42 protein-coding genes and 1 tRNA gene (1 of these 43 only partly in view) are annotated in these 41,074 nt (G+C 59.4%); 31 read left to right on the top strand and 12 right to left on the bottom strand.

Going from position 1 to position 41,074, the window contains the following annotated elements; translation table 11 throughout:
• Positions 1–203, top strand: a 203-nt coding sequence (locus AC2FML_RS18380; protein ID WP_496784029.1) for a hypothetical protein, incomplete at its 5' end; no start/stop codon positions are given.
• Between the two features lie 67 nt (positions 204–270).
• Here AC2FML_RS18380 and msrQ read toward each other — a convergent pair.
• Positions 271–885: a protein-methionine-sulfoxide reductase heme-binding subunit MsrQ gene (gene msrQ, locus AC2FML_RS18375; protein WP_170361578.1), complete on the bottom strand. Its 615-nt coding sequence runs from the start codon at positions 883–885 to the stop codon at positions 271–273.
• Positions 886–889: 4 nt separating this feature from the next.
• A complete protein-coding gene (gene msrP / locus AC2FML_RS18370; protein ID WP_170361580.1) occupies positions 890–1,792 on the bottom strand; it encodes a protein-methionine-sulfoxide reductase catalytic subunit MsrP in 903 nt (300 codons plus the stop codon).
• Positions 1,793–2,016: 224 nt separating this feature from the next.
• Between msrP and AC2FML_RS18365 the strand changes: the two genes are divergently transcribed.
• Positions 2,017–3,000, top strand: coding sequence for a hypothetical protein (locus tag AC2FML_RS18365; protein ID WP_496784028.1), 984 nt, complete (start codon positions 2,017–2,019; stop codon positions 2,998–3,000).
• Between the two features lie 63 nt (positions 3,001–3,063).
• On the opposite strand, the gene clpB is transcribed toward AC2FML_RS18365, so the two are convergent.
• The 3 genes from clpB to AC2FML_RS18350 form a co-directional block, all read right to left on the bottom strand.
• The gene (clpB, locus tag AC2FML_RS18360; RefSeq protein WP_496784027.1) at positions 3,064–5,682 is read right to left on the bottom strand and encodes an ATP-dependent chaperone ClpB; all 2,619 of its coding nucleotides are present in this window, start codon (positions 5,680–5,682) and stop codon (positions 3,064–3,066) included.
• A 126-nt stretch (positions 5,683–5,808) separates the two neighbouring features.
• The gene (locus AC2FML_RS18355; RefSeq protein ID WP_170342868.1) at positions 5,809–6,123 is read right to left on the bottom strand and encodes a hypothetical protein; all 315 of its coding nucleotides are present in this window, start codon (positions 6,121–6,123) and stop codon (positions 5,809–5,811) included.
• Positions 6,124–6,223: 100 nt separating this feature from the next.
• On the bottom strand, positions 6,224–7,480 hold the full coding sequence (locus tag AC2FML_RS18350) for a tetratricopeptide repeat protein (RefSeq protein ID WP_496784026.1): 1,257 nt from the start codon (positions 7,478–7,480) through the stop codon (positions 6,224–6,226).
• Between the two features lie 87 nt (positions 7,481–7,567).
• Here AC2FML_RS18350 and pyrF point away from each other — a divergent pair, with 87 nt between their 5' ends.
• Positions 7,568–8,284 carry an orotidine-5'-phosphate decarboxylase gene (gene pyrF / locus AC2FML_RS18345; protein ID WP_480633549.1) on the top strand — a complete coding sequence of 239 codons (717 nt, stop codon included), beginning with the start codon at positions 7,568–7,570 and terminating at the stop codon, positions 8,282–8,284.
• Between the two features lie 373 nt (positions 8,285–8,657).
• Positions 8,658–9,911, top strand: a complete 1,254-nt coding sequence (locus AC2FML_RS18340; protein ID WP_496737336.1) for a DNA polymerase IV — start codon at positions 8,658–8,660, stop codon at positions 9,909–9,911.
• A 6-nt stretch (positions 9,912–9,917) separates the two neighbouring features.
• Here the strand turns inward: AC2FML_RS18340 and AC2FML_RS18335 are convergent, their stop codons facing one another.
• Entirely contained in the window at positions 9,918–10,778 is an 861-nt protein-coding gene (locus tag AC2FML_RS18335; protein ID WP_170373397.1) for an N-formylglutamate amidohydrolase, read from the bottom strand.
• A gap of 148 nt (positions 10,779–10,926) precedes the next feature.
• Here AC2FML_RS18335 and AC2FML_RS18330 point away from each other — a divergent pair.
• The 6 genes from AC2FML_RS18330 to AC2FML_RS18305 all read left to right on the top strand — a co-directional run bounded on the left by AC2FML_RS18330 (position 10,927) and on the right by AC2FML_RS18305 (position 14,842).
• Positions 10,927–11,001, top strand: a tRNA-Val gene (locus tag AC2FML_RS18330).
• A gap of 93 nt (positions 11,002–11,094) precedes the next feature.
• The gene (gene ykgO, locus AC2FML_RS18325) at positions 11,095–11,220 is read left to right on the top strand and encodes a type B 50S ribosomal protein L36 (RefSeq protein WP_005648635.1); all 126 of its coding nucleotides are present in this window, start codon (positions 11,095–11,097) and stop codon (positions 11,218–11,220) included.
• A 115-nt stretch (positions 11,221–11,335) separates the two neighbouring features.
• The gene (locus AC2FML_RS18320) at positions 11,336–12,499 is read left to right on the top strand and encodes a WD40/YVTN/BNR-like repeat-containing protein (protein WP_496784025.1); all 1,164 of its coding nucleotides are present in this window, start codon (positions 11,336–11,338) and stop codon (positions 12,497–12,499) included.
• A gap of 151 nt (positions 12,500–12,650) precedes the next feature.
• Positions 12,651–13,664 carry a Fe(3+) ABC transporter substrate-binding protein gene (locus AC2FML_RS18315; RefSeq protein WP_496784024.1) on the top strand — a complete coding sequence of 338 codons (1,014 nt, stop codon included), beginning with the start codon at positions 12,651–12,653 and terminating at the stop codon, positions 13,662–13,664.
• Positions 13,665–13,772: 108 nt separating this feature from the next.
• Positions 13,773–14,327 (top strand): helix-turn-helix domain-containing protein, encoded by a 555-nt coding sequence (locus tag AC2FML_RS18310; RefSeq protein ID WP_170342880.1) that lies wholly within the window; start codon positions 13,773–13,775, stop codon positions 14,325–14,327.
• A complete protein-coding gene (locus AC2FML_RS18305; RefSeq protein ID WP_170446046.1) occupies positions 14,324–14,842 on the top strand; it encodes a GNAT family N-acetyltransferase in 519 nt (172 codons plus the stop codon). Before AC2FML_RS18310 ends, AC2FML_RS18305 begins: the two co-directional genes overlap by 4 nt.
• On the opposite strand, the gene AC2FML_RS18300 is transcribed toward AC2FML_RS18305, so the two are convergent.
• The 4 genes from AC2FML_RS18300 to AC2FML_RS18285 form a co-directional block, all read right to left on the bottom strand.
• A complete protein-coding gene (locus AC2FML_RS18300; protein WP_170370170.1) occupies positions 14,839–15,477 on the bottom strand; it encodes an AAA family ATPase in 639 nt (212 codons plus the stop codon). The two genes, AC2FML_RS18305 and AC2FML_RS18300, sit on opposite strands and share 4 nt — an antisense overlap.
• The gene (locus tag AC2FML_RS18295) at positions 15,474–16,250 is read right to left on the bottom strand and encodes an ATP-binding cassette domain-containing protein (protein WP_170342885.1); all 777 of its coding nucleotides are present in this window, start codon (positions 16,248–16,250) and stop codon (positions 15,474–15,476) included. The genes AC2FML_RS18300 and AC2FML_RS18295 overlap by 4 nt, the downstream gene beginning before the upstream one ends.
• Complete coding sequence (locus tag AC2FML_RS18290) at positions 16,250–17,323, bottom strand: ABC transporter permease (RefSeq protein ID WP_093965462.1); 1,074 nt, start codon at positions 17,321–17,323, stop codon at positions 16,250–16,252. Before AC2FML_RS18290 ends, AC2FML_RS18295 begins: the two co-directional genes overlap by 1 nt.
• Positions 17,324–17,437: 114 nt before the next feature.
• Complete coding sequence (locus AC2FML_RS18285) at positions 17,438–18,406, bottom strand: sugar ABC transporter substrate-binding protein (protein ID WP_496735492.1); 969 nt, start codon at positions 18,404–18,406, stop codon at positions 17,438–17,440.
• A 306-nt stretch (positions 18,407–18,712) separates the two neighbouring features.
• Between AC2FML_RS18285 and AC2FML_RS18280 the strand changes: the two genes are divergently transcribed.
• The 6 genes from AC2FML_RS18280 to AC2FML_RS18255 all read left to right on the top strand — a co-directional run bounded on the left by AC2FML_RS18280 (position 18,713) and on the right by AC2FML_RS18255 (position 22,919).
• Positions 18,713–19,837, top strand: coding sequence for an ROK family transcriptional regulator (locus tag AC2FML_RS18280; RefSeq protein WP_496784031.1), 1,125 nt, complete (start codon positions 18,713–18,715; stop codon positions 19,835–19,837).
• Between the two features lie 259 nt (positions 19,838–20,096).
• On the top strand, positions 20,097–20,438 hold the full coding sequence (locus tag AC2FML_RS18275; protein ID WP_254430836.1) for a hypothetical protein: 342 nt from the start codon (positions 20,097–20,099) through the stop codon (positions 20,436–20,438).
• Entirely contained in the window at positions 20,435–21,100 is a 666-nt protein-coding gene (locus tag AC2FML_RS18270; protein ID WP_170372791.1) for a MotA/TolQ/ExbB proton channel family protein, read from the top strand. The genes AC2FML_RS18275 and AC2FML_RS18270 overlap by 4 nt, the downstream gene beginning before the upstream one ends.
• A 31-nt stretch (positions 21,101–21,131) precedes the next feature.
• Complete coding sequence (locus AC2FML_RS18265) at positions 21,132–21,458, top strand: ExbD/TolR family protein (protein WP_496784023.1); 327 nt, start codon at positions 21,132–21,134, stop codon at positions 21,456–21,458.
• 4 nt (positions 21,459–21,462) lie between these two features.
• Positions 21,463–21,840: an ExbD/TolR family protein gene (locus AC2FML_RS18260; protein ID WP_170343511.1), complete on the top strand. Its 378-nt coding sequence runs from the start codon at positions 21,463–21,465 to the stop codon at positions 21,838–21,840.
• Positions 21,837–22,919: an energy transducer TonB family protein gene (locus AC2FML_RS18255; protein ID WP_496784022.1), complete on the top strand. Its 1,083-nt coding sequence runs from the start codon at positions 21,837–21,839 to the stop codon at positions 22,917–22,919. Before AC2FML_RS18260 ends, AC2FML_RS18255 begins: the two co-directional genes overlap by 4 nt.
• Before the next feature lie 44 nt (positions 22,920–22,963).
• Here AC2FML_RS18255 and AC2FML_RS18250 read toward each other — a convergent pair whose 3' ends face one another.
• Complete coding sequence (locus AC2FML_RS18250; protein ID WP_496784021.1) at positions 22,964–23,878, bottom strand: LysR family transcriptional regulator; 915 nt, start codon at positions 23,876–23,878, stop codon at positions 22,964–22,966.
• A 110-nt stretch (positions 23,879–23,988) separates the two neighbouring features.
• Here AC2FML_RS18250 and AC2FML_RS18245 point away from each other — a divergent pair, with 110 nt between their 5' ends.
• From AC2FML_RS18245 to AC2FML_RS18215, 7 genes are all read left to right on the top strand, one after another.
• The gene (locus AC2FML_RS18245; RefSeq protein WP_496784020.1) at positions 23,989–24,684 is read left to right on the top strand and encodes an NAD(P)H-dependent oxidoreductase; all 696 of its coding nucleotides are present in this window, start codon (positions 23,989–23,991) and stop codon (positions 24,682–24,684) included.
• Between the two features lie 54 nt (positions 24,685–24,738).
• Positions 24,739–25,515: a CmcJ/NvfI family oxidoreductase gene (locus AC2FML_RS18240; protein ID WP_496784019.1), complete on the top strand. Its 777-nt coding sequence runs from the start codon at positions 24,739–24,741 to the stop codon at positions 25,513–25,515.
• Between the two features lie 13 nt (positions 25,516–25,528).
• Positions 25,529–26,494: an LLM class oxidoreductase gene (locus AC2FML_RS18235; RefSeq protein ID WP_170422032.1), complete on the top strand. Its 966-nt coding sequence runs from the start codon at positions 25,529–25,531 to the stop codon at positions 26,492–26,494.
• 12 nt (positions 26,495–26,506) lie between these two features.
• Positions 26,507–27,295, top strand: coding sequence for an SDR family NAD(P)-dependent oxidoreductase (locus AC2FML_RS18230; protein ID WP_480720371.1), 789 nt, complete (start codon positions 26,507–26,509; stop codon positions 27,293–27,295).
• A 78-nt stretch (positions 27,296–27,373) separates the two neighbouring features.
• On the top strand, positions 27,374–28,222 hold the full coding sequence (locus tag AC2FML_RS18225) for an enoyl-CoA hydratase/isomerase family protein (RefSeq protein ID WP_496784018.1): 849 nt from the start codon (positions 27,374–27,376) through the stop codon (positions 28,220–28,222).
• A gap of 571 nt (positions 28,223–28,793) precedes the next feature.
• Positions 28,794–30,341 (top strand): arylsulfatase, encoded by a 1,548-nt coding sequence (locus tag AC2FML_RS18220; RefSeq protein WP_170446028.1) that lies wholly within the window; start codon positions 28,794–28,796, stop codon positions 30,339–30,341.
• Positions 30,342–30,686: 345 nt separating this feature from the next.
• Positions 30,687–31,574, top strand: a complete 888-nt coding sequence (locus AC2FML_RS18215; protein WP_496784017.1) for a sulfotransferase domain-containing protein — start codon at positions 30,687–30,689, stop codon at positions 31,572–31,574.
• A 101-nt stretch (positions 31,575–31,675) separates the two neighbouring features.
• On the opposite strand, the gene AC2FML_RS18210 is transcribed toward AC2FML_RS18215, so the two are convergent.
• The gene (locus tag AC2FML_RS18210) at positions 31,676–32,455 is read right to left on the bottom strand and encodes an MOSC domain-containing protein (protein ID WP_496784016.1); all 780 of its coding nucleotides are present in this window, start codon (positions 32,453–32,455) and stop codon (positions 31,676–31,678) included.
• Between the two features lie 397 nt (positions 32,456–32,852).
• Between AC2FML_RS18210 and AC2FML_RS18205 the strand changes: the two genes are divergently transcribed.
• The 8 genes from AC2FML_RS18205 to AC2FML_RS18170 form a co-directional block, all read left to right on the top strand.
• A complete protein-coding gene (locus tag AC2FML_RS18205) occupies positions 32,853–34,172 on the top strand; it encodes an ABC transporter substrate-binding protein (RefSeq protein ID WP_093965439.1) in 1,320 nt (439 codons plus the stop codon).
• 79 nt (positions 34,173–34,251) lie between these two features.
• The gene (locus AC2FML_RS18200; RefSeq protein WP_170332156.1) at positions 34,252–35,199 is read left to right on the top strand and encodes a carbohydrate ABC transporter permease; all 948 of its coding nucleotides are present in this window, start codon (positions 34,252–34,254) and stop codon (positions 35,197–35,199) included.
• A complete protein-coding gene (locus AC2FML_RS18195) occupies positions 35,196–36,134 on the top strand; it encodes a carbohydrate ABC transporter permease (protein WP_496784015.1) in 939 nt (312 codons plus the stop codon). The genes AC2FML_RS18200 and AC2FML_RS18195 overlap by 4 nt, the downstream gene beginning before the upstream one ends.
• The gene (locus AC2FML_RS18190; protein ID WP_170343500.1) at positions 36,131–36,319 is read left to right on the top strand and encodes a hypothetical protein; all 189 of its coding nucleotides are present in this window, start codon (positions 36,131–36,133) and stop codon (positions 36,317–36,319) included. The genes AC2FML_RS18195 and AC2FML_RS18190 overlap by 4 nt, the downstream gene beginning before the upstream one ends.
• A 2-nt stretch (positions 36,320–36,321) precedes the next feature.
• A complete protein-coding gene (locus tag AC2FML_RS18185; protein ID WP_496784014.1) occupies positions 36,322–37,419 on the top strand; it encodes an ABC transporter ATP-binding protein in 1,098 nt (365 codons plus the stop codon).
• Positions 37,412–38,404, top strand: coding sequence for an ABC transporter ATP-binding protein (locus AC2FML_RS18180; RefSeq protein WP_170361635.1), 993 nt, complete (start codon positions 37,412–37,414; stop codon positions 38,402–38,404). The genes AC2FML_RS18185 and AC2FML_RS18180 overlap by 8 nt, the downstream gene beginning before the upstream one ends.
• A gap of 10 nt (positions 38,405–38,414) precedes the next feature.
• Positions 38,415–40,037 carry a dihydroxyacetone kinase subunit DhaK gene (locus AC2FML_RS18175; protein ID WP_170368058.1) on the top strand — a complete coding sequence of 541 codons (1,623 nt, stop codon included), beginning with the start codon at positions 38,415–38,417 and terminating at the stop codon, positions 40,035–40,037.
• A 7-nt stretch (positions 40,038–40,044) separates the two neighbouring features.
• Positions 40,045–41,074, top strand: the 5' portion of a protein-coding gene (locus AC2FML_RS18170) for a LacI family DNA-binding transcriptional regulator (RefSeq protein WP_170366378.1). 29 nt of this gene lie beyond the right edge of the window; the window shows 1,030 of its 1,059 coding nt (coding positions 1–1,030); it begins with the start codon at positions 40,045–40,047; the stop codon falls past the right edge of the window.

Genomic DNA, 41,074 nt, shown 5'->3' with positions numbered 1-41,074 from the left:
CCGTCTTTCCAGTCCGTCAGGCCGTCCATCCGACCAACCAACACCGCCTCAGCAGCGCCGGTGAAGGGCGTTCTAAGGATAACTACAAATCACCGCAAGCAGAAAATGACAGGAATAGGAAAAAAATCGCGAAAACAAAAACTATTGTTTATTTTCAATATATTGTTGCCGTCATACCTCCCCAGAACTCAGTTTTCGCCTAGGCCTCGCAGTGAGAAAACACTCACTGTCTGACTTTCCCACATGGTTACCCACAGCCCAGCCCCCGAGTCATGCGGAATCGGCGTGCCGGGACGCCGTATTGAATGCCGGTTTGGGCAGCCGCAGCAGCAACAGGGCAAGAATCACGAACAGGTAGATCAGAGGCACGATCTGAAAGCCCTTCACCAGCATGACGTAATGCAGCCCCGCAAGAATGGCTGCCGGGTAGACCAGCTTGTGCAGGCGCCTCCAAGCTGCCCCCAGCCACCGGACCGAGGCATTGTTCGACGTGATCCCAAGCGGCAGCATCAGAACGAATGCCACCATGCCGACCGTGATGTAGGGTCGCTTTATGATGTCTGCCCAAATTTGACCTGGGTCTTGCACGTCCAGAACCAGCCAAACCAAAAGGTGGCACACCACATAGGACAGGGTCAAAATGCCGATGGCCCGTCTGAACTTCATGAGGTTCAAGCCGGTGAGCCGCCTCAACGGCGTGACCGCCAAACCCAGGATCATCAACTGAAGTGCCAGTTCTCCATATTCATGTTCCAAAGCCTCGATCGGTTCGACCCCAAGGCCACCGGTCATGCCTTGGTAGAACAACCAGGGCACCGGAACCAATCCGGCGATGTAGACCGCCCAGACAGGAACGCGGCGCAGTATTTGGTTCAGCTTGTGCATGGCATCAGTAGTATTCCCTGAGATCCATACCGTCATAAAGCCCTGCGACCTCTTCTTCGTAACCGTTGAACATCAGTGTTGGTTGTCGCTTGGCAAACAACCCGCCGCCGATGCGGCGTTCCGAGGCCTGGGACCACCGCGGATGATCCACGGTCGGGTTCACGTTGCTGTAGAACCCGTATTCACGCGGGTTGGCCATGTTCCAGCTGGTTGGCGGCTCGTCCTCGGTCAGAGTGATGCGTACGATCGATTTGATCGATTTGAAGCCATATTTCCACGGAACCACCAGGCGCAGCGGGGCGCCGTTCTGGTTGGGGATCGGGCGGCCATAGATACCCGTCGCCATGATCGTCAACGGATGCATGGCTTCGTCCAGCCGTAGACCTTCGCGATACGGCCAGTCCAGAACCGGATATGCAACGCCCGGCATCTCGTCGGGGCGCAGCGCGGTTTCGAAGGCCACGTATTTCGCCCCCTCCTGCACACCCGCCATGTTCAGCAGATCGGCCAGCTCGAACCCGTTCCACGGCACGACCATCGACCAGGCCTCGACACAGCGGAACCGGTAGATGCGTTCTTCGATCGTCATTTCGGACATGATGTCCTGGAAATCATACTCTCCCGGGCGGTCAACCAACCCGTCGATCGTGACGCTCCATGGTTCGGTCTTGAGGGTATGGGCGTATTTCGCAGGGTCGTCCTTGCGGGTCCCGAACTCATAGTAGTTGTTGTAGGAGGTGATTTCTTCCCACGTGTTCTGCTCCAGCGCATCTTCCGCATCGGCACGGCCCGCGATCATCGCCAGTCCCGATCCGGCGAGTCCGGCCATGATCTGTCGGCGGTTCAGGAACGCCGCCCGCGGGGTCGTATCGGCATGTGTCAGGGTGTTGATCCAGCGGTGCGCCATTCCGTTCTCCGTTCATCTACAAAAATCAGCCTTGAATTAGCCCCGTTTTAGCACCGGACCAACGCAACTTGCGTCACGATTGAGAGACGGGACTGTAACGAAGCCTGCGTTGCATTCCCGTCGCGCACAGACGAACACCTGTTTGGAACGGCATCAACGGGATGGAAGCTGCACATCCGATAAGGTATCGCCGAAACAACCAGAGACTGTGTGAAGGCCGCCCCGTGTTACTGACCAAAACCATTCCTTTGTCCCTTTCGATCCTGTGGCGCTTTGCGGTGACGTTCCCGATCCTGCTCATCGGCCTTTTTCTGTACGGCGCGTTGGGTGGCGTGATCGGATTCGTCATCGGGTTGATCCTGCCCGGAACACTGTTCATTGCAACCTTCCTGATCAGCGCCTCATCCGGCGTGATCCCGATCATGGTCGGCGCCCGGTTCGGGTTCCAGTCGAAACTGATCCGACCCGGTGTGGGCTATCGCAAGCTGATCGTTCCCGCCATTGCTTATGGCGGGGCGGAGTCACTGGCGATCGCCCTGATTCTTGCGCCAGTGGTCGGGTTGGCCTTTGTTCAGGTCGCGCCGAATCTGGTTGATCTGACCAAGACCCCCGAGACACCGGCCCTGGACTGGCTGACCTCTGCCGGCGCGTCGGTTTCGGTGGCGGGCCTCGTCGTCACGGTTGCGGTATTCACGGTAGCCTCGGCTGCGCGGGCCAGTCTGCTGGTTCCCCTGGCTGCGGCAGCCTTGGGCAGCGACCCTGACGACCGACCCTATACGCCCTTCCGCAATCTGGGTGCCTCCTTTTGGCCGCTGTTTGCTTTGGTGGCCATCAGCTATGTATCAATGATGGTGCTTTACGTCCTCGCCTTTCTGGCCGTGGCATTCCTAGCGGGGCTACCGGCGTTGGCAACGTCCGTCACCGAAATCGAAGGCCTGTTCCGCGGTGGGGCCATCGAAAACCCGATCTGGCCTGCTGCGGCCTTGTTTCTCAGCTTTATCCTGGTCGGGCTTTGGGGGCTGAGCCTGCAATCCGCGGGCGCGGTATTGGCCTATCTGAAACTGCAGGACGGGCGCCCCAGCCGCCATATGGTGGATCCGGCCCAGCGCATGGCTCCGCCGGCACCGCCGCCATCGCCCGAGTCCGGTCCGCGCCTGAGTGCAGACGACTTGCGCGCATTGCGCAAAAGCCGTCAGAACCACGACTGATGGTGCACATGAAAAAGGCCCGCCATCTCTGGCGGGCCTTTCCTGTTGCAGCCAAACCGCAGCTTAGTGGACCACGGCCTCGTCCGGGCGCGGGCGGTCGCTGGTGCCCAACCGGTCGCCGATGATCAGACCATCGGGTCCGGCAGTTACCGGCACGGTGTCGCCATCCCGGATGTCGCCGGCCAGCAGGGCTTCGGCCAGCGGGTTCTGCAGGGCACGCTGGATTACGCGCTTGAGCGGACGCGCCCCGAAGACCGGGTCGTAGCCTTCGTTGGCCAGCCACTCCTTGGCGGCATCGTCCAGCACAAGATCGATCTTGCGCCCGGCAAGCCGCTTCCGCAGGCGGGACAGCTGGATGTCGACGATTGCATCCATGTCCGACCGCTGAAGCCGGTCGAAGATGATGGTCTCATCCAGACGGTTCAGGAACTCGGGCCGGAAATGCGCCCGGACCGCGTCCATCACGTCGCGCTTGGCCTGCGCCGTATCGGCCCCTTCGGGCAACTGGCTGAGCGCCTGCGACCCAAGGTTCGAGGTCAGCACGATCAGCGTCTGCTTGAAGTCGACCGTGCGGCCCTGACCGTCGGTCAGCACACCGTCATCCAACACCTGCAACAGCACGTTGAACACGTCCGGATGCGCCTTCTCGACCTCGTCGAACAGAACCACCTGGTACGGCCGGCGACGGACGGCTTCGGTCAGAACGCCACCTTCCTCATAGCCGACATAGCCCGGCGGGGCACCGATCAGGCGGGCGACGGCGTGTTTCTCCATGAACTCTGACATGTCGATCCGCACCATCGCGTGTTCGTCGTCGAACAGGTATTCGGCGACGGCCTTGGTCAGCTCGGTCTTGCCCACACCGGTCGGGCCGAGAAACAGGAACGAGCCCAACGGGCGGTTCTCGTCGTTCAGACCCGCCCGGGCCCGGCGCACGGCGTTGGCCACGGCGCGCACGGCCTCGTCCTGGCCGACCACGCGGGCATGCAGCGCTTCTTCCATGCGCAGCAGCTTTTCGCGCTCGCCTTCCAGCATCTTCGAGGTCGGGATACCGGTCCAGCGTTCGACCACGGCCGCGATCTGTTCAGGGCGTACCGTCTCCTTGGCCATGACCGCGTTGCTTTCCTGGCTTTCAGCCTCGGCCAGCTTGCGCTCCAGTTCGGGGATCACGCCATAGGACAGCTCACCGGCCTTGGCCAGGTTGCCCTCGCGCTTGGCGATCTCCAGCTCGGCGCGCGCCTTGTCCAGCTGTTCCTTCAGCTCGCGGCCGCTGGCCAGCTTGTCCCGCTCGGCCTGCCACTGGGCGGTCAGCTCGGCGGATTTCTCCTTGAGCTCGGCCAGTTCCTTCTGCAGCGCTTCAAGCCGATCTTTCGAAGCCGCGTCATCTTCAAGCTTCAGCGCCTCTTCCTCGATCTGGAGCTGCAGGATCTGGCGATCCAACTGGTCCAGCTCTTCGGGCTTGCTGTCCACTTCCATGCGCAGACGCGAGGCGGCCTCGTCCACGAGGTCGATCGCCTTGTCGGGCAGGAAGCGGTCGGTGATGTAGCGGTGCGACAGGGTCGCAGCCGACACCAGCGCCGAATCCGAGATGCGCACACCGTGGTGCAGCTCGTATTTCTCCTTGATGCCGCGCAGGATGCTGATCGTGTCCTCGACCGTGGGTTCCTGCACGTAGACGGGCTGGAACCGGCGGGCAAGGGCCGCGTCCTTCTCGACGTATTTGCGGTACTCGTCCAGCGTGGTGGCACCGATGCAGTGCAGCTCGCCCCGCGCCAGCGCGGGCTTGATCAGGTTGGCCGCATCCATCGCACCGTCGGACTTGCCGGCACCCACCAGCGTGTGCATCTCGTCGATGAACAGGATGATCTCGCCAGCGGCGGCGGTGACCTCGTTCAGAACGGCTTTCAGGCGTTCCTCGAACTCGCCACGGTATTTTGCACCGGCGATCAGGGCACCCATATCCAGCGCCAGCAGCTTTTTGTCCTTCAGCGATTCCGGAACGTCGCCGTTCACGATGCGCAAAGCCAGACCTTCGGCGATGGCGGTCTTACCCACACCAGGCTCACCGATCAGAACCGGGTTGTTCTTGGTCCGACGCGACAGAACCTGCATGGCGCGGCGGATTTCCTCGTCGCGGCCGATGATCGGGTCGATCTTGCCTTCGCGGGCGGCCTCGGTCAGGTCGCGGGCATATTTCTTCAGCGCGTCATAGCCTTCTTCGGCATTGGCGCTGTCGGCCGTGCGGCCCTTGCGGATGTCGTTGATCGCCTCGTTCAGCTTCTGGGCGGACACGGCACCGGCTTCCAGGGCCTCTTTGGCTTTGGATTTGACGATGCACAGCGCCATCAGCACGCGCTCGACCGGAACGAAGCTGTCGCCGGCTTTCTTGGCGATCTTCTCGGCCTCGTCCAGAACCTTGGCGGTCTGACCGTCCAGATAGACTTGGCCCGCGTCGCCGCTGACCTTCGGGGTCTTGGCCAGGGCAACATCCAGCGCCTCGACCACGCGCTCGGGCGCGCCGCCCGCACGTTTGATCAGGTTGCTGGCCAGCCCCTGGTCATCATCCATCAGTGCTTTCAGAATATGCTCGGGAGCCAGTCTCTGGTGTCCCTCGCGCAGCGCAATGGTTTGCGCCGCCTGCACGAAACCTCGTGCACGCTCGGTGAACTTGTTCAAGTCCATGGCATTCTCCTTTTCCAAGCGCCCGTTAAATTTGCGCCTGCTTGGCAGCACGCAGTGATCCGGGCCTCATGGATCAATTTGGGAAATGTCCCCGCTGCTTCAAGAGGGTAGCGGGTGAAAAAACGCTCAGCCGCGGGGAATCGTATAGACGGTATAGCCGCCGGTTTCGGCCACCTGCTGAGCATTCTGCATTTCGACCAGCGACTGCGCGGCGGCGCTGCCGGTGGGGCAAGAGACAAGGTCGGCAGTGTGGTCCAGGAAATTGACGGTAAAGGCGGTTTCGCCGGTCAACTGGCACCAGTCATCTTCGGACCGATAGCCGCCGACCAGATACAAATCGTCGTTGGTGGGCGGCGGGGCAGCGCCCGTCTCAGGTTGTGGAGGGGCCTCCTCACAAGCGGCGAGCGCGGCCACGGCGGCCAGCGGAAATAGGTGCTTCATGGTCTGTCCCTTTGGTGCAATTTTTGGTCCTGAATGGCGGCACCATAGCACAGTTGGGCCAAAGCGGGGAAACCAGGGCCTCCCCTGCCAGCCGTGGGGGTCAATCGCCCTCGATTTCCCGGATCAGCTTTTTTGCAACGTCGTCGCCCTGCTCGGCCGCAAGACGGTAATATTTCAACGCGCCTTCGATCTCGCCCGCCTCGTGCAGCAAACGGCCAAACTTGCGCTGCGAGGCCATATGGCCAAGCTCGGCCGCCCTGCCCCAGAGCACAAAAGCCGCCTGCGTGTCCTGGGGCACGCCGTCCCGCCCGTGATAGGTCAGCGACCCCAGATTATGCAGCGCCACGACGTCATCCTCTTCGGCGGCCTGGAAATAATACTCCAGCGCCTTTTCGATATCCTTGGGATATCCGTTCTGGCCGGTTTCGTAGATCAAGCCCAGATGCACCGCGGAATCGACGTTTCCGTGATCGGCGGCCCGCTCCAGATAGTCGACCGCGCGGTCCATATCCTGTGTGACATGCGTACCGTCGCGATGGAAAATGCCCAGGCGGACCATAGAAGGATCATACCCAAAGAACGCAGCCCGTTCATAATACTCGAGCGCCTTGTCGATATCGGGCGCGACACCATCGCCGTGTTCATAGCCGTATGCCACGTTGTGCATCCCCATGGACAGGCCGGCATCGGCAGCCGCCATGTACCACCCGAACGCCGTTTCATCGTTTTCGGGAACGATCTCACCCTCGTTATAGAGCGAAGCGAGCGTGTTCATCGCCAGCCCGCTACCTTCCATTGCTGCCAGCTCCGAAAATTCGAGCGCCATTTCCAGCTTGCCGCCTTTCATCAGCGCCCGGCCGAACGCGGCGACGACCTCGGCATCGACATTCTGGTCTTTCAGCAGCAGATCGGCACAGATCGCCATCGCATTCTCGGCGTCCATGTCCGCCCATTCCACCCCGTCGAAATAAGGCGACTGGCCCGGAGCGGCAGCGGCCATCAGGCACTGATATTCTCCATCCGAATAGTCGGGCTCGTATGGCGGATCGTCGGGGTCTGGTTCCGGCCGCGGTCGCAGGTCGGTCACAAGCAGGCGTCGTGTCTCTTCTTTGGGGGTGCTGACCTCCTCCGGTTCAGGTGAGCCTCCATTGAATTCGGCCAGTTGCTCGCGTGCAAGCTGCGAGTAAATCGGGCACTCCGCATAGACCTCGGCAAAGCTTTGGATGGCTGCCGCCGACCCGCTGTCCTTGACGTCCGCCCAGACCAGTCGGGCCTCGCCGCAATCGGTTTCGCCGGCCCAGACAGCGCCCGCCCCGGCCAAAACAGCTGCCGAAGCCATCACACCCAACCGTATCATCCTGTACTTCCCTGCGTCTTTTCTTGTCTGATTGCGCCGCACGCTCTACAGAAGCGCCGATCCCGTCAAGCCTGAAAGGTCGAAACAATGCCCAAAGCCCTGCCCCAAACCGCAGATGACCGCCTGATCGTCGCCCTCGACGTACCCAACGCACTGGAAGGGCTGAAAATGGCCGCGACGCTGGGCGACGCGGTATCGTTCTACAAGATCGGTCTGGGCATGCTGACCGGTGGCGGGTTGGCCTTGGCAAACGAGCTGAAGCAGGAGCACGGCAAGCGCATCTTTCTGGACATGAAGCTGTTCGACATCGGCAACACGGTCGAGAATGCCGTGCGGGGGCTGGCGCAGTTCGATCTGGATTTCCTCACCGTGCATGGCGACCCCCACGTGGTGCGTGCCGCCAAGGAAGGCGCGGCAGGCAAGGATCTGAAGATCCTGGCGGTGACCATCCTGACCTCGCTGAACCGTGACGATCTGGATGCAGGTTTGATGAAGTCCGGCGACATGCAGGACATGGTTCTGGAACGCGCGGCCCGCGCATTCGAGGCCGGCGCCGACGGCGTGATCGCCAGTCCGCAAGAGGCGGCCCTGATCCGCGCCCTGCCCCAGGCCGAAGGCCGACTGATCGTCACCCCTGGCGTGCGGCCGTCCGGATCGGACCTTGGCGATCAGAAACGCGTCGCGACACCCGCCGCCGCAATCAATGAAGGGGCCGATCACATCGTGGTCGGGCGGCCGATTTATCAGGCCGCCGACCCCAAAGCTGCAGCCGACGCCGTACTGGCCGAGTTGCGTTCGGTGTAACCTTTCGAGGGCAAGTCGCGTCAAATCACCATTCCAGAAGCACGATTTGGCCCGCAAGCGGTTGACCTTGCGTCACTTTTGGCCGCGGCCGCGCCAAATTGCCTCTGTGCCCCAAAACACACATGAAAAACACGAGTTTTGGGACCTGCTTCGTAGGCCTATCGAAATCGACATTTTTGGGCGATTCTGATCAAGAGACACTCCCCAACGGGCCGCGTCTTCCTGAGGCCCGTTACCTCCCCCCGCGAAACTGCGGGGGGTCTTCTTGTCGGCCCCACCTTTTCGTTCAATCGCTTTGCGCTGCAGCGTGCGGTGTTGTACTTTTGGCACCTCGGCCAGACCGCTCATTCACGGTGCCCGTGGAAAGGAAATGATGCCCGCTCTCTGTCGCGATTGCCTTGCCAGTCTTCACGACGAACGGCGCTGCCCCTCCTGCGGCAGCCCGCGGGTGTTGCGGCATCCAGAGCTGTTCGATCTGACCATCGCCCATATGGATTGCGACGCGTTCTATGCCTCGGTCGAAAAGCGCGACAACCCCGAACTGGCGGACAAGCCGGTGATCATCGGCGGGGGACGGCGTGGCGTGGTGTCAACGGCCTGCTATGTGGCGCGTATTCGCGGCGTGCGCTCGGCCATGCCAATGTTTCAAGCACTGAAACTATGCCCCGATGCAGTGGTGATCAAACCGCGCATGTCCGTCTACGTCGAGGTCTCACGGCAGATCCGCGCGATGATGGACGAACTGACACCGGATATCGAACCCCTGTCACTGGACGAGGCGTTCATGGACCTGTCAGGCACCCAGCGACTGCATGGCGCGCCGCCCGCGGTGATGCTGGCACGGCTGGTCATACGCATGAAAGACGAACTGGGCCTGACCGGCTCGATCGGGCTTTCGCACAACAAGTTTCTGGCCAAGGTGGCGTCCGACCTGGACAAACCGCGCGGGTTTTCCGTGATCGGCATGGCGGAAACCGCCGAGTTTTTGAACGACAAGCCGGTGCGGTTGATCTGGGGCATCGGACCGGCTGCGCAGGAGTCACTGGAACGGGCCGGCATTCGCACATTCTCGGACTTGCTGCGATGGGATCAAGAGGCCCTCACGGCGCGCTTCGGCTCGATGGGCTATCGGCTGTGGCACCTGTCCAGAGGGCAGGACAAGCGGCGCGTTTCGGCCCACGAGCCGATGAAGTCGATCAGCAATGAAACAACGTTTTTTGAAGACACCGCCAACCCCGACATTCTGGACGGTCACCTTTGGCGCATGGCGGAAAAGGTGGCCGACCGAGCGAAGGCCAAGGGGCTGGCCGGGCGGGTCGTGACGCTGAAGCTCAAGAAGGCCAACCACAAACTGCTGACCCGCCGAGTCTCGTTGCGGGATGCGACACAGATGGCCGACCGCATCTATCGCACCGCCCGCGGGCTGTTCGATCAGGTCGGCGATCAGGGCCCCTATCGTCTGCTGGGCTGCGGATTGTCAGACCTGTGCGCCGAAGATCAGGCCGACATTTCCGGCGACCTGCTGGACCCCGGGGCCACGCAACGCTCGAAAGCGGAACGTGCGACCGACGAGATCCGCCGAAAATATGGAACTGATGCAATCGTGAAGGGCCGAGCGCTGCGGTGACTCTTCCTATTCGGCGGCCAACCGTGCCGGCTGAGATCCAATTCGGGCGATATCCGCGATGACTTCTTCCAGAATATCCCTGAACGCCAAGAAATTGGCGTTGGGCTCGATCGTGTTCTCATTCATGTAGAGCGCCCGGTCGATCTCGATCTGAATCGCATGCTGATGGCGGGCAGGACGCCCGTAGGTCTGGGTCACGTACGCCCCTGCAAAGGGTGTGTTGCGGGCCACGGTCAGACCTGCGGACGAAAAGGCTGCTTCGATCTGATCAACAATGACGCCCGATGCCGAGGCACCAAACCGATCCCCCAGTACGATCTCGGGACGGCGCCCCTTGGGGTTCCCGGCCATGGCAACGGCCTCGTGTGGCATCGAGTGGCAGTCGATCAAGATGGCCTGTCCGAACATGTCGATCGATTCGGCCAAAAGAGACTTCAGGCGGGCGTGATAGGGGCGCCAATAGGTGTCGATGCGCAGGCGCGCTTCGTCCATCGTAAGCTTGCCGCTGTAGATTGCGCGACCGTTGGATACGACACGGGGGATCACGCCCAACCCCGATACCACGCGCGGGTTGTGTCCCTGGCGGCGCGCGCCCAGAATCAACGCAGGATCCAGTTCCTCGGCGCTGCGGTTGAGGTCAAGGAACGCGCGCGGCATCTGCGCTGCAATCAACGGTGCGCCCTGGATCGAGGCGGAAGCGAACAGTTGATCGACAAAGGCATCTTCGGAAGAGCGAATCACATTGCGGTTCAGAACCGAACGATCCAGAAAGCCCGGCAAATAGTTCCGACCGCTATGTGGCGAAGAAAAAACAACGCACGACGTGCGTTCTGCGGGCATTTCCAAAGCGTATGCGGCGCTGTGCATGGCCTCTCCTTCTTTGCCGATAACATAGACCGGAAAATTGTTGGACCAAACCCCTTGAACCCTTTCGCGACTCCTTTTATAGACCCCTCCACCGGCGCGGAGATCCGCGCCCCGTTTCGTTATGGGGCAGGATACGCAAAGGGAAAGTGGGCGGTTAGCTCAGCGGTAGAGCACTTCGTTGACATCGAAGGGGTCACAAGTTCGATCCTTGTACCGCCCACCATCGTTTCACTGTTTCGGGTCTGACCCGGGGCACCCGCTAACCCAGGCGCTGGCCACGTCCTTGATGAAGGCGCCGCAGAATTGGAGAGAGACCATGAAGGTCAAGAACTCGCTCCGCTCGCTCAAGAACCGGCACCGCGACTGCCGGGTTGTGCGTCGCAAAGGCCGCGTCTATGTGATCAACAAGACGCAGCGCAAGTTCAAAGCTCGTCAGGGCTGAGAACGGCAAATCGCTGTTTCAAAGAACCGCGCCTCCGGGCGCGGTTTTTTTGTGCCGCGCGCCGAGACTGACCGTTCGTGTTAGGCTGTTGAAAACAGCCGGGAGCGCGAAACGGATGAAACACTCTTGCATCGACATACTGGTGGGCACCACCAAGGGTGCCTTCGTGATCATCGGAGACCCGGATCGCGCATCTTGGCGCGTTACGGGTCCGCATTGCGGCGGCTGGCCCATCAACCACGTCGTCGGAGATGACGAAACCGGGACACTCTGGGCCGGCGGCGGCGGCGACTGGCACGGAGCCGGCATCTGGCGCTCCGAGGACGGGGGCCAGAGCTGGGAGGTCACCAAACTCACCCAAGGGCAGCAGGACGAGTGGGCCGCGAACGATCCCGACTTTGCCGAGTTGATCGGGTGGACCGGAGAAGCAGCACCGTTCGGCGACGAGTTCTCGCAGATCTGGTCGCTGCATCATACGGGCGGGGCATTGTACGCGGGAACAAAACCGGCGCGGTTGTTGGTCAGTTCGGATGCTGGGCAGACCTGGGAAACGGTCAATGGCCTGACCGATCACCCCTCAGCCGAAGACTGGTCACCGGGGGCCGCAGGCTTGGTGCTGCACACGATCGTTTCCGATCCAGACGATGCGCAAAAGCTGTGGGTGGGCATATCGGCGGCCGGAGTATTCGCCTCGGAAGACGGCGGCACTACGTGGGAGCGGCGCAACCGGCTGTCGAACGCCGAAAGTTGCGGCCATCACGACCATCCGGCCGCGCCGCGGGACGGTCAAATCGGTCATTGCTTACACAACATGGTCCGGGCGCCCGGCACCAAAGGGCTGCTGTATCAACAGAACCATCATGGTGTCTGGCGTTCGTCCGATGACGGGCGCAGCTGGGACGATATCTCGGGCGGGTTGCCGTCGACCTTTGGATTCCCAATCCACGTCCATCCCCACGATCCCAATACGATCTGGACCATTCCCCTGAATGGAGACAGCATCGGACGGTATCCGCCGGATGCGGCAGCGGCGGTCTGGAAATCGACCGATGGTGGCCAAAGCTGGACCGCTTGTCGCGAAGGGCTGCCGCAGACCAGCTGCTTTTTCACGGTTCTGCGCCAGGCGATGGCAGGAGATTGTTGCGACCCTGCGGGTGTCTATTTCGGAACCAACAGCGGCTCGGTGTTTGCAAGCACCGACGAAGGCGAAACCTGGACCGAGATCGCCAGGCATCTGCCGACCATTTTGTCGGTCGAGACAATTCAACGCCCGCGCTAGCCATGCCTGTCCGGCGCACTTAAACACGCTGCGGCAAATTAGACCAAGTAATTTTGTCGGATTTTCTTGCATCCCACCCGAAATCGTTTAATTGAGCAAATCAGTCGGGAAATACCCCGCTCATGAGATTCGACAACCGGGACATCCACAGATGAAAACCACGAGCTTTATCGCCGCCGCACTGTCGGCCCTGATCGCCGGATCGGCCGCCGCTGAAGGCGAGCTGAACCTGTACTCCTCGCGCCATTACGACACCGACGAGCGTCTCTACACCGATTTCGAAGAAGCCACTGGCATCAAGATCAACCGCATCGAAGGCAAGGCCGACGAGCTGATCGCGCGGATGGAAGCCGAAGGCGCGAACTCGCCCGCCGACATCCTGCTGACCGTGGACACCTCGCGCCTGGCGCGGGCCAAGAACGCCGGCCTGCTGCAGGCGGTCGACAGCGACGTTCTGGAAGAGCGCATCCCCGCCAACCTGCAGGACGAAGACAACCAGTGGTTCGGCTTCTCGCAGCGCGCGCGCATCATCTTCTACGACAAGAATGACGTGACCAACCCGCCGGCCACCTACCTGGATCTGGCCGACCCTGAATACAAAGGGCTGGTTTGCATCCGGTCGTCCAGCAACACCTACAACCAGACCCTGCTGGCCTCGATCATCACCCATCATGGTGCCGAAAAGGCCAAAGAATGGGCCGAGGGCGTCGTGGCCAACATGGCGCGTGAACCTCAGGGCGGCGACACCGATCAGCTGCGTGGAATCGTGTCCGGTGAATGCGAAATCGCCGTGTCGAACTCGTACTACTTTGCACGTGCCCTGCGCAAAGACGTCAAGGGCCTGTCGGACAGCGTCGACATGATCGGAATTCAATTCCCCGCGCAGGATGCCGAAGGCGCACACATGAACCTGTCGGGTGCGGGCGTCGCGGCCCATGCCCCGAACAAGGAGAATGCGGTCAAGTTTCTGGAATACCTCGCCAGCGATCAGGCACAGGTCTACTTCTCGAACGGCAACGATGAATTCCCGGCCGTCCACGGTGTCGATCTGGCCGAGAACGTGGCCGCTCTGGGTGAATTCAAGGCCGATGAAGTGAACCTGTCTGAAGTCGCCAAGAACATCCCCGAGGCCCAGAAGATCTTCAACGAGGTTGGCTGGAAGTAAGCCGCCATCATATCGAGCAGTTGAAGGGGCGCAGCACAGGCGCCCCTTTTTATTTTATTTATTTCTGCTATATCTCTCATTAATGAAACTGTTTCTCGGATATGAGACATGCTAGACAACCTGTCCAGCCGCCTCGCCCGCCACCTGAGCGACCTGCGCCGCAGCCGGGGCTGGTCGCTTGAACAACTCGCTCAGGCCAGCGGGGTCAGCCGGGCCACCCTGTCGCGCATGGAGAAGGCCGAGGTCAGCCCGACGGCCGAGAATCTTGGCCGATTGTGCGCAGCCTACGGACTGCCGATGTCACGCCTATTGATGATGGTCGAGGACAGCTTCGACCCCAAGGTTCCTTACGAACGGCAGATCGAATGGCGCGACCCCGAAACCGGGTTCACGCGCCGGTCGGTGTCGCCGCCCTCGGCGGGGCTGACGGGCGAGGTTCTGGAATGTCACCTCCCACCCGGCACAACGATCACCTATGACGCACCGCCTCGTCCCGGGCAGGAACATCACTTGATCGTGCTGGATGGCGCACTGACCCTGACCGTTGATGGAACGTCCCATGCGCTGAACGGGGGTGATTGCCTCCGCTATCATCTGTCGGGCGCGACCCGCTTTGAAACCGAGGCGTCCCGCGGCGCCCGCTACATTCTGGTGCTGATATGATTACACGCCTGACCGAAACGACTTTTGACCAGGCGGTGGAGGATCTGGCGGATATCCTACATGGCTGCGTGCATACCGGCGCCAGCATAGGGTTCATTCTGCCGTTTTCCCGCGACGCCGCGCGCGCCTATTGGCAGGAGCGCGTGCGCCCGGGGCTGTCAGCCGGAGAGCTGGATCTTTTCGTGGCCTATGGCGACGGACGCATCCAAGGGACGGTTCAGCTGATTCCGGCCGCGATGCCCAACCAGCCACACCGCGCCGATGTGGCCAAGCTGCTGGTGCATCCCGACGCACGGCGGCGCGGGCTGGGCCGCGCCTTGATGGGTGCCCTGCAAGAGCGCGCCGTCAAACTTGGCCGAACCCTGTTGGTGCTCGACACGCGCAGCACCGACCCGTCGCGCATCCTGTACCAGAGCCTGGGCTTTGAAACTGCCGGAGAGATTCCCGGCTATTGCCGCAACCCGTTCGAACCCGTGTTCGAACCCACCACCTACATGTACAAGGCGCTGGGCTAACGCAGCACCAGGTCGGCCGCGCCCGAGTTCTGCACCACGCGCCGGGCGTTGGGGATGTCATTGGCGAAGGCTCGGCGCTCGGCTTCGTCGCGAGGCAAGCCCAGCCCTATCCAACGGTCCAGCAACCGCGCCTCGAGCGTGGGCAACGGCACGTCCAAAAACACGGTCAGCGCCCACAGATCGCGCAGATCGCGCCACCCCGGTTCGTCCAGCAGGAGATAATTTCCCTCGACGATCACCACCTTCTGGTCGCGGGTCACGAACGAACAGGCGGCGATTGACTTGTCGAGCACGCGGTCGAACTCGGGCACGGCGACCTCGTCTTCGGCCTGAAGGCGGCGCAACAAGGCGTGAAAGCCCGGCAGGTCGAATGTCTCGGGCGCGCCCTTGCGCGGCAGCAGATCGCGTGCCGTAAGGATCTGGTTGTCATAGTGGAAACCATCCATCGACAGCAGCCCGGTCGGAATGCCGCGCCCCTGCAGCGCCTGTTGGGCAAGCGCGGCCACCGTGGATTTCCCCGCGCCCGGCGGCCCGGCCACGGCGACAAGCTGGCGCGCTTCGCCGCTCGCCAGCCCGGCTGCGGCGTCGGCGATCCGCTCGGCCAGCGCCTGTGGCGATGACCCTTCGGCCGTCATGCCGCGCGATCCTGTTCCGGGGGCTCTTTGGCACCCGTCATGAAGGCCACGGCATCGGACATGGTGTAGTCCTTAGGGTCGATCACGCAGAGCCGCTTGCCCAACCGATGCACATGGATGCGGTCGGCCACTTCGAACACATGGGGCATGTTGTGGCTGATCAGAATGATCGGAATGCCACGCGATTTCACGTCCTGGATCAGTTCCAGAACCCGCCGGCTTTCCTTGACGCCAAGCGCCGCGGTGGGTTCATCAAGGATGATGACTTTGGACCCGAACGCCGCGGCCCGGGCCACGGCCACACCCTGACGTTGTCCACCCGACAGGGTCTCGACCGCTTGGTTGATGTTCTGGATCGTCATCAGCCCCAGTTCGTTCAGCTTGTCGCGGGCGAACTTCTCCATAGCCGGACGGTCGAGCATCCGGAACACCGAACCCAACGGTCCCTTGCGCCGGATCTCGCGCCCCATGAACATGTTGTCGGTGATCGACAAGGCGGGCGACATGGCCAGCGTCTGATAGACCGTTTCGATCCCGGCTTCACGCGCGTCGATGGGCGAGTGGAAATCGACCTTGCGCCCTTCCAGCCAGATCTCGCCCTCATCCGGGGCGACGGCACCGGAGACCGCCTTGATCAGGGTCGATTTACCCGCCCCGTTGTCGCCGATGACGGCCAGGATCTCGCCCGGCATCAGATCGAAATCGCAATGATCCAGCGCCGTGACCTTTCCATAGCGTTTTACCAGATTGCGCCCTTTGAGAATGGGTTCCATCACGCTGCTACCTTTCTGATCCACTGGTCCACGGCCACGGCGGCGATGATCAGCATACCGATAAGAAGGAAAGTCCACTGCGCATCCGCGCCCAACAACCGCAGTCCGAGGGTAAACACGCCAACGATCAGCGCCCCGAACAACGAGCCCAGGATCGATCCGCGCCCCCCGAACAGAGAAATGCCTCCGATCACGACGGCGGTGATGCTTTCGATGTTGGCCAACTGCCCCGAGGTGGGCGAGACCGAGCCGATGCGCCCGATCAGCGCCCAGCCGGCAAAGGCGCAAATCAGCCCCGACAGCATGTAGACCGACATCAGCGTGCGATGCACGTTCACGCCCGACAGCTCGGCGGCCTCGGGGTCGTCGCCTACGGCATAGACATGGCGCCCCCACGCGGTATGGCGCAGCGCATAGGCAAGCACCAGGATCAGCACCAGCATGAAGATCACCCCGACCGTGAACACCGCCCCGCCGACATTGAACTTGGCGCCGAACAGCTGAAGGATCGGGGCGTTGGCCTCGATTTCCTGCGACCGGATGGTTTCATTCTGTGAATACAGGAAGTTGGCGGCCAGTACGATCTGCCACATGCCCAGCGTCACGATGAAGGGTGGCAGCTTGACCCGGCTGACCAGGAACCCGTTCACCGCGCCGATGGCGGTCCCGATGGCCAGACCGCACAGGATCGCCACCGTGGGCGGCAGCCCATAGCGGAAGGTGAACTGGCCCATCACCACCGACGACATGACCATGATCGCGCCCACGCTCAGGTCGATCCCGGCGGTCAGGATCACCAGACTCTGGGCGGCTGCCACGATGCCGACGATCTGCACCTGCTGCAGGATCAGGGTCAGTGCGAAAGGTGAAAAGAACTTGGCCCCAAGCAAGGCGCCGAAAATCAGGATCGCCGCGACCAGAACGATCAGCGGCACCAGCGACGGGTTCACATGCAGAAAGTGTTGGACCGTCCCCATGAACCCGCGGTGGTGATCTTCGAATTCGGCAACCTGTTCCGGGCTGCCTTTGGCTGCGGCTTCGAAATCGTCGGACTGTCTCGATGTGTCGGACATCAATGAGGTTCCCCCATGCGCCAAGCTCCCGTCTTGGGGCGACTCTAGCAAAATTTCGGGTGAGGTCGTGGTTCAATTCAGGGGCCGCAGCGCGCGGCCCCTGAAGGGATCAGATCAGCCCCAGCAGAGGTCCATGCCCTCTTTGACCGAGATCGACTCGACGCCAGCGGCCGGCTTGTCCGTTACCAGCGCAACACCGGTGTCATAGAAATCTTTGCCGGGCGTGTTCTCGGGCTTCACGCCCTCGTCGGCCCATTTCTTGACTGCCTCGACGCCAAGCGACGCCATCAGCAGCGGGTATTGTTGCGAGGTAGCGCCGATCACACCGTCGGCCACGTTCTGCACACCGGGGCAGCCGCCGTCGACCGAAACGATCAGCACATCGTTTTCGCGGCCGATGGCCTTGAGCGCCTCATACGCACCGGCGGCAGCCGGTTCGTTGATCGTGTAGACCACATTGACCATCGGATCCTTGGCCAGAAGGTTCTCCATGGCCTTGCGACCGCCCTCTTCGTTCCCGGCGGTGACGTCATGGCCCACGATGCGCGGGTCGGTCTCGTCGCCCCATTTGTTCGGGTCGCCCAGGTCGATGCCGAACCCCTGCAGGAAGCCCTGATCGCGCAGCACCCCGACCGAGGGCTGGCTGACTGCCAGATCCAACATCGCGATCTTCGCATTCTGGGCTTCGTCTCCCAGCGTGGCCGCGGCCCATTTGCCGATCAGCTCGCCCGCCAGAAAGTTGTCGGTTGCGAAAGTCGCGTCCGCCGAGTCGATCGGTTCGAGCGGTGTATCCAGCGCGATGACCAGAACACCGGCGTCGCGCGCCTGCTGGACGGCCGGAACGATCGACGAGGTATCGGATGCGGTCAACAGGATACCCTTGGCGCCGTCCAGAATGCAGGTCTCGATCGCCTGCACCTGAGTCTCATGGTCGCCGTCGATCTTGCCGGCAAACGCCTTGAGCGTCATGCCCAGCTCTTCGGCCTTGGCGGTGGCCCCCTCTTTCATCTTCACGAAGAAGGGGTTGGTGTCGGTTTTGGTGATCAGGCAGACCGTGTCCTGCGCGGCGGCAGCGCCTGCCATGGCTGTAAAGGCCAGCGCGGTCGCGCCAGCAAATGCTGAAATCTTCAAGGCTTTTCCTCCCAATATCTCCGATACCCGACGGGCATCTAAGGAATCCGAACGGATTTCTTCCGGCTCCCATGTGTCAAACCATCCGGTGATTCTCGGGTTCTGTCAATAAATAAATCACTCTTATTTATTATTGACACTAGGTAGGCGCATCCACATTCTTGACTGAAGGAGGAGCGGCCCGTGCCCGACGAACAATCAGCGCAAAGCAATCCGACCGAGCGCGTTTCGACCGTGCGCGGGACGAACCAAAGTGGCATGCGCGCCCACAACGAACGACTGGTGCTGTCACTGGTCCGCCGACACCAGGCGCTCGCCAAATCGGAGCTGGCCCGCATGACCGGATTGTCGGCGCAGACTGTCTCGGTGATCATGCGCCAACTGGAAAGCGATGGGTTGCTGCTGAGGGGCGAGCCACAACGTGGCAGGGTTGGGCAACCCTCCGTGCCAATGCGCCTGAATCCGGATGGGGCCTATTTTCTGGGGCTGAAGGTCGGCCGCCGTAGCACCGAGCTGGTATTGACCGATTTCCTGGGCAAAGTACGGGATCGCGCGCGAGAGACCTATGACTATCCCACCCCCGGTGCGACATTGGATTTCGCCACGGGCACATTGGACCGGATGATGCACCAGATGCCGGAAGCATCGCGTGACCGGGTTGCCGGCTTGGGCATTGCGATGCCCTTCTATCTCTGGGATTGGGCGCAGACCCTGAATGTCCCACAAGAAAAGATGGATCCATGGCGCTCGGCCGATCTGCAAGCCAGTCTTTCCCAAGCGCGAGACATCCCCATCTATTTGCAGAATGATGCCACCGCGGCTTGCGGGGCAGAGTTGGTGTTCGGGCCATCCGAAAGGCCGCGGAACTTTCTGTATTTCTACATGGGGTACTTCATTGGCGGGGGAGTCGTCCTGAACGGCGTCATTTTTTCCGGGCGCGGGAATGCAGGCGCCTTGGGTCCGTTGCCGGTTCCCGTCGGCTCGGGCGAAGTCAAACCCCTGATCGATGTCGCCAGCCTGTGCGTGCTTGAGCAGAAGCTTGTCGCCGCAGGGCTGGATCCCTTCCACATGTGGGAGACCCCGGACCATTGGGACATGCCGGACACGCTTCTCGAAGCATGGATGGACGAGGCCGCGAAAGGTCTGGCCTATGCGATCCTGTCTTCGTGCAGCCTGATCGACTTTGAAACAGTGAAAATCGACGGCTGGATGCCCGAGAGCGTTACCGCGCGCTTGATCGAACGTGTCGAGGCGCATCTCTCCCGGTTGAACTTTACCGGGCTCGAGCAGCCCTCGGTTCTGGCCGGGTCGGTGGGTCCGGATGCCCGCGCCCTGGGGGCAGCCAGCCTGCCTCTGTCGGACAGATATCTTGTCGAAACCTGAGCGACAGCCGCGAACCTCCAAGAGTATTGGCGAGGTTTCGCCTGACGAACGATCACAATGCCCCCGCCAACCCTTCCCCGCACAGCCGGTCTAAGATATTACAGGCACGGCGCCAGCACTGCTTGGCGGGTTGCAGGTACCACGTGTTCAGAATGAGGTTCTATCATTGAAACTGCGTCACCTTTTACCCGCCCTTATCGCATGTTCAGCCCTCCCCTTTGCGGCCAGTGCGCAATCATCTGACGCCGATGGCGCAGGGTTGTCACTGGAACTCAACGCGGCGCAGGATGTGGGGCAGGCCTGTCGGCTGTCATTTCTGATCACCAACGAAACCGGACAGGCGATCGACAAAGCCGTTTTCGAAACCGTGATCTTCGACACGCAGGGTTCGGTGATAAAACTGTCTCTGTTCGATTTTCGGGATTTGCCGCAGGAGCGCCCGCGTGTGCGCCAGTTCGACCTGCCTGACAGACCATGCGCAACGGTCGGGCGCGTTCTGATAAACGGAGCCAGTTCCTGCGTAACAGGCGGTTCCGAGAGTGATCTTTGCAATTCGGCCCTTTCGGTGACCAGCCGCTTGGAAATGGAGCTTTTGGGATGAACATCTTCAACGCGCTTGGCCAGATCCTTGCATTGGGCGGGCCAGTAGTGGCGATCCTTCTTGTGATGTCGATCCTGACCGTGGCGGTATCGATCTACAAGCTCTGGCAGTTTGCGGCCTGTGGCGTCGGCCGCCATAGGGTGCTGTCCCAGGCATTGGCGGCCTGGGATGCCGGAGACCACGACACTGCGCGCGAGCGTCTGGCCGCCAGTAGCAGCTACCTTGCCCCGATCGTGGGTGCGGCAATGAACGCCCCGGATACGGCGGGGCTGGACGAACGGCTGGACGCCGAAGCCGGACTGGCGTTGGCCGGGCTCGAACGCGGTTTCCGGCTTTTGGATACGGTCGCGCAGTTGGCCCCCTTGCTGGGGTTGTTCGGTACGGTTCTGGGCATGATCGAAGCGTTCCAAAGCCTGCAGACGGCCGGGGCCGGTGTGGATCCGTCGCTGCTGGCTGGTGGGATCTGGGTTGCGCTGGTGACGACTGCGGTGGGTCTGGCGGTTGCGATGCCCACATCCATGGTCCTGTCCTGGTTCGAAAGCCGTACCGCGCGCGAGCGGGTGTTCGCAGACAAGGCCTTGCGCACGATTCTCGTACCGACCCAGGCGCTGCCTGCAGCAACGACAAGCACCGCGTTTGTCGCCGCGCCGGGACATGCGTAACGCGGCCCCATTTGTTCGGCGCGCCATGTCGATGACACCGCTCATCGACGTGATTTTTCTGCTTTTGCTGTTCTTCATGCTAACGTCGACCTTTTCGACATTCGGAGAAATTCAACTCAGCAGCGCAGCCGCGGGCCCATCAGAGCCCAGCGCCCCGTCGGATCGCGCTTTTGTGCAATTGGGGGCGAACCGCGTGGTGCTGAACGGAGCACCGCTCTCGCTGGATGAATTGGCACAGGCACTGCAGCCCGGGCAGGTGCTCGTCAGTCTTGACGTCGACGTCAACGCCCAACGGCTTGTTGACTTTCTGGTGAAATTGCGCGGCCTCGACGGTCTGTCGGTAACGGTTCTGGAATGACCCCATGATCCGCCACGACCGCCCAAGCCGCAAGCGCGACTCGACCATCCCGTTGATCAACGTGGTCTTTCTGATGCTGATCTTCTTTTTGATCGCCGGAACCGTTGCTCAACCGTTGGACCCGGACTTGGAACTGGTCAACACATCCGATCTGGATGGCCGCGAACCACCCGATGCACTGGTTCTTCACGCTGACGGGACGCTCAGCTTTCGCGGGACTCCGACGGATCCGCAGACCTACATGACCGGCCGGGGGGAAGAACCCGTGCGGATCGTGCCTGACCGGAACGTTTCCGGGGCACGCCTGATCGAAGTCACCGGCGCCTTGCGCCGTCTCGGCGCCACCGCAGTCTTTGCGGTGACCGAACGGGCGCTCGAATGATCCGGGAATCTCTGTTTGTCGCGGCGCTGGCCCTTGTGCTTTCGGTGCTGCTCCACCTTTTCCTGCTGCTGCCAGCCGCGCGGGATTCTGCGGACCCTGCGACGGCCGGACCGCAACCGGACACGATTGCCTTGGGCAATGCGTTCGAGGATCTGGCGGAAACCGCGACCCCGCCCGAGCCGCCAACCCCCGCAGAAGAGCCCGAGCCCGATGTCGAACAGCCGACAGAGCCGGACCGGGCCGAAATACCCGTCAGCGAAACACTGGTCGCTTCGTCGGATCCGCAAAAGGTCAACTCGCCTGATATCGGACAAACCAACCCGGTGCAGCCTGATCAGCCCGTTCCGGAAATCGTTGAGCCGGCGGACTCGGCCGAAAGTGATCGGCAGGCCGCCGATGAGGTGGATGAAACACCCCCCGTCCAAGCCGAAACGCAGTCCGCAGCGGCGCCCGAAGCACCGGTCGAACCCATAGAGGCCCCGGTTTCGGAACCAGAGCAACTGGCTGCCCTGCCTGCACCCTCACCGGTTCCGGAGCCTTCAGTGCCGGCAGAGGAGCAGCAACCGGTCGAAAGCGACACCGAAGACGGCGTCTCGGATCTGGCGGTTGCAACATCGATCCGCCCGCGCCTTCCGGACCGGCCCCCTGCTCCGGCCCCTGTACCCGACCAAAGGGCCAGCCGGCTCGACAGTTTTGACAACCTGCGATTTCCCAACAAGCAGATCGACTCGCCGCTGACGACCTATCGCCGACAGGGGGTCGATTCCTTCAGCCGAGGAGGCAACTCCAATCAGTCCGGCGGTCGAGGCCCGGGAAACTCGAATGTCACCAATTACGCCGGGCAGGTTCTTGTCCACCTCAACAGAACTCCGCCGGTCTATGTCTCGGTTCGCGGCTTTGCCAAAGTTTTCTTTGAAATCAACCCGGACGGAACACTGGCCTGGGTCGATATTATCGACAGTTCTGGCTCGACCGAGGTCGACAGGGCCGCCAAGGAACAGGTCCGCCGCGCATCGCCCTTCCCGAAACCTCCGGGCGGGGTCAGCCGGAAGCTGTCGTTCTACTTTCAGAACGGCTAATTGGGCCTTTGCTGCGCTGGCCCGAAGCAACTGGACGCAATCAGTCAGTCCAATGATCTTTCCCACGGAGGCTTCACGCCGATCTCGGCGATCAGGAAATCCATGAAGACCCTTACCTTTGGCGACAATACGTTCGACTTGGGATAGATCAGCCACAGCACGTTGTCTTCCGCCGCCTCATATTCAGGAAGGACATGACGCAACTTGCCCGAGGCAAGCTCCTCCTGAACGCTCCACAGTGAGTTCATCGAGATCCCCGCCCCTGCCACGGTGGCCAGCTTCTGGCTGAGACCGTCATCCATGATCAGTGGACATTTCGTGGCACCGGGATCGAAACTTGCGACAGCTCCCCGGGCAGTTTTCAGCGCCCGGGCCCGGGTGTGGCGAAATGCAATCAGCCGATGATGCGCCAGATCATCCGGCGTCTCGGGTTCTCCGTGGGCCGACAGGTAATTCGGTGCCGCGCAGAGGATGCGTTTGTCATCCGCCAGCTTGCGCCCCTTGAGGCTGGTATCGATCAGCGGTGCGTTCCGCAAAGCAAGATCATAGCTGCCCTCGATCAGATCAAACTGAGCATCCGACAGACGCAGGTCCAGGGTCACACCCGGATGCTGTTCCTGGAACTTTGCAAGGATCGGAGCAATGTAGAGCTGGGCAAATGTGCTGGGTGCAGTAAACCGCAGTGTGCCGGTGGCTTGGGCCGACCCCTGCCCCAAGGCGGCCAGGGCCGCAGTCTCCTGCGCCAGAATCTCGCGCGCATAAGGTAGAAACTCAGCGCCCTCCAGAGACAACGATACTTTCCGGGTCGAGCGGTGAAGCAACTCGACACCCAGATGATGCTCCAGCTTGGCAAGTCGGGCGCTGGAGACTGCGGGCACCAAACCCAGTTCGCGCCCGGCGGCCGATATGTTCAGCTTGTCCGCTGCAAGCACGAAAAGACGAAGCGCTTGTGTGTCCATTAGCTTATTATACGCAAAATCCGAAAACTGAAACCTGATATCCGCCGTTTCATCGGATTCTGCAAGTGATATTTCTGGCTCCACGGAAGACAAACCAAATGGAGCCACAAATGTCCGTTCGCCCGAACGTTCAGTCTCAGATCCTCGAAGCCTTCAATTTCCGGCACGCGACAAAGGTCTTTGATCCCGACCGCAAGATCAGCAACGCCGATTTCGAAACCATTCTTGAAGCTGGCCGCCTGTCGCCCACCTCTTTCGGGCACGAGCCATTCAAGATTCTTGTCATCCAATCGCCCAACAAACGCGAGCTTTTGCGCGAGTTTTCTTGGGGCGCCAATGGCATGATGAACGGCAGCTCCGGCCAGCTGGGGACAGCCAGCCACTTTGGCATCATTCTGGCCAGCACTGCGGCAACCATGACCGCTGGGTCTGATTATCTGCAGGACCACTATCGCAAGGTCAAACAACTGCCCGAGGACGTCATCGAATTATTCAACGGTGCGTATGGCAAGTTCCAGTCAACCGACCATCGCATCACCACTGAACGCGAAATCACCGACTGGTCCGGCAAACAGGCCTACATCGTTCTGGCCAACATGATGACGACCGCTGCTTTGATGGGTGTAGATTCCTGCCCCATCGAAGGGTTTGACATGGAACTCGCCACCCAGACTCTGGCCGAGCATTTCGGGGTGGATACGTCGAAATGGAAACCCGCGGTGATGTTTGCCTTCGGGTATCGCGCCAGCGATCCGCAATTCCCCAAGACCCGCCGCCCGATGGCCGAAACCGTGAACTGGTTCTGAGCCAACGTCGATAAAGCCAGGGGCTGCGTCATCCGCAATTCAGTGAGGGTTCAGATGCAACGAACCGGTATCGTAAACTATCACGTTAACAAACCTGAACGGCAGGCGTTCCAACTGGACGCCAGCGGCATTGTCGGCAACCTGATTTCGCCTGAACTGTTACCGACACAGGTGAGCCTGACGGATATGCGGACATCCGGGCGGCCCCTGCGCTTTGACCCCGATGGCGTCGAGTTTCTGAATGCGCCCAGTGCGATCCGCGATTTCTCCCGGGATCAGTGGAAACGGCCCTACGAACACGAACTGGCTCAACTGCTGACCGCAAAGATCGGCGTTCGCGAGGTCGTGATCTTTGACCATACCTTGCGCGTGGACGACCCAAAGGCGACGCGCAAGCCGGCGCGCAATGTCCACAGCGATTACAGCGCGGACGGCGCTCGGCAACGGCTGGAGGATTTGCTTGGCGCCGAGCGGGCGGCCGAGTGGAGCAAAGGGCACTATGCCTTTGTCAATCTATGGCGGCCGGTCGGTCACCCGATCAACAGCGCGCCGCTGGGGTTTGTCCGTCCTTCGTCCGTCGAACCCAAAGACTGGATCCTGCTTGACCTGATCTATCCTGACCGCAAAGGGCAGATCATGGGGCTTGTCGGGAATGCACGGCATGACTGGGTCTATCTGTCTCGAATGAGCCCGGATGAAATCGCGATTTTCAACATCTACGACAATCGGGGGTTGCCTTCCGTCGCGCACAGCGCGCTCGATATGGTCGAGGACCCGACCGTCACCACCATCCGGAAGAGCATCGAGACCCGCACTTTGGTGCGGTACTGAGCAAGGAACCATCATGTTGGACAAAAACCAAAACCTGTCCTTTGCCCCGATCAACAAGGCCTACGGTCAGGTATTTCGACCGGATCAGCTGACGCTAGGGCTGGTATTGCCGCTTGAGGCCTACCCGGTGGGATCCGAGCCGACGATGAAGGGCCACATGAAGGCCGCGCAATTGGCCGAGTCTCTGGGCTTCGCCGCGCTTTGGCTGCGCGACGTGCCGTTCAATGTTCCAAGTTTCGGGGACCCCGGCCAGATCTTTGACCCGTTCGTCTATCTGGGTGCGCTAGCGACCGCGACGGATCGCATTGCCCTGGGGACCGCCAGCATCGTTTTGCCCCTGCGCCATCCGGCCCATGTGGCAAAGGCAGCCGCGTCGGCGGATGTGTTGTCCGATGGCCGTCTGCTGTTGGGTGTGGCGTCCGGCGATCGACCGGAAGAGTATCCGGCAATGCGTCAATCCTTCCCCGATCGAGGTGAGCGGTTCCGCGACAGTGTCGACTATATCCGTGCGACGGCAACACCCTATCCCAAGCATGAAAGCCTGCAGGGGCATCTGCCCGGCGACATTGACCTTCTGCCAAAACCCTCGGGATCGCGCCTGCCGCTGTTGATCACGGGCGGCAGTCGACAATCCCCGGATTGGGTGGCTGAAAACGGCGATGGATGGATGACCTATCCGCGCGACGCGGCATCACAGGGGCGCGCGGTGGCCGATTACCGGAACCGTCTGAAAGCACTGGGGCAACCGGACAAACCGGTGATGCAGTCGCTCTATGTCGACTTGCTGGAAGACCCAAATGCCCCCGCACGTCCCATACATCTGGGGTTCCAGTCGGGTTCGAATTTCCTGCGCCGCTACTTGGCTGAAATACGTGAGATCGGGATGAACCACGTCGCCCTGAACCTGCGTTTCAACCAGGCCGCCATCGAACCGACACTCAAACGCCTGGCGGATACGATCTTGCCGGAATTTTCATAAGGAACGGATCGCATGACCAAAACCATTCTGATCACCGGCGCAACCGATGGTATCGGACTGCTCACCGCCAAGAAACTGGCCGCTGACGGTCACCGTGTTCTGTTGCACGGACGGAACTCTGCAAAGCTGGAGGCAGCCGCCCAGGAGGTTGGAGGACAGCCGGAAACCTACAGCGCCGATTTGTCCGACCTATCAGCCGTGAGGTCTTTGGCGGAGGCCATCCGGTCCAATCACGACCGGCTGGATGTGCTGATCAACAACGCCGGCGTCCTGAAGGCTCCGCAGACCACTCTCGAAAACGGTCTCGATATCCGCTTCGTCGTGAACACGTTCGCGCCCTATCTGCTGACCGAACTTCTGCTTCCGATCATTCCCAAGACTGGCCGCGTCGTGAACCTGTCCTCGGCCGCCCAGGCCCCTGTGGATGTGGATGCTTTGACCGGCAAAACGCGATTGGCCGATATGGGCGCATATGCGCAAAGCAAGTTGGCAATCACGATATGGACGCGCGAACAGGCCCGCGCCCTGCCCGATGGACCGGCGTTGATCGCGGTCAATCCGGGTTCGTTGCTGGCGTCCAAAATGGTCAAGGACGGTTTCGGAGTCGCCGGCAACGACCTCAACATCGGCGCCGACATCCTGATCGACGCCGCACTTAGCGATCGGTTCGCGCAGGCGTCGGGCGCCTATTTCGACAATGACGGCGGTACATTTGCAGACCCGCACCCCGCAGCGCTGAAGTCCGAACACGCTGCCGACGTCATGAAGGCCATTCAAGACACTATCCGCCGATACGGCTAAGCCGGGCGCACTCCCGCGCCCTGCCAATCCATGCAAACCCGCGCATCTTTGATGGCGAGAACAGGAGAGGACTGTCCAATGAAATACGAAAATTTCCAGACCTTCGACGTCGCGGTCGAGAATGCAATCGCCACCGTGACGTTCAACTTCGGAGCGGTCAATGTTCAGGGCCAGGAGATGCTGGCCGACCTCAACAGCCTTGCGATGCGGCTGGAGCGGGACCGGGAAACCAAAGTGGTGATCTTCCAGTCTGCGAACCCCGAAATCTGGGTCTGTCACTACGATACCGAGTTGCTCAAGGATCTTTCGACCGAAGCCGTCTCGCGCGAAGACGCCCAGCTGCTGGACCTGCAGTCCGTGTGCGAACGGCTGAGCAAGGTCCCGCAGGCAACAATCGCAAAGCTTGAAGGCTTCGCGCGTGGCGGCGGACACGAACTCGCACTCGTGCTGGACATGCGTTTTGCGGCACGCGGGAAGTTCAAGTTCATGCAGATGGAAGTTGGCATGGGTATCCTGCCCTGCGGCGGCGGAGCTTCTCGCATGGCGCGACAAACCGGACTTGGCCGGGCATTGGAAATCATCCTGAGTGCGCAGGACTACGATGCCGACGATGCCGAGCGCATGGGCACCGTCAACAAGGCGCTGGACCCTGACGAGATCGGTCCCTATGTCGATGCTCTGGCCAGGCGCATTGCCCAGTTCCCCGCCGAATCCATCAACGCGTGCAAGCAGATGGTCTACGAATCCATCGACAAACCTATTTCCGAAGCGTTGAGGGCCGAGGCCTATTGGCTGTACCAGGCGACTAGCAAGACGCCGGCGGTCAAACGCTTTCGAATTGCCGATGAACAAGCGCTCGAGCATGATATCGAGAACCAGCGAAACTGGAACGAACTGGTCATGAAGGTGCAAGAAATCACCAACTGATCATTGCCGCTTGATCCGCTGAAATCGGTTTCAGCGGATCAAATCCCGCAGCAGGCTTGGGCGTTCCGACTGCAAGGGAGCGGAGGCACGCAGGTCGCCATACTGCGGTTGTCAAAGAACTCATACGCCCATGTTCCGAAGCCGGCGATAGGCCAAAGGTTAGACGGCAGCAGCACCGACGTCCGGGGCGACCGGGCTGATCTGCGGTGCGCGGCGCTTTTCGGTTGCCAACGCACGGGATCGAATGTGCCGGAACGACCGACAGGCTTACTGAACACACACCCAAAAAACGTTCAGCAGGCCGTTCTTTGCTCCAAAAGCAGAAGAAGTGCTCCAGAAACCGGATTGGCGTGGCTCCGAGGTTCGGTGCAACTCGTCTTGATCAACCACGCCTTGAAGCGCGGAGAAAAGTTTCGGCCGGCTCGTAAATCAAAGCCATCGAAGTCGATCGGATCTCTTGGATCACTTGCGCGTTTCCGCCCGAAATCCCGAAAGCCGCAAGAACACCGACAAAACCGCCAAATTTGTGGTAGGTTACTCGGTATTAACAAGAAATTTTGGGAGGACGAAAATGAAATACAAAACAAGATCAACAATAATGGCGGCCTTGTTTGCTGCAGCTGCCACAGCCGTTTCCGCACAAGATGATCCCCCCCTGAACTTCCTGATTATTTGGGGAGATGACATTGGATTTTGGAATATCAGTGCCTACAACCATGGCATGATGGGGTATCAGACACCCAATATCGACCGCATAGCCAAAGAAGGCGCGCTATTTACTGATTGGTACGGTGAGCAGTCCTGCACCGCAGGACGAGCAGCCTTTATCACGGGACAATCTCCCATCCGCACGGGTTTGACCAAGGTCGGCCTACCCGGCGCGCCCGAGGGCATGCCCGTCGAAGACCCAACCATCGCCGGGCTGCTCAAAAACCATGGTTACATGACTGGCCAGTTCGGCAAAAACCATTTGGGTGACCGTGACGAGCACCTACCCACAAACCATGGTTTCGATGAGTTTTTCGGCAACCTTTATCATCTCAACGCAGAAGAAGAGCCCGAAAACCCTGACTACCCCAAGGATGAAGCCTTCAGGGAAAACTTCGGCCCGCGCGGGGTGATCAAGTCGACCGCTGATGGCTCGATCGAGGATACCGGACCGCTTACGAAAAAGCGCATGGAAACCGTTGACGAAGAAGTCACGGCCAGCGCGCTGGATTTCATGGATAGAGCCGTCGAACAGGACAAACCTTTCTTCCTTTGGTGGAACTCCACCCGCATGCACATTTTCACGCATCTGAAGGAAGAGTCCGAGGGAGTGACGGGACTTGGAGTTTATCCCGACGGCATGGTCGAGCATGATGGGCATGTCGGTGTACTGCTTGATAAACTTGATGAGCTCGGAATCGCCGACAACACCGTCGTAATGTATTCAACCGACAACGGAGCGGAGACGTTCACGTGGCCGGATGGCGGTACGACACCCTTCCGCGGTGAGAAGAACACGCAATGGGAAGGTGGCTATCGTGTCCCGACGGTCATCAAGTGGCCGGGCGTCATCGAGCCGGGATCGAAGGTCAATGGCGTAGTATCGCACACGGATATGTTGCCTACCATTCTGGCTGCGGTCGGTGAGCCAGACATCAAAGAAAAGTTGCTCGATGGTGGCGTTGAAGCAATCGGTCGCCAATACAAGGCCCATCTTGACGGCTACAATCTTCTGCCGTCGCTCTCAGGTGAAACGGATGAGTGGCCGCGCAGCGAGTTCATCTATTGGACCGATGATGGTAGCGTCGCCGCCTTGCGATACGAACAGTACAAGGTGACATTCCTGAAGCAGAATGCGCACGGGCTTGATGTATGGCTCTCACCGTTTGAAGTCTTGCGTGCACCGATGCTGGCAAACCTCCGCAGCGATCCGTTCGAGCGAGCCGAGGAAGAGAACGCTATGGGATACCAGCGCTGGTTCCTCGAGCATATGTTCGCGATAGCTCCGGCCTCCGCCTTCGTTGGGCAATGGCTACAAAGCTTCGAGGAGTTTCCGCCAAGGCAAAAACCCGGCAGCTTCAACCTCGACAACGTCATGGAGGAACTCACGAGCCGTGCCGGGAACCAGTAGCACCAAAGGGACGCCGTGAGTTGTGTTCGCCAGCCTGAATTCGCAGACAACTGTTTGTCGAATTCAGGCTGGTAAGTCATGCCCTTGGACTGAAGACCAGCGCGGTCCAAGGGAAAGAATGAACGGCGGCTTGATTTCGTTCTGCGGGTATCGAGCGCTGCTTGCTGGACAGAACCAAGAGCGGTTGTTGGAATAACGTACAGGTGCTGCTCCGCTCTCATTCTGTTGCCGGCCTAACTCAACAAGGCAGCAACTGGCTTTTTGGGCTTTCCGCCATGAGAACCAGTCGCCTTTCACTTTCATTCCACTTTTCCTGAACCAATACGCGCGGAGGAGTTTTCAGACGTGAAAAACCGAAAGCTCTACCTTGGCCCCCTGACCGACAATAGACGCTGGGATATGGTTCGCATCCGCCCCGACGATGTGTTCGTGGTAACACCTCCGAAATGCGGCACGACCTGGATGCAAACCATCGTATCGCTGTTGTTTTCTGGTGATCCCGAAGTTGAAACGGAGTTGTCCGTGAAAATGCCGTGGGTAGACATCCGAATCCGAGAAATGCCTGAAGTCGCAGAACGGCTCGAAGCCATGCAGCATCGACGCAGCATGAAAAGCCACACACCGATGGATGGGTTACCTCTGGATGATCAAGCACAGTACATCTGTGTTTTTCGTCATCCCCTCGATGCGCATTTCTCGTATCGCAAACACGTCAGAAACATTCCAATGACCTGGTTTGACACCTGGTATCCCGAGAACGATGAAGAAGGTATCATATTCCGTCGTTTTCTGGACGGCGGGGCGGAAGGGTTCGATACCGATGCGATGCCACTGGCCCACATCATTCGGCATTACCAAGCCGCTGCGGCGCTTTCCGACCGGCCGAACGTATCGCTTTTTCACTACGCAGACATGACCCGGGACTTGAGAGGAACGTTCTTCAGGCTGGCTGACATCTTGGGCACGACCCATTCAGAGGCAGTCATGGATCAATTGGTTCAAGCTGCGACCTTCGACAACATGATGGACAAAGCAGAACGCTATGCTCCCTCAGGTGGCAAAGGGTTCTTCAAGTCGGATGCCGAGTTTTTCCACAGCGGAACGAGCGGCAAATGGCACGGGAAACTGACGGCGGAAGAACTGGCAAGCTACGACGCGATGATGGATGCACACCTGGATCCCGAAGACCGAGACTGGTTGGAATATGGCTCTCAGGGGAGCCTCGCTGCGTAGACATCGCCACCCCGGGCGAACCAGCAAAAACCGAAGATCTTTTTCACGATTGAATATGGAACAGGGGTTTCCCGAGGTCGCCAATCTGAGGGGGGCGGCATTCAGGCAAGCATTTCCCCGGGTTGGCCGACACTTAGGGTTCCGCCTTTGGTCACCTCGACATAGATTCCCATATCCATGTGCCCCATCAACTTCCTAATAAGATAGGGTATTTTCAAGTCACGCTCGGCCGTATCCGGGTTCACTTCAGTGGCCGCACATCTTTTCGTACGCGATAGTATCTTCAACTCAACATCGCCAAATCTCAGAACTGATCCAACTGCATCCAACTCGGAAAACGAAGGCAAGCCGTCTATCTCGATGTTCGCGCGGAACCGCGCTGGCTGGATCTCTGCGTTCAGTTTTTCACCCAACTCTCTCACCGACGCGCGATTAAGAACGGATATCGCGTTCATCATTTTTGGTGAGACGACGGACACATCCGTAAACCGGTGAGGAGCAGACGAGACGAATTCCGGCAATTCGGGATCTTTCAAGTCGATCTCTGAAGACAGGAAACTTGCCGCATCCGTCCGGTCTTCTGGTGTTCGCATATTGAAGCTTTGCGTTTTGCCGTTCGCTTTGATCTCAAGATCTTGGGTCTCAAAATCAAAACTCGTCTCGACGCCTGCCAGCGCTGCCTCATTCAACAGAACAACAAAGCGATCTTTCGGCAGTGGCTGAGGGTTCTGTGGGTCGAATCCGGAGTTGTAGCGCGCAAATCCGAACAGGCGATCACCCGGGATCCCCTCCCCTGCCCGCAGCGTCACGGTTTGCATCGGCTCGGCACTCATGCCTTTGATTGGGTACCGGTTCAATCTGACGATAGAGAGCGTATTCATACGTCTGCCCCTGTCCAACCGAGTCATGCACGATCCAGAGTGACCCGTGCCGTTTGACGCTATCTCCAATCCTCAAAGGTATCGACCGAATAATCCGCTAGGGCTTCACAAGCGGGTTCCAAAATCCGGTGGCCGCTTGATGGCCGTGATTGTGAGCTGGGCCACTTTTGGAGGGTGCGGCCCTTAAATGCCTCACTGCTGAAAATACATGCACACCGACCAAATGGAATAAAATTACATTACATCAGTGATTTAAAGGAGCACCAATCGTCAACCACCGTCCGCTTGAGGTACGAACCTCAAAAATATCTAGACTTGATGTGCGTACCTCAAATAGCCTTGGAGGTATGCCGCGATTCGCACATCCTCGATTGACGGCGAAAAAAGGGAGGAATGGATGACTTACACAAAACTGGCCTCGGCCAGCGCAATAGTCCTTGCCGCTACTACTCTTTCCACCAAGGCGAATGCTGAAGATCTGACGCTTTGTTGGGCTGCATGGGACCCGGCCAACGCGCTTGTCGAGCTTTCAAAGGAATTCGAAGCCGAATCCGGTCACACGATGAACTTCGAGTTTGTTCCCTGGCCGAATTTTGCGGATCGGATGCTGAACGAGTTGAACTCTGGGGGCAAGCTCTGCGACTTGTTGATCGGCGACAGCCAGTGGATCGGCGGGGGCGCTGAGAATGGCCACTACGTGAAACTGAACGACTTCTTCGATGCTGAAGGCATCAGCATGGACGATTTCGCGCCGGCCACCGTCTATGCATACTCGACCTGGCCCAAGGGCACGCCGAACTACTATGCGCTGCCAGCGATGGGCGATGCGAATGGTTGGTTCTACCGCAAGGACTGGTTCGAAAACCCCGACATCCAAGCCGCTTACAAAGAGGCGACGGGTCAGGACCTTCGCGAGCCTCAATCGCAAAAAGAACTCCTGCAGATCGCGCAGTTCTTCCAAGGTCGTGAGATCGACGGCAAGACTGTCTATGGCGCAGCCATCTTTACCGAGCGCGGCTCGGAAGGGATCACCATGGGTGTGACCGGAGCGCTGTATCCTTGGGGCTTCAAATACGAAAACACGCCGGGTTCCTATGACATGGAAGGCGCCGTGAACTCGCCCGAAGCGGTTGAAGCTCTGGAATTCTACAAGGAATTCTACGAAACGGCGACGCCTCCGGGATATACCAACTCTTACATGGGTGAGAGTCTGGACGCCTTTAAGTCCGGTCAGGTCGCCATGGCGATGAACTGGTTTGCGTTCTTCCCGGGTCTCTACGCCGATCCCAATACCGGCGGCGACAAGATCGACTTCTTTGTGAACCCACCACAAAATCAGGCAGGTTCGACACTGGGCGGACAAGGTATCTCTGTTGTCAGCTACTCTGACAAACAGGACGCCGCACTTGAGTACATCAAGTGGTTTGCACAACCGGACGTTCAGGCCAAATGGTGGGAGCTCGGCGGCTACTCGGCCCATAACTCCGTACTGGAAGATCCGGGTTTTGTTGACAGCCAGCCGTTTGCCGGTGACTTCCTGGAAGCGATGGCCGGGGTGCAGGATTTCTGGCAGGAGCCTGCTTATGCGGAACTGCTGCTGGCGATGCAGAAGCGCATCCACGACTACGTGGTTGCGGACCAGGGCACCGCTCAAGAAGCGCTTGACCTTCTGATCCAAGACTGGACCGAAGTCTTCGAAGACGAAGGCAAGCTGTAGTCCGGACACAGGCAGGAGCGGGTGCAATCCCGCTCCACCTTCACCCGTGAGTCCTAAACCAACAAGAGCTGGCAAAGAGATGTCTGACAGGACCGTAGATCGCGTTGCGCAGGCAACGCCCGAGCGAGTTGCGCGAAAAATCCGAGGATTATCCGACCGCGCGATCGCCTGGATATTCATCTCCCCAACGATTTTTCTATTGCTGGCGATCAACATCTTTCCGTTGATCTGGACCATCCAGCTGAGCTTTACCAACTACAAGGCCAACCGGATCGGGCGCGAAGTCAAAGACGTCGGACTCAGGAACTACGAGCGTATCCTGACGGACTCGGATACCTGGCTGAACATGCAGGCGACGGCGCATTTCCTGTTCTGGACGATCTTTTTCCAGGTCCTGATCGGGTTCACGCTGGCGTGGCTGATCAACAAGAAATTCAAGGGCAACGATCTTTGGACCACGATCATCGTACTGCCGATGATGCTGTCCCCGGCCGTCGTCGGGAACTTCTGGAAATTCCTGTATCAGCCTCAAATCGGCCTGTTCAACTACATCGTGTCATGGTTCACGGGCAAGGACCCCTCAAGCTTTGAAATGCTGGGGTCGGTCACTTTGGCCCCTTGGGCGATCGTGATCGTTGACACCTGGATGTGGACCCCCTTCGTGATGCTGATCTGTCTGGCCGGGCTGCGCAGCATCCCCGACTACATCTACGAGGCGGCTGAGATCGACAGGGCCAGCAAGCTGCGGCAGTTCTTTACGATTACCATTCCGATGGTGCTGCCGTTCCTGATGCTCGCGGTGCTGTTTCGAGGGATCGAGAACTTCAAGATGTTCGACCTGGTTGTTCAGCTGACAGGCGGTGGGCCGGGATCTGTAACGGAACTCACCTCAATCAATCTCAAGCGAGAGGCGTTTGAGAAGTGGCGGACGGGCTACGCCTCGGCCTATGCGATCATCTTGTTCGTCACCGTGTTCGGCCTTGCGTCGATCTACGTCAAAGCCCTGAACAAGGTGAAACAGCGATGAGCAGTTTTTTGGTCACTGAACCTTCGAACCGGTCCAAATGGATCGCAGGCTTCCTGGTCATCACTTATGCGCTGATCACGATGATCCCGCTGGTTTGGATCTTGCTGACTGGCTTCAAGTCTCCGGCCGACGCGATCAGCTACCCGCCCAAAGTGGTCTTTGACCCAACGCTCGAAGGCTACGTAAACCTTTTCACCACACGCACCAGGCAGACGCAGGAGTTTCTGGAAGCCAACCCGCCGCAGAACTGGGCCGATGAGATCGTACGCCAATACGACATGGTGATCGTTGGGCCCTCCAAGTTCGGCGAGCGCTTCATGAATTCGGTCATCATCGGATTTGGCTCGACGTTCTTGAGTATCTTCCTTGGCACGTTGGCTGCCTATGCGTTCAGCCGATTTAAGGTCCCGCTTAAGGATGACCTTCTGTTCTTCATCCTGAGTACAAGGATGATGCCTCCGGTCGCTGTCGCCATCCCTATCTTCCTGATGTTCAGAAACCTCGGTTTAAGCGACACGCATCTCGGGATGATCCTGCTCTACACGGGCGTGAATATCTCCCTGGCGGTCTGGTTGCTGAAAGGATTCATCGACGAAATCCCCAGAGAGTACGAAGAAGCCGCCCTTATCGATGGGTACACGAGGTTTCAGGCCTTCTACAAAGTGGTGCTGCCGCAAGCCGCTACCGGAATTGCGTCAACTGCGATCTTCTGCCTGATCTTCGCCTGGAATGAGTACGCGTTCGCCGTGCTGCTGACATCCGCAAACGCGCAAACTGCACCACCGTTCATCCCGACCATCATCGGTATCGGCGGCTTGGACTGGCCTGCCGTTGCGGCCGGCGCGACGATCTTCCTGATCCCAGTCATGATTTTCACCATCCTGATGCGCAAACACTTGCTGCGCGGGATAACATTCGGAGCCGTACGCAAATGAGCGAGTTTCTTTCCGGATTGGTGCGGCTCCGCCGCGGCCCATGGGAGATGGTCGCAACCATCCTCATCGCACTGGGTGTCTTCATGCTGATGCAGCCCTTTGTCCTTTGGGCCTTCACTTACTCTTTCATCGTCACGCTGATCGGAACCGTCATGTTCATCATCGTCAGCCATTTCCCGGAGTAGAAATGGCCCAGATCGTAGTCAAAAACGTAAAGAAGATGTTCGGCGATTTCACGGCTGTCCGCGAAAGTTCGTTCACGATTGAAGACGGCGAGTTTTTCATGCTGCTCGGCCCCTCCGGTTGCGGGAAGACGACAACGCTGCGGATGATCGCGGGATTGGAGCTTCCAACGTCGGGCGAAATCTATCTGGACGGCGAAGAGATCAGCCAGCGGCCGCCATCAGAGCGGGACATTGCCTTCGTGTTCCAGATGTTCGCGCTGTATCCCCACATGAACGTGCGCAAGAACATCAGCTATCCGCTTATTTCGCAGGGCATGCCGCGCGCTGCTGTCAAAGCCAAAGTCGAAGAAGTCGCGGGAATTCTGGGAATAAACGACATCCTCGACAGCCCGGTGGGTGGGCTTTCAGGTGGCGACAGGCAACGCGTGGCGCTGGGTCGCGCAATTGTTCGCGAACCCAAGGCATTCATGATGGACGAACCTCTTGGCGCTTTGGATGCCGAGTTTCGTGAGCACATGGCCGAAGAATTGCGCGCGCTCCACGATCGCATGGGCGCAACCACTGTTTACGTCACACATGACCAACTGGAAGCCATGCAAATGGGCGACAAGATCGTTGTGATGAACAACGCTGTGATCGAGCAATTCGGCACGCCGCAGGAAATCTACGACAAACCGGCCACAATGTTCGTTGCGGATTTTATCGGGTCTCCGTCGATGAACTTCCTGCCGTTTCAAGGAAAGGTCGCGCCTGGCTCGGAAATGGTTCGACTGAATGGCCATGAGGAAGCCGTGCCCAAACTGATGGAAGGTGCGGAAGGTGACTTGGTTTTCGGCGTTCGACCCGAGCATGTTTTTCTGTCAGATGCCAGCGCCTACCGTGCCAAGGTGCTGGCCGCAGAATATCTTGGAACCACCCAGATCGTGACGCTGCAAAGCCCGAACGGAGAGTTGAAAGCCCGGATTGATGCACGCGAAACCGTCAATCCCGGCGAGACGGTCGGATTGGAATTCCGCTCATCCGCAGTAACCCTTTTCGAAAAATCTACCGGACGCGCGTTGAGGTCCGCACTGAACGACGAGGTACTGAGCAATGGCTGAAGTCGTTCTGGAAAACATTTCGAAGTCATTCGGCGACATCAAAGCGGTGGATGATATCTCAATGACGATCCCCAACGGAGCCTTTGTGGTGTTGTTGGGTCCGACGGGTGCGGGAAAAACAACGACGCTGAGATTGATATCCGGGCTCGAGAAACTGGATTCAGGCACAGTTCGCATTGCCGGGCGCGACGTCGGGATGGATACACCCGCCCAGCGCGACGTGGCGATGGTTTTCCAGCAATACTCGCTGTACCCGCATATGACCGTGCGTGAAAACCTGTCTTTCCCTCTGCGGTCGCCGATCCTGAAAACACCAGAGGATGAGATCGCGAGGAAGGTCAAAGAAGTCTCGGAGATCCTGCAGATCCCGCACAAGCTGGATAACAAAGCCACTGAACTGTCAGGGGGCGAAATGCAGCGTGTGTCGATCGGACGAGCGCTGGTGCGCGACCCCCAGATCTTCCTGATGGACGAACCGCTCAGCTCTTTGGACGCCAAGCTTCGGGCGGATTTGCGGGTCGAACTGAAAAGAATTCAGGCCGACCTGGGATCAACCTTGCTTTATGTGACCCATGATCAGGTGGAAGCCATGACAATGGCCACACATATCGGCGTTTTGGAGAACGGAAGGCTGGTTCAATACGGTACCCCTCGCGATATCTATGAAAACCCCGGCAGCGTTTACGTGGCCAGCAGGTTGGGTCTGCCACGGATCAACATCCTGCCGTCCGAGTTGTTCGGAGGCGACCACAAGGGTCCGCAGATTGGGCTTCGCCCGGAAAACATCGTTGAAGGTGAAGGCAGTGAGGCGCGCGTGATACGCGCCGAGCATCTGGGCGATCAAACACGGCTGCACCTGGACCTAAACGGTCACCCGGTCGTGACGTTGATAGATGTCCACCAGGACTATCCATCTGGAAAAATTATTAAAATCCGCCCCCACAACCCATTGTATTTTGACGCGTCCGGCGCGCGGGTGAATTAAGGAGCAAAGCATGGCCCAGTTCCTCAACACAAAAGAAACTCTGGTTACAGATGCGATAGACGGTCTTCTGGCCTCCTCAGGAGGGAGGCTTACCCGGCTGGACGGCTACCCGCATATCAAAGTTGTCTACAGGTCGGATTGGGACAAGTCGAAGGTGGCGTTGGTGTCCGGTGGAGGGTCAGGTCACGAGCCCGCCCATGCGGGCTTTGTTGGCGCCGGTATGCTGACGGCCGCAGTCTGCGGCGAAGTGTTTGCGTCCCCGTCTGTCGAGGCGGTTCTGGCGGGCATTCTTGCAGTCACGGGTGAGGCTGGGTGCTTGCTGATCGTCAAGAACTATACCGGGGACCGGCTGAACTTTGGGCTGGCCGCTGAACGCGCCCGTGCATTGGGTCGCAAGGTTGAAATGGTGGTCGTCGACGACGACATCGCCCTGCCCGACCTGCCGCAACCACGTGGCGTGGCAGGCACGTTGTTCGTGCACAAAATCGCCGGAGCCCTTGCGGAAAGCGGTGCTGACCTGGACACCGTTGCCAAAGCAGCCAGTAGCACCATCGAAAAGGTTGTCAGCATTGGTATGAGCCTGGACACCTGTACCGTTCCGGGATCTCCGAAAGAAGACAGGATCGCACCCGGCAAGGCGGAACTTGGTTTGGGCATCCATGGCGAGCCGGGTGTGCAGCAAGTCGAATTCTCAAATGCCGTATCGGCCATGTCCACAGTGGTGGAGAAGCTGAGGCAACGGCTTGGGGCCGGGGAATGTGTGGCGTTGGTCAACAACCTCGGTTCCACGACTCCGCTGGAAATGGCTGTCCTAACGCACGCCTTGTCCGAAACCGGTATTGCCCACCATATCATCGGTCCGGCCCCCATGATGACATCGCTAGATATGCACGGGTTTTCTGTTTCCATTCTACCCGTGGATCAGGCCGATTTGTCAGCTCTTGAAGCACCTGTTGATCTGGCCGCGTGGCCCGGGGTCAATTCCATCGACCCGATCAAAGTGGCACCATTGCCTGACGGTCTGACGCCGATCGATCCAATTCCTTCGAACAATCCCACCACAAGGGAAACGATCTCGCGGTTGTCTGAACTCCTCATCAACGCTGAGAAGAATCTGAACGAACTGGACGCGAAATCCGGTGATGGCGACACAGGAAGCACATTGGCGACGGCCGCAAGAGCGCTGCAAGGCAGCCTTGACCGCATGCCGCTCGCTGATTTGACTCAGCTGTTCCCGGCGTTGGGCAATGAATTGAGCCAAACCATGGGTGGCTCCTCCGGTGTGATACTAGCAATTTTCTTCAATGCAGCTGGTGACGCATGTGCCAATGGGGCAACCGTAGCCAAATCCCTGGAAGAAGGCCTGAAACGCGTCAGCCAAGTTGGAGGCGCCAAGGTCGGCGACAGAACGATGATTGACGCCTTGGCACCCGCGCTTGCCGCTCTCCCATCGGGGTTGACCCATGCCGCACATGCCGCCCGCGAAGGAGCGAACAATACGGCCAAAATTCGCCGTGCGAAGGCGGGCCGAGCAGCTTATGTTCCCGAAGAAAACCTAGTTGGACATAACGATCCCGGCGCTGAGGCCGTTGCCTTGTTGTTCGAGGGCTTGGCGCGGGAGCTTGAGGGCTGAGGAACACGTGGCAGACCAAAAACAAAAACTAGAATTGGTGAAGAAGCCAACCGTCAATGACATCGCGCGGGTTGCGGGCGTCAGTCTTGCGACTGTGGACCGGGTCTTGAACAGGCGCCCCGGCGTGCGCGCAGTAACCGTTCAGAAAGTACAAAAGGCAATTGATGAACTGGGATATGTGCGCGACACCGCCGCGGCCAACCTCGCACGAAACCGGGTTTACAATTTCCTTTTTGTTTTGCCGGACACCGACAATGAATTTGTGGAAGCGATCAGCAACCAGATCGCAGAGCAATCCCGTGACCAGTTTATCGAGCGGACACGCATTACGATCAAAAGGGTCGCTCCGTTTGAACCGCAGGATATCGTCAACATTCTGGATGCTGTCGATAGTTTGGATGTTGATGGAGTTGCCGTTTTCGGACCCGAAACGCCTTCTGTTCGCGATGCCGTGAGACGGCTCAAGGACAAAGGGGTTCCGGTGGTTGCCTTGGTGTCTGACCTGCCGAGTTCCGAGCGAGACCACTTTGTAGGAATTGACAACGTTTCCGCAGGACGAACCGCCGGTCAATTGATGGGGCGTTTCGTGCATCGGGAAGGCAAGGTCCTGGTTCTGACTGGCTCTCGTTTGGCACGTGACCACCTAGAGCGTCGCCAGGGCTTTGATCTTGTTGTGGCCGAGGAGTTTCCGCATCTCGAGGTCGTGGCGTCTGTTGAGGGCCGGGATGACCCGGATCTGATTTACAAGATGATGCCCGAGATCTTCGAAACCTACCCGGATCTGGTCGGAATATACTCGTCAGCAGCGGGCAATGCCGGCCTTATTCAATTCCTTTCGGAAAACAAGCTCAGCAAGGATCTGGTGATCATAGCGCATGAGTTGACTCCGCTTAGTCGAGAGGCTCTGAAGCTTGGTACGTTTGACGCTCTGATCTCGCAAGACACCGGGCACATTGTTCGTTCAGCCGTCCGCCTTCTGCGTGCGACTTCAGACAAAGTGCCATTCAACAAAGCGCAGGAACGTATCCGTATCGACA

Source organism: Ruegeria sp. BHSC029 (assembly GCF_059613085.1).
The sequence above is the reverse complement of the archived record's forward strand: the minus strand, read 5'-3'. Positions and strand labels throughout refer to the sequence as shown.

Coding starts and splice junctions, on each gene's coding strand:
- msrQ (WP_170361578.1), bottom strand. CDS start 885: ATGCACAAGCTGAACCAAATACTGCGCCGCGTTCCTGTCTGGGCGGTC.
- msrP (WP_170361580.1), bottom strand. CDS start 1,792: ATGGCGCACCGCTGGATCAACACCCTGACACATGCCGATACGACCCCG.
- clpB (WP_496784027.1), bottom strand. CDS start 5,682: ATGGACTTGAACAAGTTCACCGAGCGTGCACGAGGTTTCGTGCAGGCG.
- AC2FML_RS18355 (WP_170342868.1), bottom strand. CDS start 6,123: ATGAAGCACCTATTTCCGCTGGCCGCCGTGGCCGCGCTCGCCGCTTGT.
- AC2FML_RS18350 (WP_496784026.1), bottom strand. CDS start 7,480: ATGATACGGTTGGGTGTGATGGCTTCGGCAGCTGTTTTGGCCGGGGCG.
- pyrF (WP_480633549.1), top strand. CDS start 7,568: ATGCCCAAAGCCCTGCCCCAAACCGCAGATGACCGCCTGATCGTCGCC.
- AC2FML_RS18340 (WP_496737336.1), top strand. CDS start 8,658: ATGCCCGCTCTCTGTCGCGATTGCCTTGCCAGTCTTCACGACGAACGG.
- AC2FML_RS18335 (WP_170373397.1), bottom strand. CDS start 10,778: ATGCACAGCGCCGCATACGCTTTGGAAATGCCCGCAGAACGCACGTCG.
- ykgO (WP_005648635.1), top strand. CDS start 11,095: ATGAAGGTCAAGAACTCGCTCCGCTCGCTCAAGAACCGGCACCGCGAC.
- AC2FML_RS18320 (WP_496784025.1), top strand. CDS start 11,336: ATGAAACACTCTTGCATCGACATACTGGTGGGCACCACCAAGGGTGCC.
- AC2FML_RS18315 (WP_496784024.1), top strand. CDS start 12,651: ATGAAAACCACGAGCTTTATCGCCGCCGCACTGTCGGCCCTGATCGCC.
- AC2FML_RS18310 (WP_170342880.1), top strand. CDS start 13,773: ATGCTAGACAACCTGTCCAGCCGCCTCGCCCGCCACCTGAGCGACCTG.
- AC2FML_RS18305 (WP_170446046.1), top strand. CDS start 14,324: ATGATTACACGCCTGACCGAAACGACTTTTGACCAGGCGGTGGAGGAT.
- AC2FML_RS18300 (WP_170370170.1), bottom strand. CDS start 15,477: ATGACGGCCGAAGGGTCATCGCCACAGGCGCTGGCCGAGCGGATCGCC.
- AC2FML_RS18295 (WP_170342885.1), bottom strand. CDS start 16,250: ATGGAACCCATTCTCAAAGGGCGCAATCTGGTAAAACGCTATGGAAAG.
- AC2FML_RS18290 (WP_093965462.1), bottom strand. CDS start 17,323: ATGTCCGACACATCGAGACAGTCCGACGATTTCGAAGCCGCAGCCAAA.
- AC2FML_RS18285 (WP_496735492.1), bottom strand. CDS start 18,406: ATGGCAGGCGCTGCCGCCGCGCAGGACACGGTCTGCCTGATCACCAAA.
- AC2FML_RS18280 (WP_496784031.1), top strand. CDS start 18,713: ATGCGCGCCCACAACGAACGACTGGTGCTGTCACTGGTCCGCCGACAC.
- AC2FML_RS18270 (WP_170372791.1), top strand. CDS start 20,435: ATGAACATCTTCAACGCGCTTGGCCAGATCCTTGCATTGGGCGGGCCA.
- AC2FML_RS18265 (WP_496784023.1), top strand. CDS start 21,132: ATGACACCGCTCATCGACGTGATTTTTCTGCTTTTGCTGTTCTTCATG.
- AC2FML_RS18260 (WP_170343511.1), top strand. CDS start 21,463: ATGATCCGCCACGACCGCCCAAGCCGCAAGCGCGACTCGACCATCCCG.
- AC2FML_RS18255 (WP_496784022.1), top strand. CDS start 21,837: ATGATCCGGGAATCTCTGTTTGTCGCGGCGCTGGCCCTTGTGCTTTCG.
- AC2FML_RS18250 (WP_496784021.1), bottom strand. CDS start 23,878: ATGGACACACAAGCGCTTCGTCTTTTCGTGCTTGCAGCGGACAAGCTG.
- AC2FML_RS18245 (WP_496784020.1), top strand. CDS start 23,989: ATGTCCGTTCGCCCGAACGTTCAGTCTCAGATCCTCGAAGCCTTCAAT.
- AC2FML_RS18240 (WP_496784019.1), top strand. CDS start 24,739: ATGCAACGAACCGGTATCGTAAACTATCACGTTAACAAACCTGAACGG.
- AC2FML_RS18235 (WP_170422032.1), top strand. CDS start 25,529: ATGTTGGACAAAAACCAAAACCTGTCCTTTGCCCCGATCAACAAGGCC.
- AC2FML_RS18230 (WP_480720371.1), top strand. CDS start 26,507: ATGACCAAAACCATTCTGATCACCGGCGCAACCGATGGTATCGGACTG.
- AC2FML_RS18225 (WP_496784018.1), top strand. CDS start 27,374: ATGAAATACGAAAATTTCCAGACCTTCGACGTCGCGGTCGAGAATGCA.
- AC2FML_RS18220 (WP_170446028.1), top strand. CDS start 28,794: ATGAAATACAAAACAAGATCAACAATAATGGCGGCCTTGTTTGCTGCA.
- AC2FML_RS18210 (WP_496784016.1), bottom strand. CDS start 32,455: ATGAATACGCTCTCTATCGTCAGATTGAACCGGTACCCAATCAAAGGC.
- AC2FML_RS18205 (WP_093965439.1), top strand. CDS start 32,853: ATGACTTACACAAAACTGGCCTCGGCCAGCGCAATAGTCCTTGCCGCT.
- AC2FML_RS18200 (WP_170332156.1), top strand. CDS start 34,252: ATGTCTGACAGGACCGTAGATCGCGTTGCGCAGGCAACGCCCGAGCGA.
- AC2FML_RS18195 (WP_496784015.1), top strand. CDS start 35,196: ATGAGCAGTTTTTTGGTCACTGAACCTTCGAACCGGTCCAAATGGATC.
- AC2FML_RS18190 (WP_170343500.1), top strand. CDS start 36,131: ATGAGCGAGTTTCTTTCCGGATTGGTGCGGCTCCGCCGCGGCCCATGG.
- AC2FML_RS18185 (WP_496784014.1), top strand. CDS start 36,322: ATGGCCCAGATCGTAGTCAAAAACGTAAAGAAGATGTTCGGCGATTTC.
- AC2FML_RS18180 (WP_170361635.1), top strand. CDS start 37,412: ATGGCTGAAGTCGTTCTGGAAAACATTTCGAAGTCATTCGGCGACATC.
- AC2FML_RS18175 (WP_170368058.1), top strand. CDS start 38,415: ATGGCCCAGTTCCTCAACACAAAAGAAACTCTGGTTACAGATGCGATA.